This is a genomic window from Streptomyces stoeckheimensis, from assembly GCF_045822005.1.
Classification (GTDB): Bacteria; Actinomycetota; Actinomycetes; order Streptomycetales; family Streptomycetaceae; genus Streptomyces; species Streptomyces stoeckheimensis.
Window position 1 is genome coordinate 6337551 of record NZ_CP169550.1, and the last position, 57671, is coordinate 6395221.

At 72.5% G+C, this 57671-nt stretch carries 44 protein-coding genes (2 of these 44 cut by a window edge); 18 read left to right on the forward strand and 26 right to left on the reverse strand.

From position 1 onward, the window contains the following. Positions 1-507, forward strand: the 3' portion of a protein-coding gene (glnA, locus tag ACE1OC_RS28725; protein ID WP_243329674.1) for a type I glutamate--ammonia ligase. It extends 855 nt beyond the left edge of the window; only the last 507 of its 1362 coding nucleotides appear in the window; its start codon lies beyond the left edge, outside the window; its stop codon occupies positions 505-507. 89 nt (positions 508-596) lie between these two features. Here glnA and ACE1OC_RS28730 read toward each other — a convergent pair whose 3' ends face one another. The 3 genes from ACE1OC_RS28730 to ACE1OC_RS28740 all read right to left on the reverse strand — a co-directional run bounded on the left by ACE1OC_RS28730 (position 597) and on the right by ACE1OC_RS28740 (position 5652). Further along, entirely contained in the window at positions 597-902 is a 306-nt protein-coding gene (locus ACE1OC_RS28730; protein WP_407839444.1) for an antibiotic biosynthesis monooxygenase family protein, read from the reverse strand. Positions 903-965: 63 nt separating this feature from the next. Then, positions 966-3059 (reverse strand): PIG-L family deacetylase, encoded by a 2094-nt coding sequence (locus tag ACE1OC_RS28735; protein ID WP_407839445.1) that lies wholly within the window; start codon positions 3057-3059, stop codon positions 966-968. 265 nt (positions 3060-3324) lie between these two features. After that, positions 3325-5652 (reverse strand): PIG-L family deacetylase, encoded by a 2328-nt coding sequence (locus tag ACE1OC_RS28740; protein WP_407839446.1) that lies wholly within the window; start codon positions 5650-5652, stop codon positions 3325-3327. 240 nt (positions 5653-5892) lie between these two features. Here ACE1OC_RS28740 and ACE1OC_RS28745 point away from each other — a divergent pair, with 240 nt between their 5' ends. Next, positions 5893-8880, forward strand: a complete 2988-nt coding sequence (locus tag ACE1OC_RS28745) for a bifunctional [glutamine synthetase] adenylyltransferase/[glutamine synthetase]-adenylyl-L-tyrosine phosphorylase (protein ID WP_407839447.1) — start codon at positions 5893-5895, stop codon at positions 8878-8880. 55 nt (positions 8881-8935) lie between these two features. Here ACE1OC_RS28745 and ACE1OC_RS28750 read toward each other — a convergent pair whose 3' ends face one another. From ACE1OC_RS28750 to ACE1OC_RS28760, 3 genes are all read right to left on the reverse strand, one after another. Next, positions 8936-9349, reverse strand: a complete 414-nt coding sequence (locus ACE1OC_RS28750) for a hypothetical protein (RefSeq protein ID WP_407839448.1) — start codon at positions 9347-9349, stop codon at positions 8936-8938. 260 nt (positions 9350-9609) lie between these two features. Next, positions 9610-11280, reverse strand: a complete 1671-nt coding sequence (gene abc-f, locus ACE1OC_RS28755) for a ribosomal protection-like ABC-F family protein (RefSeq protein ID WP_407839449.1) — start codon at positions 11278-11280, stop codon at positions 9610-9612. A gap of 217 nt (positions 11281-11497) precedes the next feature. Next, the gene (locus ACE1OC_RS28760) at positions 11498-12373 is read right to left on the reverse strand and encodes an SDR family oxidoreductase (protein ID WP_407839450.1); all 876 of its coding nucleotides are present in this window, start codon (positions 12371-12373) and stop codon (positions 11498-11500) included. 113 nt (positions 12374-12486) lie between these two features. Here ACE1OC_RS28760 and ACE1OC_RS28765 point away from each other — a divergent pair, with 113 nt between their 5' ends. Beyond that, the gene (locus tag ACE1OC_RS28765) at positions 12487-12897 is read left to right on the forward strand and encodes a winged helix-turn-helix transcriptional regulator (RefSeq protein ID WP_407839451.1); all 411 of its coding nucleotides are present in this window, start codon (positions 12487-12489) and stop codon (positions 12895-12897) included. A gap of 6 nt (positions 12898-12903) precedes the next feature. On the opposite strand, the gene ACE1OC_RS28770 is transcribed toward ACE1OC_RS28765, so the two are convergent. From ACE1OC_RS28770 to ACE1OC_RS28780, 3 genes are all read right to left on the reverse strand, one after another. Then, the gene (locus ACE1OC_RS28770) at positions 12904-13644 is read right to left on the reverse strand and encodes a PP2C family protein-serine/threonine phosphatase (RefSeq protein ID WP_407839452.1); all 741 of its coding nucleotides are present in this window, start codon (positions 13642-13644) and stop codon (positions 12904-12906) included. Positions 13645-13761: 117 nt separating this feature from the next. Continuing rightward, on the reverse strand, positions 13762-14433 hold the full coding sequence (locus tag ACE1OC_RS28775) for a hypothetical protein (protein ID WP_407839453.1): 672 nt from the start codon (positions 14431-14433) through the stop codon (positions 13762-13764). Between the two features lie 70 nt (positions 14434-14503). Beyond that, positions 14504-15136 carry a TetR/AcrR family transcriptional regulator C-terminal domain-containing protein gene (locus ACE1OC_RS28780; protein ID WP_407839454.1) on the reverse strand — a complete coding sequence of 211 codons (633 nt, stop codon included), beginning with the start codon at positions 15134-15136 and terminating at the stop codon, positions 14504-14506. A gap of 121 nt (positions 15137-15257) precedes the next feature. Here ACE1OC_RS28780 and ACE1OC_RS28785 point away from each other — a divergent pair, with 121 nt between their 5' ends. Both ACE1OC_RS28785 and ACE1OC_RS28790 read left to right on the forward strand, forming a co-directional pair. Next, positions 15258-16796: an APC family permease gene (locus ACE1OC_RS28785; protein ID WP_407839455.1), complete on the forward strand. Its 1539-nt coding sequence runs from the start codon at positions 15258-15260 to the stop codon at positions 16794-16796. Between the two features lie 54 nt (positions 16797-16850). Next, positions 16851-18452, forward strand: coding sequence for an amidohydrolase (locus ACE1OC_RS28790; RefSeq protein WP_407839456.1), 1602 nt, complete (start codon positions 16851-16853; stop codon positions 18450-18452). A 13-nt stretch (positions 18453-18465) separates the two neighbouring features. Here the strand turns inward: ACE1OC_RS28790 and ACE1OC_RS28795 are convergent, their stop codons facing one another. The 3 genes from ACE1OC_RS28795 to ACE1OC_RS28805 form a co-directional block, all read right to left on the reverse strand. Then, complete coding sequence (locus ACE1OC_RS28795) at positions 18466-19371, reverse strand: phosphatase PAP2 family protein (protein ID WP_407839457.1); 906 nt, start codon at positions 19369-19371, stop codon at positions 18466-18468. Positions 19372-19497: 126 nt separating this feature from the next. Continuing rightward, on the reverse strand, positions 19498-20538 hold the full coding sequence (locus ACE1OC_RS28800) for a LacI family DNA-binding transcriptional regulator (protein WP_250743616.1): 1041 nt from the start codon (positions 20536-20538) through the stop codon (positions 19498-19500). 26 nt (positions 20539-20564) lie between these two features. Then, positions 20565-22211 carry a glycoside hydrolase family 13 protein gene (locus ACE1OC_RS28805; RefSeq protein WP_407839458.1) on the reverse strand — a complete coding sequence of 549 codons (1647 nt, stop codon included), beginning with the start codon at positions 22209-22211 and terminating at the stop codon, positions 20565-20567. A 220-nt stretch (positions 22212-22431) separates the two neighbouring features. Between ACE1OC_RS28805 and ACE1OC_RS28810 the strand changes: the two genes are divergently transcribed. From ACE1OC_RS28810 to ACE1OC_RS28830, 5 genes are all read left to right on the forward strand, one after another. Then, entirely contained in the window at positions 22432-23706 is a 1275-nt protein-coding gene (locus ACE1OC_RS28810; RefSeq protein WP_250743614.1) for an extracellular solute-binding protein, read from the forward strand. Positions 23707-23713: 7 nt separating this feature from the next. Then, on the forward strand, positions 23714-24772 hold the full coding sequence (locus ACE1OC_RS28815) for a carbohydrate ABC transporter permease (RefSeq protein WP_407839459.1): 1059 nt from the start codon (positions 23714-23716) through the stop codon (positions 24770-24772). Between the two features lie 17 nt (positions 24773-24789). After that, on the forward strand, positions 24790-25665 hold the full coding sequence (locus ACE1OC_RS28820) for a sugar ABC transporter permease (RefSeq protein WP_407841708.1): 876 nt from the start codon (positions 24790-24792) through the stop codon (positions 25663-25665). A 75-nt stretch (positions 25666-25740) separates the two neighbouring features. Further along, positions 25741-27357: a glycoside hydrolase family 13 protein gene (locus ACE1OC_RS28825; RefSeq protein WP_407839460.1), complete on the forward strand. Its 1617-nt coding sequence runs from the start codon at positions 25741-25743 to the stop codon at positions 27355-27357. Continuing rightward, complete coding sequence (locus tag ACE1OC_RS28830; RefSeq protein WP_407839461.1) at positions 27354-28361, forward strand: LacI family DNA-binding transcriptional regulator; 1008 nt, start codon at positions 27354-27356, stop codon at positions 28359-28361. The genes ACE1OC_RS28825 and ACE1OC_RS28830 overlap by 4 nt, the downstream gene beginning before the upstream one ends. A gap of 69 nt (positions 28362-28430) precedes the next feature. Here ACE1OC_RS28830 and ACE1OC_RS28835 read toward each other — a convergent pair whose 3' ends face one another. After that, entirely contained in the window at positions 28431-28841 is a 411-nt protein-coding gene (locus tag ACE1OC_RS28835) for a RidA family protein (protein ID WP_407839462.1), read from the reverse strand. A 159-nt stretch (positions 28842-29000) separates the two neighbouring features. Between ACE1OC_RS28835 and ACE1OC_RS28840 the strand changes: the two genes are divergently transcribed. Continuing rightward, positions 29001-29510 (forward strand): HAD family hydrolase, encoded by a 510-nt coding sequence (locus ACE1OC_RS28840; protein WP_407839463.1) that lies wholly within the window; start codon positions 29001-29003, stop codon positions 29508-29510. Positions 29511-29551: 41 nt separating this feature from the next. Here the strand turns inward: ACE1OC_RS28840 and ACE1OC_RS28845 are convergent, their stop codons facing one another. After that, positions 29552-33331, reverse strand: coding sequence for a WD40 repeat domain-containing protein (locus tag ACE1OC_RS28845; protein WP_407839464.1), 3780 nt, complete (start codon positions 33329-33331; stop codon positions 29552-29554). A gap of 150 nt (positions 33332-33481) precedes the next feature. On the opposite strand from ACE1OC_RS28845, the gene ACE1OC_RS28850 reads away from it, so the two are divergent. The 4 genes from ACE1OC_RS28850 (at position 33482) to pulA (ending at position 42075) form a co-directional block, all read left to right on the forward strand. Next, positions 33482-33949 (forward strand): RICIN domain-containing protein, encoded by a 468-nt coding sequence (locus tag ACE1OC_RS28850; protein WP_407839465.1) that lies wholly within the window; start codon positions 33482-33484, stop codon positions 33947-33949. A gap of 79 nt (positions 33950-34028) precedes the next feature. Next, a complete protein-coding gene (locus ACE1OC_RS28855) occupies positions 34029-34658 on the forward strand; it encodes a hypothetical protein (protein WP_407839466.1) in 630 nt (209 codons plus the stop codon). 227 nt (positions 34659-34885) lie between these two features. Next, complete coding sequence (locus ACE1OC_RS28860) at positions 34886-36637, forward strand: carbohydrate-binding module family 20 domain-containing protein (RefSeq protein WP_407839467.1); 1752 nt, start codon at positions 34886-34888, stop codon at positions 36635-36637. A 41-nt stretch (positions 36638-36678) separates the two neighbouring features. Further along, positions 36679-42075, forward strand: a complete 5397-nt coding sequence (gene pulA / locus ACE1OC_RS28865; RefSeq protein ID WP_407839468.1) for a pullulanase-type alpha-1,6-glucosidase — start codon at positions 36679-36681, stop codon at positions 42073-42075. Between the two features lie 15 nt (positions 42076-42090). On the opposite strand, the gene ACE1OC_RS28870 is transcribed toward pulA, so the two are convergent. The 7 genes from ACE1OC_RS28870 to ACE1OC_RS28900 form a co-directional block, all read right to left on the reverse strand. After that, on the reverse strand, positions 42091-42636 hold the full coding sequence (locus ACE1OC_RS28870; RefSeq protein WP_407839469.1) for a GNAT family N-acetyltransferase: 546 nt from the start codon (positions 42634-42636) through the stop codon (positions 42091-42093). Between the two features lie 17 nt (positions 42637-42653). Then, positions 42654-43403, reverse strand: a complete 750-nt coding sequence (locus ACE1OC_RS28875) for a TetR/AcrR family transcriptional regulator (RefSeq protein WP_407839470.1) — start codon at positions 43401-43403, stop codon at positions 42654-42656. A 35-nt stretch (positions 43404-43438) separates the two neighbouring features. Further along, positions 43439-44488: a PDR/VanB family oxidoreductase gene (locus ACE1OC_RS28880; protein WP_407839471.1), complete on the reverse strand. Its 1050-nt coding sequence runs from the start codon at positions 44486-44488 to the stop codon at positions 43439-43441. After that, a complete protein-coding gene (locus ACE1OC_RS28885) occupies positions 44485-45387 on the reverse strand; it encodes a metal-dependent hydrolase (protein WP_407839472.1) in 903 nt (300 codons plus the stop codon). The genes ACE1OC_RS28880 and ACE1OC_RS28885 overlap by 4 nt, the downstream gene beginning before the upstream one ends. An 89-nt stretch (positions 45388-45476) precedes the next feature. Further along, on the reverse strand, positions 45477-47405 hold the full coding sequence (locus ACE1OC_RS28890; RefSeq protein ID WP_407839473.1) for a hypothetical protein: 1929 nt from the start codon (positions 47403-47405) through the stop codon (positions 45477-45479). Positions 47406-47481: 76 nt separating this feature from the next. Further along, the gene (locus tag ACE1OC_RS28895) at positions 47482-48297 is read right to left on the reverse strand and encodes a tyrosine-protein phosphatase (protein ID WP_407839474.1); all 816 of its coding nucleotides are present in this window, start codon (positions 48295-48297) and stop codon (positions 47482-47484) included. Between the two features lie 33 nt (positions 48298-48330). Then, on the reverse strand, positions 48331-48996 hold the full coding sequence (locus ACE1OC_RS28900; protein WP_407839475.1) for a rhomboid-like protein: 666 nt from the start codon (positions 48994-48996) through the stop codon (positions 48331-48333). A 66-nt stretch (positions 48997-49062) separates the two neighbouring features. Between ACE1OC_RS28900 and ACE1OC_RS28905 the strand changes: the two genes are divergently transcribed. Together ACE1OC_RS28905 and ACE1OC_RS28910 are read left to right on the forward strand one after the other, a co-directional pair. Next, complete coding sequence (locus tag ACE1OC_RS28905; protein ID WP_407839476.1) at positions 49063-49851, forward strand: hypothetical protein; 789 nt, start codon at positions 49063-49065, stop codon at positions 49849-49851. A gap of 73 nt (positions 49852-49924) precedes the next feature. Then, positions 49925-51424: a PepSY-associated TM helix domain-containing protein gene (locus ACE1OC_RS28910; RefSeq protein WP_407839477.1), complete on the forward strand. Its 1500-nt coding sequence runs from the start codon at positions 49925-49927 to the stop codon at positions 51422-51424. Positions 51425-51483: 59 nt separating this feature from the next. Here the strand turns inward: ACE1OC_RS28910 and ACE1OC_RS28915 are convergent, their stop codons facing one another. The 4 genes from ACE1OC_RS28915 to glnII form a co-directional block, all read right to left on the reverse strand. Further along, positions 51484-53286, reverse strand: coding sequence for a serine/threonine-protein kinase (locus tag ACE1OC_RS28915; RefSeq protein ID WP_407839478.1), 1803 nt, complete (start codon positions 53284-53286; stop codon positions 51484-51486). A gap of 169 nt (positions 53287-53455) precedes the next feature. Next, positions 53456-54049, reverse strand: a complete 594-nt coding sequence (locus ACE1OC_RS28920; protein ID WP_274552240.1) for a winged helix-turn-helix domain-containing protein — start codon at positions 54047-54049, stop codon at positions 53456-53458. Between the two features lie 118 nt (positions 54050-54167). Then, a complete protein-coding gene (locus ACE1OC_RS28925) occupies positions 54168-54839 on the reverse strand; it encodes a DUF6891 domain-containing protein (RefSeq protein ID WP_407839479.1) in 672 nt (223 codons plus the stop codon). An 84-nt stretch (positions 54840-54923) separates the two neighbouring features. Beyond that, positions 54924-55943, reverse strand: a complete 1020-nt coding sequence (gene glnII, locus ACE1OC_RS28930; protein WP_250743581.1) for a glutamine synthetase — start codon at positions 55941-55943, stop codon at positions 54924-54926. Between the two features lie 280 nt (positions 55944-56223). On the opposite strand from glnII, the gene ACE1OC_RS28935 reads away from it, so the two are divergent. Further along, positions 56224-57153 carry a Gfo/Idh/MocA family protein gene (locus ACE1OC_RS28935; RefSeq protein ID WP_407841709.1) on the forward strand — a complete coding sequence of 310 codons (930 nt, stop codon included), beginning with the start codon at positions 56224-56226 and terminating at the stop codon, positions 57151-57153. 324 nt (positions 57154-57477) lie between these two features. On the opposite strand, the gene ACE1OC_RS28940 is transcribed toward ACE1OC_RS28935, so the two are convergent. Then, positions 57478-57671, reverse strand: the final stretch of a protein-coding gene (locus ACE1OC_RS28940) for a hypothetical protein (RefSeq protein WP_407839480.1). 415 nt of this gene lie beyond the right edge of the window; the window shows 194 of its 609 coding nt (coding positions 416-609); its start codon lies beyond the right edge, outside the window; its stop codon occupies positions 57478-57480.

Sequence of the window (57671 nt, forward strand, 5' to 3'; positions counted from 1 at the left end):
GTGACCAACCAGTGGGTCAACTCCTACAAGCGCATCTGGGGCGGCTCCTCGCGCACCGCCGGCTCCGGCGGCGAGGCCCCCTCGTACATCTGCTGGGGCCACAACAACCGCTCGGCCCTGATCCGCGTCCCGATGTACAAGCCGGGCAAGACGGGCTCCTCCCGCGTGGAGGTCCGCTCGATCGACTCGGGCGCCAACCCGTACCTCACCTACGCCGTCCTCCTGGCCGCGGGCCTCAAGGGCATCGAGGAGGGCTACGAACTCCCGGCCGGCGCCGACGACGACGTCTGGGCCCTCTCCGACGCGGAACGCCGCGCGATGGGCATCGAACCCCTCCCGCAGAACCTCGGCGAGGCCATCGCCCTGATGGAACGCAGCGAACTGGTCGCCGAAACCCTCGGCGAGCACGTCTTCGACTTCTTCCTCCGCAACAAGAAGCAGGAGTGGGAGGAGTACCGGAGCGAGGTCACTGCCTTCGAACTCCGCAAGATGATGCCGGTGCTGTAAGCACAGGTCAGCAGCACTGTCGGAGTTTTCCGACACTCAGGGCCGGTGGTCGATGACCACCGGCCCTGATGCGTTTCACAGGCGTCGGTCTACGCGGTGAGGAGCGGGTCGCCGTAGTGCTCGACCTCGGGGAACGGGGCGTAGAAGTGGTGGAGTAGGGCTCGCCACTGTGCGTACTCCGCCGAGTGGCGGAAGCCCTCGGTGTGGTCGGCCAGGGTGTCCCAGGACACCTGGAGGAGGAAGCGCGATCCGCGTCCCTCGTCCAGGCACCGGCGGAGCTCCAGGGAGCGGAAGCCCTTCTGTACCGAGATCAGTGGTCTGGCTTGTGTGAACGCGGCGAGGAACTCGTCCTCCAGGCCGGGCCGGACGTCGAGCAGCGCACTCTCCAAGATCATGGGCCGCATCCTAGCCAGCGGCTGCCGGGCGTCGCGGGCCCGGCAAGATCCGAAAGAGACGGCCTAAGCCTGCGGCACCGCTCGGTGCCACGTGGTGCGGGTCGGGGTGGGGGTGGCCGTGGTGACGTGGAGTTCGGCGTCCAGGCCCAGGACCGCGATGGTCGTGGCGCCGCCCGGTTCCTGGATGCCGGCCGGGGCGCCCGCGTAGAGCATGCGGGACTCCGTCCACGCCGGGGGGCCGCCGAGGCCCGTCGTGCTGATGGTGCCCGAGTCGGCGCGGCCCGATATGACGCGGCCCGCCACGCCCACCGCGCCGTAGCCCGCCCGGCCGCCCGCCTCCGTGACGCTGGAGACCGTCGGCTTCGTCGCGTCGGCCGCCGCCGTGACCAGGGCGGTGCGGACGACCCCCGAGTCGGGGCGCCGGAAGTAGAGGCGGATGCCCGCCGCCTCCGGGGTGGCGGTGAGGGGGACGGTGGTGGCCGGGAGCCCGGTCGGGAAGGGGCCGGCCAGCGGGGCGCCCGGGGCGGGCTGGATCCAGACCAGGACCGACTGGGTGGTGGCGGCGTAGACGTGGCGGCGCCCGGCGGAGTCGGTGGCCGCGACCGGGTCGGACTGGAGGTCGGCGCCCCCCAGGTGCTGCCAGCCGCCGAAGGCGCCCGAGGGCTCCTGGGTACGGGCGAGCAGGGCGCGCCGGGAGTCGCGGACGTACACCGTCAGCCGCCCGTCCGCGTCGGAGACGGCCGAGGGCGCGCTGATCGAGGAGGTGCCGGGCTCGTCGCCGGGCTCCGGGGTGCCGAGGGAGACCCACGCCCCGAACGGACCGCCGGGCACGGACTGGGCGGCGTAGACGATCTCGCGCCGGTACTCCTCCGGCCGGTCGCCGAAGACGGTTCGGGTGGCGAGGACGGCGACGCGCCCGTCGGGGAGGCGGGCGGTGGTCGCGCCGGGGTCGATGCCGGTGCCCGGCAGCAGCACCGGGCCCTGCCAGGCGGCGCCGGGGCCGGTACCGGCCCCGCGGTTCCAGACGGCCATCTGGCCGTCGAGGACGCCGAAGGCGTACAGCCGGCCGGTCGTGCCCTGCACCAGCCAGGAGGAGTGGTCGCCGCGCGCGTACCGCAGCGACTGGGCCCAGTTGCGGCCGCTCGGGCTGCCCGCCACCTTGCGGTCGCCGCAGCCGGAGCGCGAGCCGCAGTAGTTCTGCTTGTCGTGCCACGCGTACGTCTTCAGGAAGCCGATCTTCGTCTCGGCCGTCTGCGGGTCCAGCGTGTGCGGCAGGGTGCTGTTGTGGTAGCCGAGGTAGCTCTGCACGGTGAAGCGGGGCCGCTGCCCGACCGGGACCCGCGCGGCGTACGAGGCGGCCCCGGCCTGCGCGAACCGCGCCGCGTACATGTGGTCCTGATGGTCGGTGAGCCGGCCGGAGTCGAGGTACCGGCCCGGCGACGGGTCCTGCATGCGTATCGTCGTCGGCTTGTACCGCTCCAGGACCCCCGCTATCGCGGCTATCACCTGGTCCTTGGTGTACGTGGGCGGCTGCGCGACCGGAGTGCCCGCGGTGAGCTGCGGGGTGAGCGCCGGTATCCGGCCGTTCCACAGCCCGCGCAGGCTGTCCGGGGTGTCGGCGACGGGGGCCCGGGCCTCGCGCATCTGCAGCCACACCAGGTTGACCTCGGGCTTCGCGATGAGGACGTCGAGCTCGGCGTCCCCGCCGCCCGCGGTGGGGATGACCGTACGGCGCCACGGGCTGGTGCGGTCGCCGGTGGCCATCTGCGCGTACGCGGAGCGTATGCCGTTCTGCCGGGCTTCCGCGTAGTGCCCGCGGTCGGCGGGCTGCTCCGGGTCCTTGGCCGCGCCGCCGTGGGCCTCGTTGCGGCCGTCGGCCTCGCCGGAGGTGAGGTAGAGGGTGGTGAGCGGGGTGCCGGACAGCAGGGAGCGGCTGACGTCCGGGTTCATGAAGAACAGGTCGTCGTCCGGGTGGGCGACGATCTGGACGACCGATCCGGCGGTGGCGCTCACCGGGAGGACGGCCGGGGAATCGGATCCCGGGACGGCCTCGGCCGCGGTCTGCTGGCCGGAGGCGACGGCGAGCGCGCCGGTGACCCCGATGGTCAGCATCGGGACCACGGTCGCGAGGAGGAAACGTCGACGGGATACGGGCATCGGCTACGCCTTGGGGTCGTTCCGGCAGGAAGAACCGCGTGAAGCTGTCGGTCAGTCAGTGAGAGTTCATTCCGGGCAAGTTGGTTCACCCTGTTCGCCGATGACTTCAGATGCGTGGAAATGACCGTCTGAGTGCGCCCCTTGTGGGCGTTTCGCACGTGTCCGCCGTCACAGTGCGCGTGCTCACCAAAAAACGCCCCCGTGGGGGGCGTTGATGGATGCGCGCAGGCCGCTCGCAGACCGCGGGCAGACCTCTACCCGCTGGTCAGGGCGAGCCGTTCGGCGGTCCCGCCGGCTGCCACGGAGCCAGGTGCGCGTTCGGGTCGTCCGCCGACGAGGTCACGTACAGGCGCCCGTCCAGCCCCATGACCGCCAGGTCCACCGTGCTCTTGCCGTTCATCGTCGAGGAGGGCGCCCCGACGAACATCAGCGGCGACCGTGCCCACGGCCGGCCCCGGCCGACGCCGGAGCCCAGTTGCCCGCCCGCCGACCGCCCGGCCAGCAGATGGCCGCTCGCCGTCACCGAGCCGAAGCCCGACAGCCCGCCCATGTCGGTGAGTCCGGTCATCTTCAGCCCGCCGTCGCCCGTGAACGATGCGGTACCGACCGCGCCCGAATCCGGCTTGCGGAACCAGAGTCGTACGCCGTCCTCCCGGCTCTGCGCCGTGATCGGCAGTGCGGGCGCCGGCAGCCCGGTCGCGGTGGCGGGGCCGAGCGGTGCGCCGGCCTTCGGCTGGGCCCAGCCCAGCACGGTCTTGGTGGTCGCGGCCAGGACGACGCGCCGGCCGCCGGCGTCGGTCGCGGCGGCCGGGCTGCCGTGCAGGTCCGAGCCGCCGTACCGGTCCCACGGTCCCCAGGTGCCGGTCGGCGACTGCACCCGCCCCCGCAGGGTGTACGCACCGTCGCGCACGTAGACCGCGAGCTGCCCGGAGCCGTCGACGGCCACCGCGGGCGCGCTGATGTCGGAGGTCCAGTTCTCGTCGGCGGTCTCCGGCGTGCCGAGGACCGTCCACTCCCCGAACTCCTGCGAGCCGGGCGCCCGCTGCACGGTGTAGACGACCTCGCGCCGGTAGTCGGCGGGCTTGGCGCCGAAGGAGGTGCGGGTGCCGAAGGCGGCGATCCGGCCGTCGGCCAGCGTCACGGTGGAGATGCCCTGGTCCATGACGGTGCCGTCGGCGCCGGGAAGCAGTCGGGGGCCGCTCCAGGCACCGAGCAGGCCGTCGCGGTGCCAGAGGGCGAGCTGCCCGTCGAGCACCTTGAACGCCCACAGGCCGTGCTCCTTGTCGGAGGTCAGCCAGGAGGTGGCGGTGCCGCGGGCGTAGTTGATGGAGGAGGTCCAGTGGTTGCCGGCGGGGTGGTCGGCGACCTTCAGGTCCCCGCAGCCGGCGGCGCTGCCGCAGTGGTTCTGCCGGTCGGTCCACGCGTACGTGTCCAGGATGTCCAGCTTGGTCTTGGCCTCGTCCGGGTCCAGGGCGCTGGGGAGCGAGCCGTTGAAGTAGCCGAGGTAGTTCTGCACGGAGAAGTGCGGACGGTCCTTGACCTCCTTCGCGTAGGCGCCGAGCGCGACCTGCACGAAGCGGGCGCCGTAGAAATGGTCCTGGTGGTCCGTGTAGTGCTTGGTGTCGGGGAACCGGCCGGGCGTCGGGTCCTGGGAGCGGACGGTGGTCGGCCCGTACTGCTTCAAGAAGCCGACGAGGGTCCGTACGACCTGGTCCTTCGTGTACGTGAACTGCTGCCTGACCGGGGACCCGGAGGCGAGCATCGACTCCAGCCGGGGGACCTTGCCGTCCCAGAGGCCGTGCAGGCTGTCGGGCCGGTCCGCCCAGACGTTGCCGGCCTCGCGCAGCTGCAGCCAGACGAGGTTGACCTGCGGCTTCGCCACGAGGACGTCGACCTCGGCGTGGCCGCCGCCCGCGGTCGGAACGACGGTGCGCCGCCAGGGGCTGTCCCGGTCGCCGGTGGCCATCTTCGCGTAGGCGGAGCGGATGCCGTTCTGGCGGGCCTCGGCGTAGGCGGGCTTGTCGGGCGGGGTGGCGGCCACCTGGGCTTCGCCCGCGTTGATGCCGTCGGCCTCGCCGGAGGTGAGGTACACCGAGGTGACGGGATGGCCCGCCGCTATGGAATAGCGCAGGTCCGGGTTCATGAAGTAGAGGTCGTCGTCGGGGTGCGCCACGATCTGGAGCACCCGGCCGGGGTCCGCGGGGGCCGCCGGGTCGGCGGTCGCGGAGGCGGCGGAGGCTGCGCCCACCGCCTTGCCGTCGGTGGCGGCGGGGCGGCCGAGCGCGTCGAGCGCCCCGTTGCCCCGCAGCAGCAGCATCCCCCCGGCGGCGGCCGCCGCACAGAACCCGACGGCCTTGACGACCCGCCCGCGCCCCCGCCGCCTGCGGGCCGTCGCGCGGGCCCGCCGCGTACGGGTACCGGCGCGGGCGGGGTTGTCGGCCGGGCTGTCGGCGGGCCTTCCGGCGGGACCTTCGGCCGGACCGCCGGCCGGACCGCCGGCCGGACCACCTGCCGGACCGTCGGCGGGACCTTCGGCCCGGCCGGCCGGATGTGCGGCGAAGGGCCCCTCGGCCGGGAGTTCGGGGTCGGGCATGGGGGGTCCTCCTGGCCGGTCGGCGGGGAGCGGGCCCCATTGCGCGATAAGTCTGCCAAAAATCTGACAAACAGTCCCATCGGGCATGCGGTGAGTCGAACGCCTGCTCCGGCTAGGCTCTCCCCGGGCGGAAGCGCGGCCCCGCCGACGGCGACACCCGCCGAAGGCGAGCGACACCCCGCGCAACCGCCCGGCCAGGGCAGAGGCAAGGGCAGGCCGACGTACGCGGGAGGCGGCGGGATGACAGTCCCGGGACGCAGGAGCAGTACCTTCAGCCGGCTGCTGCGCAGCGGGTTCACCGACCCCTCGGCCGCCGCCCGGCTGCTCGACACCGACGCGTTGGCCGCCGTACGCACCGATCCGGTGCTCCTCGACGCCCTCGGGGCCACCGCCGATCCCGACCTCGCCCTCCTCGGGCTGGTCCGGATCGCCGAGGCGCAGACCCCCGAGGAACTGCCCGTCCTCCTCGACACCCTCGTCAGTGCCAAACCCCTCCGCGACCGCCTCCTCGGCGTGCTCGGCGCCTCCGAAGCCCTCGGCGACCACCTCACCCGCCACCCCCGCGACTGGCAGGCCCTGGTCACCTACGAGGCCGCCGATCTGCACCCCGGGCTACCCGAGTTCGAGCAGGGCCTGGCCGGTGCCCACGACCCCGTCGCCCTGCGGGTCGCCTACCGCCGCTGCCTGCTCTCCATCGCCGCCCGCGACGTCTGCGGGACCATAGACGTAGCCCAGACCGCCGCCGAGCTCGCCGACCTGGCCACCGCCACCCTCCGCGCGGCCCTGCGCATGGCGAGCGCCGCCGCCCCCGAGGACGCGGCCGTCTGCCGGCTCGCCGTCATCGCCATGGGCAAGTGCGGCGGCAACGAGCTGAACTACGTCTCCGACGTGGACGTCATCTTCGTCGGCGACGCGGCCCCCGGCGCGGACGAGGGCAAGGCGATCCAGGCCGCCACCCGCCTCGCCTCCCACCTCATGCGGATCTGCTCCGAGACCACCGTCGAAGGGACCATCTGGCCCGTCGACGCCAACCTCCGTCCCGAGGGCAGAAACGGTCCGCTCGTCCGCACCCTCGCCTCCCACCTCGCCTACTACCAGCGCTGGGCCAAGACCTGGGAGTTCCAGGCCCTCCTCAAGGCACGCGCCGTCGCGGGCGACGAAGCGCTCGGCGCCGAGTACATCGACGCCATAACTCCCCTCGTCTGGCAGGCCGCCGAGCGCGAGAACTTCGTCCCCGACGTTCAGAAGATGCGCCGCCGCGTCGTCGACAACATCCCCGCCGCGCAGGTCGAACGCGAGCTGAAGCTCGGCCCCGGCGGCCTGCGCGACGTCGAGTTCGCCGTCCAGCTCCTCCAGCTCGTGCACGGCCGCTCCGACGCCACCCTGCACTCCGGCACCACCCTCGACGCGCTCACCGCCCTCGCCGCCGGCGGCTACGTCGGGCGCGCCGACGCCGCCCAACTGCACGACGCGTACCGCTTCCTGCGCGCCATGGAACACCGCATCCAGCTCTACCGGCTGCGCCGCACCCACCTCGTCCCCGAGGACGAGGCCGACCTGCGGCGCCTGGGCCGCTCGCTGGGCCTGCGCACCGAACCCGTCGCCGAACTCAACAAGGCCTGGCGCCGGCACGCCTCCGTGGTCCGCCGCCTGCACGAGAAGATCTTCTACCGGCCGCTCCTCGACGCCGTGGCCCAGCTCGCCCCCGGCGAGACCCGGCTCTCCCCGCGCGCCGCCGGCCAGCGCCTCGAAGCCCTCGGGTACGCCGATCCGGCCGCGGCCCTGCGCCACCTCGAAGCCCTCGCCTCCGGAGTCACCCGCGCCGCCGCCATCCAGCGCACCCTGCTGCCCGTGCTCCTCGGCTGGTTCGCCGACTCCGCCGATCCGGACGCGGGCCTGCTGAACTTCCGCAAGGTGTCCGACGCCCTCGGCAAGACCCCCTGGTACCTGCGCCTCCTGCGCGACGAGGGCGCCGCCGCGGAGAACCTCGCCCGGGTGCTCTCCGCCGGACGCCTCGCCCCCGACCTCCTCATGCGCGCCCCCGAAGCGGTGGCCCTGCTGGGCGACCCCGAAGGCCTGGTTCCTCGTACCCACGAGGCACTGGAGCAGGAGGTCCTCGCCGCCGTCGGCCGCGCCGAGAACCCGGAAGCCGGGGTGGCCGCCGCCCGCGGAGTCCGCCGCCGCGAGCTGTTCCGTACGACCGCCGCCGACATCATCGGCTCCTACGGTACGGAGGACAGCCCGGCCGAGGAGGACCACGGAGCCCTGGTCGACCGGGTCGGCCGCGCCGTCTCCGAACTCACCGCCGCCACCGTCGCCGGCGCCCTGCGCGCCGCCGTGCAGGGCCACTGGGGCGACACCCTGCCCACCCGCTTCGCCGTCATCGGCGTCGGCCGGTTCGGCGGCCACGAGCTCGGCTACGGTTCCGACGCCGACGTCCTGTTCGTCCACGAGCCGCGCGAGGGAGTCGACGAACAGGAAGCCGCCAAGGCCGCCCAGCACGTCGTCTCCGAAATGCGCAGGCTCCTCCAACTCCCCACCGCCGACCCGCCGCTGCTCATTGACGCCGACCTGCGCCCCGAAGGCCGCTCCGGCCCCCTGGTCCGCACCCTGCCCTCGTACGCCGCCTACTACCGCCGCTGGTCCCTGACCTGGGAGTCCCAGGCCCTGCTGCGCGCCGAACCGGTGGCCGGCGACCTCGACCTCGGTCAGCGCTTCATCGACCTGATCGACCCGCTGCGCTACCCGATGGAAGGCCTCGGCGAGGACGCCGTCCGCGAGATCCGGCGCCTGAAGGCCCGGATGGAATCCGAACGCCTGCCCAGGGGCGCCGACCCGACCCTGCACACCAAACTCGGCCGCGGCGGCCTCAGCGACGTCGAGTGGACGGTGCAGCTGATCCAGATGCGGCACGCCTGGGCGGAACCGGGCCTGCGCACGACCCGGACCCGGGAGGCCCTGGCCGCCGCGCACGCGGCCGGTCTGATTCCGACCGAGGAGGCGCAGATCCTCGACGAGGCCTGGGTGCTGGCCACCCGGGTCCGCAACGCCGTGATGCTGGTCCGCGGCCGCGCGGGCGACACCTTCCCCTCGGAGGCCCGCGAACTGGCGGCGGTCGGCCGCTACCTCGGCTACGCGGAGGGCACGGTCGGCGACATGCTGGAGGACTACCGCCGCATCACCCGCCGCGCGCGGGGCGTGGTGGACGAGCTGTTCTACGGGTCGTAGCCGGTCCGGTTCCTCCCGGCCCCCGCCGGGGCCGGGAGGAACCGTCGGGCAAGGATCAGAGGTGGATGTTCACGCAGGCCTGGCCGGCGAAGTAGTGGCCGCCGTTCCGCTCCACCCAGAGCTTGGCGCAGTAGTCGCCCGCCTTCGACACGTTGCCCTTGACGTTCTGCCAGTCCGTCTGGTTGTTGCTCCAGTACTGCTGGCTGTTCTTCCAGTGCACGTTGCCGGCCTTGACGTATTCGAAGTGGATCGACCGCGCGGGGCCGCCGTCGGTCCGCCGGGCGCTGCCTTCGACCGAGTCGACGTACAGGCCGCCGCCCCAGACCGAGTAGCAGACCTCCCAGTACCCCAGGCTCTGGTCGCCGCCCCATCCGCACACCTTCGCACTGGCGGAGGCGGGGCTGGCTGTGGCCAGGCTGGCGAAGACGATCACGCCGGCGGAAATCGAAGCGGCAAGTGACTTACGCATGTGACTCCTTGATCAAACGGTCGTTTGGTGGGGAGTAGTCGGGCCGCGAGAAGATCGGCGGCCGTCGCCAGTGTGCGGAGCCGGTCCGGGGTGAGTCTTGTAGAAATCGGAACCCTGGAGGTCAGGCCGCGTCGGCGGCGCCGGCGGCGGGCCGGGCGGCCGCAACTCCCCGATCCGGTAAGCCGGCGGGCCCGCGACCACCTCGCCGTGGCGCCCGCCGCGTGGGCCGGGTTCGTGCGGTACGCGGCGGGCCGACCCGGTCAACCCGTCTGCTGGGGCGCCCCGTTCCGAAGCTCCAGCCGGTCGCCCGTGAAGGCGGCGCGGAAGCGGGGGTCGTGGGAGACCGCGACCACCGCTCCCGGGTAGCCGGCGAGCGCCTGCTCGACCTCCTCGACCAGCGCCAGCGACACGTGGTTGGTCGGTTCGTCGAGGACGAGGACATCGGCGGGCCGGGTCACCAGGCGGGCCAGTTCGAGGCGTCGTCGCTGCCCGGCGGACAGGGCCGCGACCGGCACCGACAGGTCCTCCTCGTGGAACAGTCCGAGCGTCAGCAGTTCCTCCGCGTGTTCCTCGGGCGGTCCGGGCAGGCCCGCCGCGAAGGCGGACAGCAGGGGGAGCCGGACGGGGGAGTGGGGCAACTCCTGCGCCAGGTAGCCGAGCCGTACGTGCTCCGCGCGGCGCACCGTGCCCGTGTCCGGGGTCAGGTCGCCGGCCAGGACCCGCAGCAGCGTGCTCTTTCCGGCCCCGTTCGGCCCCGACACCAGAAGCCGCTGCCCCGGCCGCACGGTCAGCGCGGGGAGCCGGAGCCGGTCGCCGACCCGGATCCCGGTGAGTTCGAGCAGCGGTCCTTCGGGGGTGGTGTCGGGAGTCGCGATCCCGACGCCGAAGCGCAGTGGTACCGGCGGCGGCGCCACCGGCTCTGCGTGGAGGCGTTCCAGGTGCCGGCGGGCCGCCCTGACCTGCCCGGACAGTTTGGCCTCGGAGGAGCGACGGTGTTTGCCGAAGCCCTGGCCCGGGTCCTTGCCGGTGCGGTCGAGCCGCTGGCCCGCGGCCGCCACCAGGGTTTCGGTGCGGGCCAGGTCCTCCCGCCACTCCGCGTGCCGCTGCGCCCAGCGGCCGCGCGCGGCGGCCTTCGCCGCCAGGTATCCGGCCCAGCCGTCCCCGTACCGAACGACCGTGCGCAGGTCCCGGTCGACCTCCAGGACCGTGCTGGTTATCCGTTCCAGGAAGTCCCGGTCGTGGGTGACGACGACGAGCGTGCCGCGGTGGGCGCGCAGCCGTTCCGCGAGCCAGTCGACGGCCCGCCGGTCCAGGTGGTTGGTGGGCTCGTCCAGGAGCAGGAGTTCGGGAGCGGCGGCCAGGACGCAGGCGAGCGCGAGCCGGGAAGCCTGGCCTCCGGAGAGCGAGCCGATGGTGCGGTCCCGGGTGAGGTGGGCGAGGCCGAGCCCGTGCAGCGCGGCGTCGGTGCGGGCGTCGGCCTGGTAGCCGCCGCGCTCCTCGTAGGCGGTCAGGAGTTCGCCGTACGCGTTGAGGGCGCCGGGATCGGGTTCGCCGCCGGAGCCGAGGGCGGCCTCGGCGGCGCGGATCCGGTCCGCCAGCTCCCGCAGGTCGGCGAGGGCGAGGTCGACGGCGTCCTGGACGGTCTGCCCGGGCGCGAGGCCGAGGGTCTGGGCGAGGTGTCCGGCGCCGCCGGGGAAGACGGCGGTGACCTCGCCGCCGTCGGGCCGCTCGGCCCCGGCGAGCAGCCGGAGCAGGGTGGACTTGCCGGAGCCGTTCTCGCCGATGACGGCGGCCTTCTCGCCGGGCCGTACGGTCAGCGACACCTGGTCGAGCACGACCCGGTCGCCGTAGGCCTTGGTGACTCCGGACAGCGTCAGCTGGGACTGTGCCCGGTACTGGGACTGGGACGGGTGATGGGCGCGCGAGCGCATGGAGGATCCCCTCGGGGTACTCGGTCTTCTGCCGCGTTTTCGGCGTTCTCCTTCTGGATGCGGGCAGCGCGGACGCGCGACGCGGGGGCCATGCCCCTCACGCCGCGTCCGCGCCGCTGATCAGCGGAAGAAGTAGTACGAGTACGAACCCATGGGCTCAGAATAATGCGAGGCGAGTCGTTTCGTCTCGCGAGTTTCGGCGGCGCCCGGACCGCCCTCAGGCAGCGCCGCCCGCCGAGGCCACGGCCTCCGCGACCGTCAGCGCCATCGGCGTCGTGGGGCGGCCGATCAGGCGGGACAGGTCGCCGGAGGTGCCGGCCAGGCGGCCGCGCTCGATGGCGAGGTCCACGTCGACCAGGATCTCGGCGAACGGAGCGGGGACCCCCGCACCGGTCAGGACGGAGAGGTGGGCCTCGGGGGTCACGGCGTTGTACGCGATCTCCCGCCCGGTGGCCTGCGCCACCGCCGCCGCGTACTCCGCGAAGGACCACGCCACGTCGCCGCTCAGCTCGTACGCCCGGCCGAGGTGGCCCTCCCCGGTCACCACGGCCGCGGCGGCCGCCGCGTAGTCGGCGCGTGCCGCCGAGGCCACCCGGCCCTCGTTCGCGTTGGAGAGGACCGCGCCGTGCGCGAGAACCGGCGCGAGGTTGCCCGTGTAGTTCTCGGTGTACCAGCCGTTGCGCAGGAAGGTGTGGGGCAGACCCGAGGCGAGGATCAGCTCCTCGGTCGCCCGGTGCTCGGCGGCGAGGTCGAAGTCCGCCTCCGGGCCGCCCAGGACGCCGGTGTACGCGAACTGCGCCACCCCGGCCTCCTTCGCCGCGTCGATCACGGCGGAGTGCTGGGGCACCCGCTGTCCGATCTCGTTGCCGGAGATCATCAGGACCCGGTCGCCGGACCGGAAGACCCCGGCGAGCGTCTCGGGCACGTTGTAGTCGGCGATGCGCAGTTCGATGCCCCGGGCGGCGAGCGGGGCGGCCTTCTCCTTGTCGCGGACGACGGCGGCGATCCCGGCGGCGGGGACACCGCGGTCGAGCAGCTCGTGGATGACGAGACGGCCGAGGGATCCGGTGGCTCCGGTGACGACGATGCTCATGGCGGTTCACTCACTCCTGGGCTGGGGTCTTGCTCCCGTTTTCCGGGCTGTGCACTCACCGTACGGCGGGCACTAACCAAACGACAGTACCCACTTTGAAGTAAGGTACGGGCATGGGAGTAAGTGAGAAGCGAGAGCAGTGGACCCAGGCCGAGGCCATGTGCCCGCACCGGCTCGTCCTGGAGCACGTCACCAGCCGCTGGGGCGTCCTCGTACTGGACGCCCTGCTCGACCGCTCGTACCGCTTCAGCGAACTGCGCCGGCACATCGGAACGCTCGCCAAGGTCAGCGAGAAGATGCTGACGCAGACCCTCCAGACGCTGGAGCGCGACGGCTTCGTGCACCGCGACGCCAAGCCCGTCATCCCGCCCCGGGTCGACTACTCGCTCACCCCGCTGGGCCGCGAGGCCGCGGAGCGGGTCCGGGCCCTCGCCCACTGGACGGGCCTGCGCATGGACGACGTGGAGAAGGCCCGCGCGGCCTACGACGAGACGAAGCGGCAGGCGGCGGCCGCCGCGAACTAGCGGGCCTCAGGCCCCGATGCGCACCAGCGCGAGCGTGATGTTGTCGGGTCCTCCGGCCTCGATGGCGGCCTTCCACAGCTCGAACGCGGCCTTGCCGTCGTCGTGCACCCGCAGCACCTCGTCGATGGCCTCGTCGGGCACCGGGTCGGTCAGCCCGTCGGTGCACACCAGGTACCGGTCGCCCGTGGACAGCGGGAAGGTCGCCACGTGCGGGGTGAGGACGTGCTCGGCGCGGCTCCCGCCGAGGGTCTGCGTCACGGCCGAGGTGGTGCGCTGCCCCGGCGGAAGCGGTGGGCTGTCGTCCACGCTGACCTGGCGCAGCCCGTCGTCGGCCACCCGGTACACCTTGCTGTCGCCGACGTTGAACGACAGCAGCGACTCCGGCAGGACCAGGGTGCCGGCGACCGTGGTCCCCATGGAGGTCAGCTCCGGACGGCCTTCGGTGGCGGAGTGCACCGCGCGATTGCAGAGGTTCAGCGCGTCCTCGATCGCCTCGGCCCCTTCCAGGGTCGGGCCGAGGAGCGCGAGTTCCCGTACGACCAGCTCGCTGGCGACCTCGCCCGCCGGCTGCCCGCCGAGGCCGTCGGCGACCGCGACGACGAGCGGTCTGCCGAGGGGGAACAGCAGCGTCTGGGGGCTCCGGGTCGTGGTCCCGCACAGCGTCCACGGCCCGATGACCAGGCTGTCCTCGTTGTGCTCGCGGACCAGCCCGACATGGCTCAGGGCGGTCACGGCTATGTACTCCACCACGAGCTCCCGCCTCTCCACGAGCGCAGACGCGTCCCTTCCCGGTTGCCACCATTGTCCCGCCGCCGGGCGAGCGGCGCGTGTCCGCGGCTCAGGAGGCCAGTACGGCTCCGGTGGTCAGTGCTGCGTCCCCCCGGCCGTGAAGGGGCCGGTCGCGGGGGCCACGCACTTGTCCAGGAGGGCCTCCTCGCCGCCGCCCACCGAACCTTCCAGGCAGAGCCGTCCGCCGTTCTCGCGCAGGTCGAGGAAGAAGTGCGTGGCCGCGCCGGACTGCTTGAGGTCGTGGATGCGCTCGTCGGGGTAGCCGAGGCCGTTCAGGGCCGCCCTGACCTTGGCCGGGGTGGGGTCCGCCAGCTCCTGGATCGCCACGTAGACGCGCTGCTCGTGGTGGTTGCTCGCGCACCAGTCGCGGGTGTCCAACTCCACCATCGGGCCCGCCGTGGGCATCGCCGGCTCGACCGTGCCGGCCGGAACCTCCTCGCCGGGCGGCGCCGGCTGCGGACTCGGCGGCCCTTCCTGGGGGGTGCCCGGAGCCGGGCACGTCTGCGCGATGTACTCCTGTATCTCCGCGAGGGCCGGAGAGGACAGGCTTCCCATGGGCTTCGCGGTCGCGGCGGGCGCGGCCGGAGCGGCCGCCGCTGCGGCCGAGGCCGGCTCGGCGCCGCCGGTCGCCTTCGCGGTGCCGCAGGCGCCGAGTGCCAGCACCGCGAGGGCCGTCAGGGCCAGGGTGAGCCGCGGCCGGCGCGAGGAGCGGGTGAAGGTGCTGGTGGAGCCGTGGGTTCGGGTCATGCGCCCAGTCTCCGATCGTGCCGGGCCCGGCGCGTGAGTACTCGTACTCACCTGGGCGGGGGGTACTTGCTCAAGCCCCGCCCGTCTCCACGGCCGCCCCCGCCCCGCCGCGCAGGCCCCGCGCGTACGCCAGGAACGCCGTCAGGCCCACCTCGAAGGCGGCCTCCGCACGCCCCGGGCCCTGGGCGGCCAGGGCCCGGGCGAGCAGCGGGGTGCCCGGGGTCGGCTCCCACATCGCGTCCGGGGCCGCGAGGTCCAGGGCGGAGCCGAGGACCAGGTTCTCCAGGCCCGTGAGCAGCGGCATCACCTGCTCGGTGGCGAAGCCGGCCCGCAGCAGGAGGGCGACCGCCCGTTCGTACTGCGCGAGCACCGCGGGCGCCCGTACCGGGGTGGTCATCAGTAGCGGGATGGCCCGCGGGTAGGCGGCGAAGGCGGCCCGGTAGGACCGGGCCCAGGCCTCCAGTGCCCGGTCCCAGGGCTCCGGGGAGGACAGCGTGCCGCCGTCGATCCCGGCGCACACCCGCTCGCGGATCAGCTCGATGACCCCCGCCCGGCCGTCCACGTGGTGATACAGCGACCCGGTCTGCACCCCGAGCGCCCGGGCGATCTGCGGGACGCTGAACTCGCCCTGTTCGGCGAGCAGTTGCAGTGCCGCACTGCCGATCCGCTCCCGGTCGAGCAGTGGGGTGCGTGGCCGCGCCATCGTATTTCTCCCGCCGTCAGGTCTTCCCGTACGCCAAAACCGGAGGCTACATTGCCGCAAACCGAAAGCCTTTAGGTTTTTGACTCCCTGCCGCCTGCCGTTCGCAGAAGGGTGCTCCCGCATGCCCGAAACGCCAGAGCCGCCGAAGCGGCCGAGAACCGGAACCGACCTGCGCCGCGGTGCGCTCGGGACCGCCGACATCTCCTTCTTCGTCGTCTCCGCCGCCGCCCCGCTCACCGTCATGGCCGGCGTCGCCCCCGTCGCGATCCTGCTCGGCGGCGTCGGCGCCCCCGCCGGCTACCTCCTCGCCGGCCTCACCCTCGCGATCTTCGCCGTCGGCTTCACCACCATGAGCCGCCACGTCCGCAGCGGCGGCGCCTTCTACGCCTACATCGCCCGCGGCCTCGGCAAGCGCGTCGGCATCGGCGCCGCCCTGCTCGCCCTCATCGGCTACAACGGCATGGAGATCGGCGTCTACGGACTCCTCGGCACCACCACCGCCGACACCGGGCACGCCCTCGCCGGCCTCGACATCCCCTGGCTGCCCGTCTCCCTCGCCGGCCTCCTCCTCATCTGGTACGGCGGCTTCCGGTCCATCGACTTCGGCGCCAAGCTGCTCGGCATCCTGCTCGTCGCCGAGACCGGGATCCTCGTCCTGCTCGCGGGCGGCGTGCTCATCGACGGCGGCGCCCACGGCCTCTCGGCCGGCTCCTTCGCCCCCGGCGCGGTGCTCGTCCCCGGCACCGCCGCCGTCCTGGCCTTCGCCTTCGCCGCGTTCACCGGCTTCGAGTCCACCGTCATCTACCGCCGCGAGGCCCGCGACCCCGACCGGACCATCCCGCGCGCCACCTACATCGCCGTCGCCTTCCTCGGCCTCTTCTACGCCTTCATCGTCTGGACCGTCATCCAGGCCTTCGGCTCCGAGGAAGTCCTCGCCGTGGCCGCCGCGGACCCCGCCGGCCTCTTCTTCACCGCCATCACCACCTACGTCGGCCCCTGGGCGGCCGACCTGATGCACGTCTTCATCGTCACCAGCGTCCTCGCCTCCCTCCTCGCCTTCCACAACGCCATCAACCGGTACGCGCTCTCCCTCGCCGAGGAAGGCGTCCTGCCCGCCGCCCTCGGCCGGATCCACCCGCGCCACGGCTCCCCGTACGTCGCCGGCGCGGCGCAGACCGCCCTAGGCGCCGTCGTCGTCCTCGGCTTCGCCCTCGCCGGAGCCGACCCGTACCAGCAGCTCCTGCTCTGGGTGAACACCCCGGGCATGATCGGCCTCATGGCCCTGATGCTGCTCGCCGCCATCGCCGTACCCGTCTACTTCCGCCGCGTCCGGCACGACGAGGGGCCCTGGCGGACACTGATCGCGCCCGTCACCGCCGCCGTGCTGCTGGCCGTCGCGATCTGCCTCGTCATCTCCAAGGTGGCCCTCTTCACCATGGCCTCCACCACCGTCAACACCCTCCTCGTGGCCCTCGTCCCCGCCGTCTTCCTCGCCGGGCTCGCCCTCGCCCAGCGCCTGAAGACCCGTCGACCCGAGGTCTACGCCCGGTTCGCGGAGGAGCCGGCCGGGGCCGCGGAACCCGCGGTGCCGGCAGCGCCCGCGGCGCCCGCAGCACCCGCGGCGCAGGGGGAGTCCGCGGCGCCCGTGGTGTCCCCGTAGCCCGCAGGACCCGTACAGCCCGACCAGCCCGCCCCCCCCGCAAGGAGCAGAGCCGTGCCCGCTGCCGACACCGTCCTCACCGGAGCCCGCGTCCGCACCCTCGACCCCGCCCGCCCCGAGGCCGGCGCGGTGGCCGTCCTCGGCGGCGAGATCGTCGCCGTCGGAGACGAGGCCGACGTCCGCGACTGGCGCGGCCCCGGCACCGAGACCGTCGACCTCGGCGGCGCCACCCTCACCCCCGGCCTCACCGACGCCCACAGCCACCCCGTCTGGGGCATCGAGATGGCGACCGGTACGGACCTCTCCGCCGTCACCGACCTCGACCAGCTCCGCGCCGCCCTGCGCACCGCCGACCGGGGCCCCGGCGGCTGGGTCACCGGCTTCGGCCTCGACCACAACGCCTTCGGCGGCCGTCCCGTCGACAAGGCCCTGATCGAGGAGGCCCTCGCCGGAGCCCCCGCCTTCCTGCGCCTCTACGACGGCCACTCCGCGCTCGCCTCCGGCGCGGCCCTGGCCGCCGCCGGGATCACCGGCCCGCGCGCCTTCGCCCAGCGCTCCGAAATCGTCTGCGACCCCGACGGGCGGCCCACCGGCCACCTCGTCGAGCACGCCGCCATGGCACTGGTCGGCTCGCTCGCTCCGAAGCCCACGTACACCGAGCGCCGGGAACGCCTCGCCGGGCTGCTCTCCGACATGGCCGCCACCGGTCTGACCGGCGCGCACGTCATGGACCTCGGGGACGGGGACGTACCGGCCCTGCTCGCGACCGCCGAGTACGAGGGCGATCTCCCGCTGCGGCTGAACCTCGCGCCCTGGTGCATGCCCGGAGCCACCGGCGAGGACCTGGAGGAGCTGATCGAGCTCCAGCGGCTCGCGGGCCGCCACTGGAAGGTCGGCGGGGTCAAGTTCTTCATGGACGGCACCGTCGAGGGCGGCACCGCCTGGCTGGAGCACGCCGACTGCCACGGCCGGGGCACCGACGCCTTCTGGCCCGACCCGCAGGCCTACGCCGAGGCGGTACGGGTCCTCGACGCGGCCGGGGTGCGCACCGCGACCCACGCCATCGGCGACGCGGCGGTCCGGCACGTCCTGGACACCGTGGAGTCACTGGGCCTGCGGGGCCGGATGCGGCACCGGATCGAGCACATCGAGACGGTCCCGGACGGCCAGCTGAAGCGGTTCGCGGAGCTCGGGGTGATCGCCTCGATGCAGCCGCCGCACACCGCGTACACCCGCGCCGACCACAGCGACGAGTGGTCCAAGCGGCTGGGGGAGGAGCGGGCCGGCCGCGCCTGGCGCTGCCGGGACCTGCGCGAAGCCGGCGCGGTGCTCGCCCTCGGCTCCGACTGGCCCATCGCTCACTACGACGCCCGCCAGGTCCTGGCCACCGCCCGCGACCCGCGCGGCGCGGCCTCGGCCGGTACGGGGGCCTGGACCGGGGCGGCCCTGAGCGGGCTGATGGCGCTGGAGGGCATGACCTCGCACGCGGCGCTGGCGGCGGGGGAGGGAGACGTGGCGGGGCGGATCGCGGCCGGTTTCCGGGCCGATCTGACCGCCTTCGGCCTGGACCCGGTGGACGCTCCGGCGGACGAGCTGGCCGGGGCACCGGTCCGGCTCACCATGTCGGGAGGCCGCATCACCCACAGGGAGGGGTGAGACGGTAGGGGGCTCAGCGCCGGAAGCGGCCCAGCGCCGGAAGGTTCAGCACGGCCGCCGCCACCGGGTGGCGGCCGGTCTCCTCGGGCCGGCGCGGCAGCCGGTGCGGGAGCGACCCGTACCAGGAGCGGGAGACGGCGTAGCCGAAGGCCAGGCAGAGCATGCCGCCGACGGCGTCGAGCCAGAAGTGGTTGGCGGTGGACACGATCACGACCAGCGTCGCCGTCGGGTAGAGCAGGCCCAGGATCCGGGCCCAGGGGGCGGAGGCGACCGCGAAGATCGTCAGCCCACACCAGAGCGACCACCCTATGTGCATGGACGGCATGGCCGCGTACTGGTTCGACATGTGCTTGAGGTTGCCCGAGGCCATGGAGCCCCAGGTGTGGTGGACCAGCACGGTGTCGATGAAGTTCTGCCCGTTCATCAGCCGGGGCGGCGCGAGCGGGTAGAAGTAGTAGCCGACCAGGGCCACGCCCGTGGTGGCGAAGAGGACGAGCCGCGTCGCCGCGTAACGCCCGGGATGAAAGCGGTAGATCCAGACCAGCACGCCGATGGTCATGACGAAGTGGAGGGTGGCGTAGTAGTAGTTCATGCCCACCACGAGCCAGGTCACCGAATTGACGGCGTGGTTGATCCTCTCCTCGACGGCGATGCCGAGCGTCTGCTCCACCCTCCAGATCCAGTCGGCGTTCGCGAGCGCGGCCGCCTTCTGCTCGGGCACGGCGTTGCGGATCAGCGAGTACGTCCAGTAGCTGACCGCGATCAGCAGGACCTCGAACCAGATCCGGGGTCGCCGGGGGGCGCGCAGCCTGGAGAGCAGTGCACGCTCGGACGACTCCGGGCGGTCCTGGCTCTCGGTCACGGGGGGTGACGAGACGTCCGTCCGGGTATCCAGTGTCTTCACGCTCGCTTCACCCATAGGAAAAGAGTCTGCCAGATGCGGACTCGCCTTCGATCATCCCTTGGGACGGTCTTGGCCGCAGCCCCTCAGCCTCGGGGACGAGCGGAGACCTTACGTCCCTAGGGGAAACGGCAGGGGCGTCCCTCAGGGGCGTGCGGGTCCGCGGCCCTGCTGGGGGCCCGACGCGGTCGAGCCGCGGACGACCAGCTCGGGGAGGAACACGAACTCGCTGTGCGGGGCGGGCGTACCGCCGATCTCCTCCAGCAGGGTCCGTACCGCGGCCTGGCCCATGGCCTGCACGGGCTGGCGGATGGTGGTCAGCGGCGGATCCGTGAACGCTATGAGCGGGGAGTCGTCGAAGCCGACCACCGACACGTCCTGCGGGACCTTGAGGCCCTGCTGCCGGGCCGCCCGGATCGCGCCGAGCGCCATCATGTCGCTCGCGCAGACCACCGCCGTGCAGCCGCGCGCGATCAGCGCCGCCGCGGCGGCCTGGCCGCCCTCCAGCGTGTAGAGGGAGTGCTGGATCAGCTCCTCGATCTCGTCCTCGCCGAGTCCGAGCCGTTCCTTCATGCCCAGCCGGAAGCCCTCGATCTTGCGGACCACCGGCACGAACCGCTTGGGTCCGACGGCCAGCCCGATCCGGGTGTGCCCGAGCGCGGTCAGGTGGGTCACCGCGAGCTGCATCGCGGCCCGGTCGTCGGGGGAGACGAAGGGGGCCTGCACCTTGTCGGAGAAACCGTTGATGAGGACGTACGGGACGCCCTGCCCGCGGAGTTGGTCGTAGCGGCCCATGTCGGCCGTGGTGTCCGCGTGCAGCCCGGAGACGAAGATGATCCCGGAGACCCCGCGTTCGACGAGCATCTCCACGAGCTCGTCCTCGGTGGACCCGCCGGGCGTCTGCGTGGCCAGCACCGGGGTGTAGCCCTGCCGGGTCAGCGCCTGGCCGATGACCTGGGCCAGCGCCGGGAAGATGGGGTTGTCGAGCTCGGGGGTTATCAGGCCGACGAGTCCCGCGCTGCGCTGGCGCAGCCGTACGGGGCGTTCGTAGCCGAGCACGTCGAGGGCGGCCAGCACGGATTCACGGGTGCCTGCGGCCACACCGGGCTTGCCGTTGAGCACGCGGCTGACTGTGGCTTCGCTGACCCCCGCCTGGGCTGCGATGTCGGCTAGCCGTGCGGTCACGGGATTGGACTGTACCGGTCGGACGTTCACAATGACCACCACGTGCACGAATCCGGGGGAAGCCGGACGGTACGGCCGTCCGTCTCCACCGGGGCACTGGACAGGACGGGCCGTCCGGGCGAGGGCATCTCGAGCGGGACCGGGCGGGTGTTGAGCGTGCACGCGAAGCCGGGGCGGGTGAACAGCAGCACCCCCTCGGGCGCGGGCAGCCACTGCATCCCGGACTCCGCGGGCCCGGCTCCGGCCGTCTCCGGGAGCCCCGCCTCCGGCGCCCCGAGGCCCGGCATCGCGCGGCGCAGTTCCAGGGCGGCGCGGTAGAGCTCCAGGGTGGAGTGGGGGTCGCCGGTCTGCGCGGCGACGCTGAGCCCGCCCCAGCCGGCCGGCTGCGGGAGCCAGCTCCCGGCGGGCCCGAAATCGTACGGGGGCTCCTCCCCGGACCACGGGATCGGTACGCGGCAGCCGTCGCGCAGCCCGTCCTGCCCGGCGCCCCGGGCGAAGGCCGGGTCCCGACGGGCGGAGTCCGGGAGGTCGGTCACCTCGGGGAGGCCGAGCTCCTCGCCCTGGTACACGTACGCCGATCCGGGCAGGGCCAGCATCAGCAGCGCGGCCGCCCGCGCCCGGGCCAGGCTGCCGTAGCGGGTGCGGTGCCGTACGACGTCGTGGTTGGACAGCACCCAGGTCGTCGGGGCGCCGACCGAGGCGGTGGCGGCGAGGGACTCGTCGATGACGGTGCGCAGTGCGGTGGTGTCCCACGGACAGTTCAGGAACCGGAAGTTGAAGGCCTGGTGCAGTTCGTCGGGGCGGACGTAGAGCGCGAGCCGCTCGGAGGTGGGCGCCCAGGCCTCGGCGACGCCGATGCGCGGGACCTCGTAGGAATCGAGCAGCCGTCGCCAGGAGCGGTGGATCGCGTGGACGCCGTCCTGGTCGAAGAAGGGGAGCGGCTCGATGCCGATGAGGGTGGCCTGCGCGCCGCGGCCGATGTCCGGCAGGCCCGGGGCCTTGACCATGCCGTGGGCCACGTCCACCCGGAACCCGTCGACGCCGAGGTCGAGCCAGAACCGCAGGACGGCGGAGAACTCCTCGGCGACCTCCGGGTTCTCCCAGTTCAGGTCGGGCTGCTCGGGGGCGAAGAGGTGCAGGTACCAGGCGCCGTCCGGGGTCCGGCTCCAGGCGGGCCCGCCGAAGACCGACTCCCAGTCGTTGGGCGGGAGCTCCCCGCAGGGCCCCCGGCCGGGGTGGAAGTGGTAGCGGTCGCGGGCTCCGGGCTCCCCGGCCAGCGCCGCCCGGAACCAGGCGTGCTGCTCGGAGGTGTGGTTCGGGACCACGTCCACGATCACCCGCAGCCCCAGCGCGTGCGCGGCGCGGATGAGGTCGTCGGCGTCGGAGAGGTCCCCGAAGAGCGGGTCGACGGCCCGGTAGTCGGCGACGTCGTAGCCGCCGTCCGCCTGGGGGGAGGCGTAGAAGGGGGTCAGCCACACCGCGTCGACCCCGAGCCGGGCCAGGTGGGGCAGCCGCTCGCGGACCCCGCGCAGGTCCCCGATCCCGTCGCCGTCGCTGTCCGCGAAGGAGCGGACGTACACCTGGTAGATGACGGCATCGCGCCACCAGCCGCCGCTCGCGGTGGCGTTGCTGGAAGCGCTTGCAAGCCTGGAGGCGGTCAACTCGTGGGTCATATCGGGTCAACGCGTGTACGCACCCCCTGGTTGCGGGCCCGGACAGTCGAAGAGGGTTCGAACTAACAGCAAGCTGCGGCAACCGTACGGACACACGGATGTAACGATCACCCCTTCTTGCAGAAAGTTCCCGCAAGGTCTTTCGGTCGGCTTTCAGGCTTGTTACGTTCTCGGCAACTCGGAACCGCGAGGCGCGGCCGGGATCATCGAAGGAGTTCATATGCGGCGTGGCATAGCGGCCACCGCGCTGGTCGCGGCTCTGGCGCTCGCGGCGACGGCTTGCGGCGGTGACACCAAGGACGGCAGCGACGGCGCCAAGGCCGACGGGGAGCTCTCCGGCACGGTCACGTGGTGGGACACCTCGAACGACGCCGAGAAGGCGTCCTTCCAGAAGATCGCCGAGGCGTTCACCGCCAAGCACCCCAAGGTGACCGTCAAGTACGTCAACGTCCCGTACGGCGACGCGCAGAACAAGGTCAAGAACGCCTTCAGCAGCGGCTCCGAGGCCCCCGACGTGATCCGCGCCGACGTGGGCTGGGTCGCCGACTTCGCCTCCCTCGGCTACCTCGCCGAGGTTCCGGCCGAGACGGCCAAGAAGATCGACACCGAGTTCCTGCCCCAGGCCGCGGCCAGCGGCAAGTACGAGGGCAAGACCTACGGCGTCCCGCAGGTCATCGACACCATGGGCCTCTTCTACAACAAGAAGATGCTCGCCGACGCCGGCGTCGAGCCCCCCAAGACGCTGGAAGAGGTGAAGACCGCCGCCGCGGCCATCAAGGCCAAGACCGGCAAGGCCGGCCTCTACCTGCGCGGCGACGACTCCTACTGGTTCCTCCCCCTCATCTACGGAGAGGGCGGCGACCTCGTCGACGCGAAGACCAAGACGGTCACCGTCGACAACGCCGCGGGCGTCAAGGCCTTCAAGGCCGCCCGCGACCTGGTCACCTCGGGTGCGGCGATCACCAACGCCACCGACGGCTGGACCAACATGCAGACCGCCTTCAAGACGGGCGAGGCCGCGATGATGATCAACGGCCCCTGGGCCGTGGCCGACACCTACGCGGGCGACCAGTTCAAGGACAAGGCCAACCTCGGCATCGCCGCCGTCCCGGCCGGCTCCGTCAAGGCGGGCGCCCCGCAGGGCGGCCACGACCTCGCCGTCTACGCGGGCTCCAAGAACATCGCCGCAGCGAACGCCTTCGTCGACTACATGACCTCGCAGGAGGTGCAGGTCCAGTCCGCGAAGGAGCTGAGCCTGCTCCCGACCCGGACGGCCGCCTACGAGCAGCCCGACGTCAAGTCCAGCGAGATGGTGCAGTTCTTCAAGCCGGCCGTGGACAAGGCCGTCGAGCGCGCCTGGATCCCGGAGAACGGATCCCTCTTCGAGCCGCTCAAGGTCGAATACACCAAGGCGATCACCGGGGCATCGAGCCCGGAGGACGCGGCCAAGGCCGCCGGCGCCGAATTCCGCAAGATCCTCAAGGGCTGGAAGTAACGAAACCATGGCTGCTCACACCAGCCAGTCGGTGGCGAAGGCCGCGGGCAGCGAGACCGGTCCTGACGCCGGTCCCGCCGCCCGCGGCCGGAGCCGCAGGACTGACAGCAGGACCGACAACAGGACCGGCGGGAGCAACCGCCCGGGGCTGAAGCGGGCCCTCGCCACGCACTGGTACGCCTGGGCCATGATCACCCCCGTGGTGCTCGTGCTCGGCGTGATCATCGGCTGGCCGCTCGTCCGCGGCATCTACCTGTCGCTGACCGACGCCACCGAGCGCAACGTCAGCCGGACCATCGGCGTCAACCACATCGAGGCGACGTACCAGTTCGTCGGACTCGACAACTACGCCGACGTCCTCGCCGACCCCGTGTTCCTGCAGCGGCTGGTGTGGACGGTCCTGTGGACCGTCGCCTGCGTGTCGGTCACCTTCGCGCTCGGCCTGGGCCTCGCCACCGTGCTCAACCGCGAGTTCAAGGGACGCGCCGCCTACCGGATGGCGCTCATCCTGCCCTGGGCCGTCCCCGGATTCGTCTCCGTCTTCGCCTGGCGGTTCCTCTTCAACCGCGACAACGGCATCCTGAACAAGATCCTCGAAGGCGGCGGCATCTCCGCCGTCCCGTGGCTCGACGACCCGACCTGGGCGAAGATCGCGGTCATCGCCGTCAACGTCTGGCTCGGCGTCCCCTTCATGATGGTCGCCCTGCTCGGCGGCATGCAGTCCATCCCCGGCGAGCTCTACGAAGCGGCCGAGATGGACGGGGCCACCCCCTGGCAGCGGTTCCGCCACATCACCCTGCCGGGACTGCGCACGGTCAGCATGACCGTGATCCTGCTCTCCACCATCTGGACCTTCAACATGTTCCCGGTGATCTTCCTGCTCACCCGGGGCGGCCCCGGCGACTCCACCGAGATCCTGGTGACCCAGGCGTTCCGCGAGGCGTTCGTGACCAGCCCGCGCGACTTCGCGGTCTCGGCGACCTGGGGCGTACTGATCCTCCTGCTGCTCACGATGTTCGCGCTGGTCTACCGGCGGTCGCTGCGCAAGCAGGGAGAGGTGTGGTGACCGTGACGACCAACTCTGTGAGCTCTGCGGGTTCCGTGGGTTCCGCGAAGGCGGCCTCCGGCCGCCCCCGCGGCAAGCGCTCCCCGCTCGCCTCCGCCGGACTGCACGCCACCCTGGCCGTCGCCGCCGTGATCGCCGTCTTCCCGGTGCTGTGGATCCTGCTGACCTCGCTCAAGCCCGCGAAGCACGCCATCTCCACGGACTTCGTCAAGGAACCCACCCTCGACAACTACCGCTACCTGGTGGAGTCGACCTCCTTCCTCACCTGGTTCGGCAACTCCGTCCTGGTCGCCGGCATCACCACCGTCCTCGGGGTGTTCATCGCCGCCACCACCGGATACGCCGTCAGCCGCTTCAAGTTCCCCGGAATGAAGCCGCTGATGTGGACCCTGCTCATCACGCAGATGTTCCCGATGGCCATCCTCATCGTCCCGCTCTACAACCTCATGGGCGACCTGGGGCTGCTGAACCAGCCGCTCGGCCTGGTGATCACGTACCTCACCATCGCCGTGCCGTTCTGCGCCTGGATGATGAAGGGCTTCTTCGACACCATCCCGGTCGAGATCGACGAATCCGGCCGCGTCGACGGGCTCAACCCCTTCGGCACCTTCTGGCGCCTCATCCTGCCGCTGGCCAAGCCCGGCCTCGCCGTCACCGGCTTCTACGCCTTCATCACCGCCTGGGGCGAGGTCGCGTACGCCTCCGCCTTCATGGTCGGCGACGAGCACCTGACGCTGGCCGGCGGCCTGCAGACCTTCGTCACGCAGTACACCTCCAACTGGGGTGCGATGAGCGCGGCTTCCATCCTCATCGCCATCCCTGCGGCGTTCTTCTTCCTCTTCGCCCAGCGTCACCTCGTCGCCGGGATGACGGCAGGCGCGACCAAGGGCTGACCAGCCCCGCGCGCACGGGCTGACCACCCGATGCCTGCCCCCTCTCACCCCCGGCCCGATCTCCCCAAGGACGACATGACCCAGCACCTCGCCGCCGAAACCTCGTTGGACGGCCTCCCCACCTCCACCGGCACCCTGCCCGGCTGGTGGAGAGAAGCGGTGATCTACCAGGTCTATCCGCGCAGCTTCGCCGACTCCAACGGGGACGGCATGGGGGACCTCGAAGGCATCCGCAGCCGACTGCCGTACCTGAAGGAACTCGGCGTCGACGCCGTATGGCTCAGCCCCTTCTACGCCTCCCCGCAGGCCGACGCCGGCTACGACGTCGCCGACTACCGGGCCATCGACCCCATGTTCGGCACCCTCCACGACGCCGACGCCGTGATCCGCGAGGCGCACGGACTGGGCCTGCGGATCATCGTGGACCTGGTCCCCAACCACTGCTCCGACCAGCACGAATGGTTCAAGCAGGCACTGCGCGAAGGGCCGGGTACGCCGCTGCGCGAACGCTTCCACTTCCGCCCGGGCCGGGGGGCGGACGGAACGGAGCCCCCGAACGACTGGGAGTCCATCTTCGGCGGACCCGCCTGGACCCGGGTCGCCGACGGGGAGTGGTACCTGCACCTCTTCGCACCCGAGCAGCCCGACTTCAACTGGGAGCACCCGGCCGTCCAGGACGAGTTCCGCTCGATCCTGCGGTTCTGGCTCGACCTCGGCGCCGACGGCTTCCGCATCGACGTGGCCCACGGCCTGGTCAAGGCGCCCGGCCTGCCCGATCTGGGGCGGGGAGAGCAGCTGAAGCTGCTGGGCAACCAGGTGCTCCCCTTCTTCGACCAGGACGGCGTCCACGAGATCTACCGCTCCTGGCGGAAGGTGCTGGACGAGTACGCCGGCGACCGGATCGGCGTGGCCGAGGCCTGGACGCCGAGCGCCGATCGGACGGCCATGTACCTGCGGCCCGACGAGCTCCACCAGGCCTTCAACTTCCACTACCTGAACACCGGATGGGACGCGCAGGCGCTGCGCGCCACCATCGACGAGTCCCTGGACGCGATGCGCCCGGTGGGCGCGCCGACGACGTGGGTGCTGTCGAACCACGACGTGGTGCGTCACGTCACGAGGTACGGCGGAGGCGCCGAGGGCCTGGCCCGGGCGCGGGCGGCCGCGCTGCTGATGCTGGCCCTGCCCGGATCGGCGTACGTCTACCAGGGCGAGGAGCTCGGCCTCCCCGAGGTCCTCGACCTCCCGGACGCCGCCCGCCAGGACCCGGCCTTCGCCCGCGGCGCCGGGCAGGACGGGCTGCGCGACGGCTGCCGCGTACCGATCCCGTGGTCGGGCACCGAGGCCCCGTACGGCTTCGGCGAAGGCGGCAGCTGGCTGCCCCAGCCGGCCGAGTGGGCGGGTCTGAGCGTGGCCGCGCAGACCGGCGACCCGGCCTCCACCCTGGAGCTCTACCGCGCCGCGCTGCACCTGCGCCGCGCGCACCCGGAGCTGGGCGCGGGCGACGCGGTGGAGTGGCTGGAGGCCCCGGCGGGCGTCCTGGCCTTCCGCCGGGGGGACTTCACCTGCACGGTCAACACCACGGACGGGCCGGTACGGATGCCCGCGCCGGGCACCGTACTGCTGTCGAGCGGGGACCTCTCCGACCCGTCGGAGCTGCCGGCCGACACGGCGGTGTGGTGGCGGGGATGACCTCCCCGCTGCGGCTGACGGACATCGCCGCGCAGGCCGCGGTCAGCGAGGCGACCGTCAGCCGCGTGCTCAACGGCAAGGCGGGCGTGGCGTCCGGCACCCGGCACAAGGTGCTGGCCGCCATGGACCTGCTGGGCTACGAACGCCCGGTCCGGCTGCGCCGGCGCAGCAACGGCCTGGTGGGTCTCCTCACCCCGGAGCTGACCAACCCCATCTTCCCGGCGTTCGCCCAGGTCATCGAGCAGACGCTGGCCGGCCACGGCTACACCCCGGTGCTGTGCACGCAGACCCCGGGCGGGGCCACCGAGGACGAGCTGGTGGAGCAGCTGGAGGAGCGCGGGGTGACGGGGATCGTGTTCCTGTCCGGCCTGCACGCGGACTCCTCGGCGGACCCTTCGCGCTACCAGCGGCTGGCGGCGCGGGGGGTCCCCTTCGTCCTCATCAACGGCTTCAACGAACAGGTCCAGGCCCCCTTCATCTCCCCGGACGACCGCGCGGCGGCGGAGATGGCGGTCCGCCACTTGGAAGACCTGGGCCACCGCAGGATCGGCCTGGCCATCGGCCCGACGCGCTACGTCCCCTCGGCCCGCAAGGAGGCGGGTTTCATCGCCGCCATCCCGTCGGCGGCTTCCGAAGGCCTCATCCAGCGCACCCTGTTCACGGTCGAGGGCGGCCACGCGGCGGGCGGAGCCCTGCTGGACCGCGGCTGCACGGGCATCGTCTGCGGCAGCGACCCGATGGCCCTCGGCGTCATACGGGCGGCCCGCGAACGCGGCCTGCGCGTCCCGGAGGACGTCTCGGTGGTCGGCTTCGACGACTCCCCCCTGATCGCCTTCACGGACCCCCCGCTGACCACGGTCCGCCAACCGGTCCGCGCCATGGCCACGGCAGCGGTGGGCGCCCTCCTGGAGGCAGTGGCAGGCACCCCGGTCCAGCGCACGGAGTACGTCTTCCAACCGGAACTGGTGGTCCGGGGATCCACGGGGCAGGGACCTGGGGGGTAGGGGCCAGCGGGGTAGGGGCCCGCGGGGCAGGGGGTTGACTGCCGGCTGTCTTCGATGCGTCGTTCGAAGTCAGTCGGGCAGCGCCACGGTGAGGTCCACCTCGACGAGCTGTCCGGAAAAGCCCAGCTGGGCAACGCCCAAGAGCGTGCTGGCGGTGGTGAACGCCGGCCCCAGGGCGGACTCGGTGAGCCGACGCCATACGGATCCGAGAACGTCCCTCTCGTCGCTCCGCACGTAGATCACGGACCGCACCACGTGCTGCGGCCGGGCACTCGCCGCTGCCAGGGCAGTGAGTGCGTTCGCGACCACCTGGTCGACCTGCGTCTCGACGGAACCGGCACCGACGAGGTCACCGTTCCGATCGAGCGGGCACTGTCCCGCCAGGTAGGCCGTACGCCCTGCCTCCACCACCGTGATGTGGTGGTAGCCGGGCGTCTCGTGCAGCTGCTCGGGGTTGATGCGGGTGATCTTCTCAGTCATGCCCGCGAGTCTGCCCAGCGTGGTGCCGGCACGCACGCAATTTCCCCACCGGCAAGCCCGCCGCCTCAGAACCCGTTTCTCGACCGGACGAGCGGCCGGAGTCCCTGAACAACATCAACACGGAGCCGCACGAGAGCCTTGCCCGCCTAGTCTGCGGGGATGAGCCATCCGATTGAACTCGTCATCTTCGACTGCGACGGCGTACTGGTCGACAGCGAGCGCATCGCCGTGCGCTTGGACGCCGTCGTCCTGGCCACACTCGGGTGGCACCTCACCGAAGCCGAGATCGTCGACCGGTTCATGGGCCGCTCGAGCCAGTCGATGACGAAGGAGATAGAGGCCCACCTCGGGCGCAGCCTGCCGGCCGACTGGGAGGAGGAGTTCAGACCTCTCTACCGCCGCATCTTCAGCGCCACCGAGGTCGAGCACGGCAAACCAGCACCTGATCTGTTCCTCCACGCTGCACAGCAGATGGGCATCGCGCCCGAAGCGTGCGCCGTGGTTGAGGACAGCCGATACGGTCTTCAAGCAGCCCGAGCCGCAGGGATGCGCGCACTCGCCTACGCCGGGGGAATGACTCCCGCGCACCGGCTTGAAGGCCCCGACACCGTCATCTTCGACGACATGCGCAAACTGCCCGGTCTCCTCGGGGCAGCCGCCAGCCCGTGATCTGGCCTTGGGTGTTGCCTCTTTTCGGCCATGGGGCATGGTCAGTGGCGCGGTGGGGCGGGGCAGGGTGGGTTGAAGGGGACCGATGTGAAGTGGTGGGTCCATTGGGCTCTCGTGATGCGGGGGTGCGCCGTGGCGCAGATGCGGGTGGTGACTTGGGCCAGGGTGGTGTCCCACTGGCGGAGGGTGAAGTCGTTGCCGCCGGTGGACAGGGTGGTGCCGTCCGGGCTGAAGGTCACGGCCGGTACGGGGTTCGTGTGGCCGGTGAGGATGGTGGGGGTCCTTGATGCTCCGGTTACGTTCCAGAGCAGGGCCTTGCCGTCCGCGGAGCCGGCTGCCAGGCGGCGGCCGTCCGCGGCGAAGGTGAGGCGGTAGAGCCAGGAGCCGGATGAGCTGAGGTGTTTCACCTTGGTGGGGTGGCTCGTGGTGTCGATGTCCATCAGCCATACCGTTCTGTCCGTGCGGTGGAAAGCGGCCAGTCTCCGGTTGTCGGGGCTGAACACGCCGCCGGTCAGGGCGTCGGAGCGGTACGGGGACGGTCGTTCCCGGGGGCTGCGCGGATCGCTGATGTCCCACAGGCGCAGGGAGCCGGACTCGCCGCTGCTCGTCATCAGCGTGCGGCCGTCCGGGCGGAAGGAGGCCATGGTGACGTCCGGGCCGTTCTCGGCGATCCGGCTCAGCCGATGGGGACGGGCGGGGTCGGTGAGGTCCCAGAGGCCGGCCGTGCCCAGGGCCCAGACGGCCAGCAGCCGGCCGTTCGCGGCGAAGCCGGCGCCGCCGACCTCGCCGCCGCCGGGGGCGAGGACCGATGTGAGGCGGGGTGTGCGGGGGTCCGTCACGTCCCAGACGCGGACGGTGGCGTCCTCGCTGGCCGTGACGAGGATGCGCCCGTCCGGGCTGAACGCCACGCAGCGGACGAACCTGGTGTGCCCGCGCAGGACCGACAGCGGCCACAGGGCCCGGCCGCCGGTGACCTGCCACAGTCGTGCGGTGCCGTCCCAGCTGGCGCTGGCGAGGAGACGGCCGGCCGGGTTGTACGCCAGGGAGGTGACCACGTCGTCGTGGGTTCCGAGTGAGAGGTCACGTAGGTCCAGGAGACGGTCTGCGTTGGCGAGCACGCGGCCGTCGGGGCTGAACGCGGCCTGGTAGAAACCGCCCTGGATCGTGCTGGTCCGCTTCGGTGTCGCCGGGGTGGCGACATCCCAGAACTGGGTGGTCCCGCCGACCGTGACGAGGGTGGAGCCGTCCGGGGCGAAGGCCACCGACCAGACGATCGCCGGGTGGACGGGCAGGACGGCCGGTGGTTGGGATCGTACGAGGTTCCAGACCCGTGCGGTGCGGTCCCAGCTCCCGGTGGCCAGGGTGCGGCCGTTCGGGCTGAACGCGGCCGAGGTCACCGTGTCCGTGTGTCCGCGGAGGACGTCCAGGGGGAGGGGAGCAGACGGGTCGGTGACGTCCCACAGTCTGACGGTGGTGTCGCCGGTGGTCGCCAGTGTGCGGCCGTCCGGGCTGAAGGTCGCCGAGGTGACCTGGTGGGTGTGGCCCGGCAGGGTGGCCAGTGGGTGGGGGTGGCGGGGGTCGTTCGTCTTCCACAGGCGTGTCGTGCCGTCGGTGTGGCCGGTGGCCAGGGTGCCGTCCGGGCCGTACGCCACCCAGCTCGGCCCGGACGGCTGGTCCTGCAGGGTGCTCAGCTCGGTGGGGGACCGCCGGTTCGTCACGTCCCACAGGCGTACGGAGCGTTCGCTCGCCGTGGCCAGGACGCGGGCGTCCGAGTCGAAGGCCACCGACCTCAGCTGCTCCGGCTGCTCCAGGACGGCCAACTGGACCGGGTGGCGGGCGTCCTCGACGTCCCACAGCCGGACCGTGCGGTCCCAGCTCGCGGTGGCCAGGACCGGGCTCCCGGGGGCGAAGGAGACCGCGACCACGTCGGAGGTGTGGCCGGTGAGACGGCTCGTGTACGGCGTCGCGAACGCGCTCATGAGCTGGTCGCGGACGTCGCCGGTGGCTGCCAGCCGGTACGCGGCCAGGTTCAGCTGCGCCGAGAGGGCGGGGTCCTGCGGCCGGAGCTCGGCCGCGTCCGCGGCGGCCTTGCGGGCAATGGCCACGTTGCGCTGCCCGATGGCCGAGTCGCGGGAGTCGACGGCCAGTCCGCCCGCGGTCGCCGCGACGACGACCAGGACCGTGAGCAGCGTGACCAGCTGCCGCAGGCGGACCGATCGTCGCCTGACCGCCGCCATCTCGCCGGCCTGCGCTTCCCGGCTCGCGTCGAGGAAGCGCCGCTCCCTGGAGGACAGCCGGCTGCCGTCCGCGGCGGCCAAGTCCAGTGCCGCGGCCAGCCTGGCCCCCCGGTAGAGGGCGTGCGGGTCGCGGTCGTGCGCCTCCCAGCCGGCGGTCGCGTCGGTGAGCTGCCGGTGCAGGAGCAGCCGGTCCCGGTCCTCGGTCAGCCAGCCGCGCAGCCTCGGCCAGCACCGGATGATCGCCTCGTGGGTGATCTCGACGCACCCCTCGTCCAGCGTCACCAGCCGTTGCCGGGCGAGGGATTCGAGCACGAAGCCCGTATCGGGGGTCGGGTCCAGCTCGTCCCTGGTGATGCGGCGCCTGGTGTCCTCCGTACCGTCGCCCAGCGCGGTCAGCCGGAGGAACAGCGACCGGGCGAGGTCTTGCTGGACGGGGGACAGCCCCCGGTAGGCGGCCTCGGCGGTCTGCGCGAGCGCATGCTGGATGCCGCCCGCCGCCAGATACCCGTCCAGGGTCAGGCGGCTGCCGCTGCGACGGCGCCAGGTCTCGACCATCGCGTGCGAGACCAGCGGCAGGGCACCGGGCTGACCGGTCGCGTCCGCGACCACGGCCGCCAGCAGCGGGCCGGTCACCGTGCAGTCGGCGAGCATCGCCGGCCGGGTGATGGCCTCGCGCAGTTCCTGACTGCTCATCGGGCCGACCGCGATCTGCGCGTCGCGCACCGCCTCGACCAGCCGGGGGTCCTGGACGCAGTGGCCGTAGAAATCGGCGCGCACGCCGAGCACCACCCGGGTCCGGCTGGTCTCCGCGGTGGTGGCCGCGATCAGCATGCCGATGAACGCGTCCCGTTCGTCCCGGTCCCCGCAGAGGGTGAAGACCTCCTCGAACTGGTCGACCACGATCAGCGCGTCGATGTCCGGTGCCCGGTCGATCACGGTCTGCCGGATCCGCAGGTGCAGCGCCACGGGATCGTCCAGCAGCTCGGTCGCCAGCGGGCCGGGAGCCGCGCCCGTCTGCCCGGCCAGGTGGACGGCACACTCCTGTACGGGATGCGAGCCCGGCGTGAACAGCATCACCGGCCACCCCGCTGCCCGCGCGCGGGCGACGAGCCCCGCCCGCAGCACCGAGGACTTACCCGATCCGGACGGCCCGAAGACCGCCAGGAACCGGCGCTCACGCACCTTCGCGACCACCTCGCCGGTGAGCCGCTCGCGCCCGAAGAACCGCTCGGCGTCTTCCGGCTGGAACGCCGACAGCCCCGCGTACGGTGCGCCCTGCGGGCCGGTTTCCGCGGGCTCGGCGCCCTGTGTGCGCGCGGCGATCTCGGCGGCGACCTCGTGCCAGCGGGTCTCCCACGCGCAACGGTCGCCTTCGCACGCCTCGACGTACGCCAGCGTCACGCCGAGGCTCGGAAAGGTGTGCCCGCCCGCGGCGTCCGACAGCGTCGTCGACGAATAGTGCGCCTTTTTCGCCAGTGCCCGATAGGGCGGCCGTCCCGCTTTCTCGCGCAGCTTGCGAAGGTCGGCGGCGAACCGGGTCAGGGGTCCGGTGTCCGGGTCGAGCGGGCGTTCGGGGCGGGGCATGGCTTTCCTTCCTGCGCCTTTCCGCAGTCGTGATGGGTGGTGTTTGTCCAGCAATTGATGTCCGGAATCCACGTTCCGGCGCCGGACATCGACCGGCGGCTAGACAAGGGGTCGGCGCAATCCGCGCCAGGGCACCACGAAGGGGAATCCATGAGGTCTCTACGACGACTGATGCTTCTGCTGGCGGCCACCGGGCTGCTGGCCGGCGCCACCCTGACGGGCACACCCGCGTCGGCCGCGGCGCCCCTCCTCAAGTCCAACCTGAACGGACGGTGCGCCGACATCTTCATGTTCCACCAGGAGAACGGCTCCTCCACCGTGACGTGGGACTGCCACGGCGGCACCAACCAGCAGTGGTACTGGGACGGAGAGCAGATCCGTTCCAGCCTGAACGGAAAGTGTCTGGAGATCTACGGCCCCCACCTGGGTGACCAGGGCTCGGTGAGCATGTGGGACTGCAACGGCGGGCGCCACCAGAAGTGGTTCCGCAACGGCAGCGAGATCCGCAACCGGGTCAACGGAAAGTGCCTCGACATCCTGGCCGGCAAGCCCGACAACGGCCAGCTCCTGGTGAGCTGGGCCTGCAACGGCGCGCGCAGCCAGAGCTGGGACTTCTGAACACCGGTCCGGTCCGGCACCCCGCGTGACGGACCGGGCCCCCGTTTCGAAATCGCATCATCGGAAAAGAGGGTGACGCATGTCCTTTCAGGCGATGAAGAACGAGCAGAATCAGCACTCCGGAACAGAAGGTCCGGACCGGCGGACGTTCCTGTCCAGGGCGCTCGGAGTGACGGCCGGTCTGGCCGGAGTGGCGGCGGCGGGCGCGTTCGCCCTCCCGGCTTCGGCGAAGGAATCCAATTCCCTGGCGAACCAGTCGAACTGGCGCTTCTGCGTGAAGTGCTACGGCCTGTTCTACTACGGCTTCCAGGACAACGGCCGCTGTCCTGCGGGCGGCGCCCACGCCCGCCAGACCAACAGGCCCGACTACGACTTCGTCATCCCCAACGGGGTGCCGGAGACGGCGACGGCCCAGCGCAATTGGCGCTTCTGCGTCAAGTGCTACGACATGTTCTACTACGGCTTCCAGGACAACGGCCGCTGTCCCGCGGGCGGCGCCCACAGCCGTCAGCCCTCGGCCGACTACGACTTCGTCATCCCGCACGACGTGTCGGAGACGCCGACGGCTCAGCGCAATTGGCGCTTCTGCGTGAAGTGCTACGTGATGTTCTACTACGGCTTCCAGGACAACGGCCGCTGCGCCGCGGGCGGCGCCCACGCCCGCCAGACCAACAGGCCGGACTACGACTTCGTCCTCCCGCACCAATAGACCCGGCCTCCGCACGTGCGCCCACCAACCCCGACGGGCTGGTGGGCGTTCGCACGTCCACGCTCACACCCGCGGCCACGCCCCGACTCGACCCGGAAACAATTCTGCAATCTCTTGCGCAAGGTCTTGCAGCGGTTCCGCCGGGCACCTACGGTCGCTGCAATCCCCAACTCGGCCGCGACCGGTCCCCACCCGGTCCTGCGCCTCTCCGCCAGGAGGAACACCGCATGCCCACCCGTGCCCGCGCCGTCAGAGCCGCCGCCGCGCTGCTCTCCGTATCCGCCGTCACCGCCGTGGCCGCCCTCGCCGTCGTCGGGGGGCCCGCCCCCCAGGCCGCGGCCGCCGCGCCCGGTGAGAAGGACGTCACCGCCGTCATGTTCGAGTGGCGGTTCGACTCCGTCGGGAAGGCCTGCGGGGAGAGCCTCGGGCCCGCCGGCTACGGCTACGTCCAGGTGTCGCCCCCGCAGGAGCACATCCAGGGGGGCCAGTGGTGGACCTCGTACCAGCCCGTCAGCTACAAGATCGCCGGTCGGCTGGGTGACCGCGCCGCCTTCAAGGCCATGGTCGACGCCTGCCACGCCGCCGGCGTGAAGGTCGTCGCCGACTCGGTCATCAACCACATGGCGGCCGGGGACGGCACCGGGACGGGCGGGAGTTCGTACACGAAGTACAACTACCCGGGCATCTACTCCGGCGCCGACATGGACGACTGCCGGTCCTCGATATCGAACTACCAGGACCGCGGGAACGTCCAGAACTGCGAGCTCGTCCAGCTCGCCGACCTGGACACCGGCGAGGACTACGTGCGCGGGCGGATCGCCGCCTACCTCAACGACCTGCTGTCGCTCGGCGTCGACGGCTTCCGCATCGACGCCGCCAAGCACATGCCGGCCGCCGACCTCGCCAACATCAAGTCCCGGATGACGAACCCGAACGCCTACTGGAAGCAGGAGGCGATCCACGGGGCGGGCGAGGCGGTCTCGCCCGGCGAGTACCTCGGGAGCGGGGACGTGCAGGAGTTCCGCTACGCGCGGGACCTCAAGCGGGTCTTCCAGAACGAGAACCTCGCCAACCTCAAGAACTTCGGCGAGGCCTGGGGGTACATGCCCGCGGGGCAGTCCGCCGTCTTCGTCGACAACCACGACACCGAGCGCGGCGGCGACACCCTCAGCTACAAGAACGGGTCCGCCTACACGCTCGCCAACGTCTTCATGCTCGCCTGGCCCTACGGCTCCCCGGACGTGCACTCCGGCTACGAGTGGACCGACCGGGACGCCGGACCGCCCAACGGCGGCACGGTGAACTCCTGTTACACCGACGGGTGGAAGTGCCAGCACGCCTGGCAGGAGATCTCCTCCATGGTCGGCTTCCGCAACTCCGCGCGCGGCCAGGCCGTCACCGACTGGTGGGACAACGGCGGCGACCAGATCGCCTTCGGGCGCGGCGCCAAGGCCTACGTGGCGATCAACCACGAGGGATCGGCGCTGACCCGGACGTTCCAGACCTCCCTCCCGGCCGGCGACTACTGCGACGTGCAGAGCGGGCGGGCCGTGACCGTGGACTCCGGCGGGCGGTTCAGCGCCACCCTCGGGGCCGGGACGGCCGTCGCCCTGCACGTGGGCGCCCGCAGCTGCGGCGGCGCCACGCCGAGCCCGACGTCGACCCCCACTGCGACTCCCACCGTCGCCGCCGGTGCTTCCTTCGCCGTCAACGCCACCACCGTGCTCGGCCAGAACATCTACGTCACCGGTGACCGCGCCGAGCTCGGCAACTGGAACACCGGCGCCGCCCTCAAGCTCGACCCGGCCGCCTACCCCGTCTGGAAGCTCGACGTCACGCTCCCGCCCGGCACGGTCTTCGCGTACAAGTACGTCCGCAAGGACGCCGCCGGCAACGTCACCTGGGAGAGCGGAGCCAACCGGTCCGCCACGGTTCCCGCCAACGGCAAGGTCACGCTGACCGACACCTGGCGCAACTGACCCTCCCGCCCCGCCCCGTCCCGTACCCGAGGAGATCCGCCTTGATACGCCCCGCCCTCGCCGGCGCCGCAAGAGTGCTCGCCGCCACCCTGGCCGTGACGCTCCTGCCCGCCCTGCCCGCCGCCGCGGCGGCCGCCGCCAAGGCGCCACCGGCCCCGCCCTCGGACGCCAAGCTGGCGGCCGAGGCCGCGCGGCACGACCTGACCCGGGAGCAGTTCTACTTCGTGCTCCCGGACCGGTTCGCGAACGGCGACCCGCGCAACGACCGGGGCGGGCTGACCGGTTCCCGGCTGGAGACCGGGCTGGACCCGACGGACAAGGGCTTCTACCAGGGCGGGGACCTCAAGGGGATCGCCGACCGGCTGGACTACATCAAGGGGCTCGGCACCACGGCCATCTGGATGGCGCCGATCTTCAAGAACCAGCCGGTGCAGGGGACGGGCAAGGACGTCTCGGCCGGGTACCACGGGTACTGGATCACCGACTTCACCCAGGTCGACCCGCACTTCGGGACCAACGCCGACCTGGAACGGCTGATCGACAAGGCGCACGCGAAGGGGATGAAGGTCTTCTTCGACGTCATCACCAACCACACCGCCGACGTCGTCGACTACCGGGAGGCGTCCTACGGGTACCTGTCGAAGGGCGCCTTCCCGTACCTGACCAAGGACGGGGTGCCCTTCGAGGATTCCGACTACGCCGCGGGGGAGGGGAAGTTCCCGAAGACCGACGCCGACTCCTTCCCCCGCACCCCCTTCGTCCCGGCCGCGAAGAAGAACCTGAAGGTCCCGGCCTGGCTCAACGACCCGACGATGTACCACAACCGGGGCGACTCCACCTTCGCCGGCGAATCCTCCGAGCAGGGTGACTTCTTCGGCCTCGACGACCTGTGGACCGAGCGTCCCGAGGTGGTCGAGGGGATGGAGAAGATCTACGAGAAGTGGGTCGAGGAGTACGACGTCGACGGCTTCCGGATCGACACCGTCAAGCACGTCAACAAGGGCTTCTGGACCCAGTGGGCCACCGCCCTCGACGCGTACGCGGCCCGGCACGGCCGCAAGGACTTCTTCATGTTCGGCGAGGTCTACTCCGCCGACACCGCGATCACCTCCCCGTACGTGACGCAGGGCCGCCTGGACGCCACGCTCGACTTCCCGCTCCAGGAGGCGATCCGCTCGTACGCCGCCCAGGGCGCGGAGGCCGGGAGGCTGGCCTCCGTCTTCGGCGACGACTACCGCTACACCACCGACAAGGCGAACGCCTACGAGCAGGTCACCTTCCTCGGCAACCACGACATGGGCCGCTTCGGGACCTTCCTGAAGCAGGACCGGCCGGGGGCCGGCGAGCAGGAGCTGCTGGACCGGTACCGGCTGGCCAACGAGCTGATGTTCCTCTCCCGGGGCAACCCGGTGATCTACTCCGGCGACGAGCAGGGCTTCACCGGCGCGGGCGGGGACAAGGACGCCCGCCAGCCCCTCTTCGCCTCCAAGGCGGCCGACTACCTGGACGACGACCAGCTCGGAACGGCGCGCACCCACGCGAGCGATGCTTACGATCCGGAGCACCCGCTCTACAAGCAGATCAGTGCTCTCGCGAAGCTGACCAAGGACCACCCGGCCCTCCGCGACGGCGTTCAGAGCGAACGATTCGTCGACGGCGCGGACGGCGCCGACGGTTCGGCCTACGCCTTCGCCCGCACCGACACCCGGACCCGCACCGAGTACCTGGTCGCGGCCAACAACGCCACCGCGCCCCGCACCATCGACCTCGACGCCCCGGCAGGCGTCCAGTACGCCGCCCTCTACGGCGGCACGGCCACGCTGATCCGCTCCTCCGCGGCCGGCAAGCTGACCGTCACCCTCCCGGCCCTCGGCTCCGTGGTCCTCCAGGCCACCACCCCCGCCGCCAAGCCCGCCACCAAGCCCGCCCTCACCCTCAAGGCCCCGGCCCCCGGTGCCACCGGCACCGTCGAGCTCTCCGCCGAGGTCACCGGCGACCCCCTGAGCCGGGTCGTCTTCGCCGCCCAGACCGGCAACGGCACGTGGCAGGTCCTCGGCTCCGCCGACCACGCCCCGTACAAGGTCACCCAGTTCATCGACCCGGCCACCGCCGCCGGCACCCCGCTGCGCTACAAGGCCGTGGCCGTCGACTCCGTCGGCCGTACCGCGAGCGCCCTCGCCGCATCCGCGACCGGTCAGACCCCGCCCGCCGAGGTCCCCACCGCCACCCAGCGCGACTACGCGGTCGTCCACTACAACCGCCCCGACGGCGACTACACGGACTGGCGGCTCTACGCCTGGGGCGACCTCGCCGAGGGTGAGGCCACTCCCTGGCCCGCCGGCCACGACTTCACCGGCCGCGACGCCTACGGGGCCTTCGCCCACGTCAAGCTCAAGCCCGGTGCGAGCAGCGTCAGTTACCTCGTCATCGACAAGAACGGCACCAAGGACGTCGCCGTCGACCGCACCATCGACGTGACGAAGACCGGTGAGATCTGGCTGGAGCAGGGCAAGGAGCCCGCCCGCACCGACCGCCCCGCCTACCCGCCGCAGGACACCACGAAGGCCGTTCTGCACTACCAGCGCCCCGACGGCGCCTACGAAGGCTGGGGCCTGCACGTCTGGACCGGAGCGGCGACGCCCACCGACTGGTCCAAGCCGCTGCTGCCCGTCCGCACCGACTCCTACGGCGCCGTCTACGAGGTGCCCCTCGCCGCCGGAGCCACCAGCCTCAGCTACATCCTCCACAACGGCGACGCCAAGGACCTCCCGTCCGACCAGTCCCTCGACCTGAAGACCAACGGGCACGAGGTCTGGATGCTGGGCGGCAAGGAGAAGTACCTCCTCCCGCAGCCCGCCGGATCGGCCGCCGCCCTGGACCTCACCAAGGCCCAGGCCGTCTGGATCGACCGCGACACGGTCGCCTGGAACGCCCCGCCCGCCGCGGCCTCCCTCCAGCTCCTCGCCTCCCGCGAAGGAGCCGTCAAGGCCGAGAACGGCACCCTGACCGGCCGGGCCCAGTGGCTGCGCCTGGCCGCGACCGAGCTGACCGCCGCCCAGAAGCAGAAGTACCCGCACCTGGCCGCGTACGCCGCCTACACGGTCGACCCGCGCGACCGGGACCGCGTCCGCGAAGCCCTGCGCGGGCAGCTCGTGGCCAGCGCCCGAGCCGCCAACGGCGCCGTCCTCGCCGCCACCGGAGTCCAGCTCGCCGGGGTCCTCGACGACCTCTACGCGGCCGGTGCGGAGAAGGCCGCCCTGGGCCCCGTCTTCAAGGACGGCCGCCCCACCCTCTCCGTGTGGGCCCCGACCGCCCAGCAGGTGAGCCTCGAACTCGACGGCCGCACCGTCCCGATGCGCCGCGACGACGCCACCGGCGTCTGGTCGGCGCGCGGAGACCGCGACTGGACCGGCAAGCGCTACCGCTACGCCGTCACCGTCTGGGCCCCGAGCACCGGCCAGGTGGTCCGCAACCTGGTCACCGACGCGTACTCCACCGCCCTGACCACGGACTCCGCGTACAGCCTGGCCGTGGACCTCGCCGACCCGAGGCTCGCCCCGGATGGCTGGCGCGAGCTGAAGAAGCCCGCGCCCGTCCCCTTCACCTCCGCGCAGATCCAGGAGCTGCACATCCGCGACTTCTCGGTCGCCGACACCACCAGCACCCACCCCGGCCAGTACCTGGCCTTCACGGACACCGCCTCGGCGGGCATGCGCCACCTGCGCGACCTCGCCTCGGCCGGCACCTCGTACGTCCACCTCCTGCCCGCCTTCGACATCGGCACCATCCCCGAGAAGCCCGCGGACCGCACCGAGCCCGCCTGCGACCTGAAGGTCTACGCCCCCGACTCCGAGGAGCAGCAGGCCTGCGTCGCCGCCGCGGCCGCGAAGGACGCGTACAACTGGGGTTACGACCCGCTGCACTACACGGTCCCCGAGGGCTCGTACGCGAGCGACCCGAACGGCACGGCCCGCACGGTCGAGTTCCGCCGCATGGTGCAGTCCCTGAACGGCGCGGGCCTGCGCACGGTCATGGACGTGGTCTACAACCACACCGTGGCCGCCGGGCAGTCCGACAAGTCGGTGCTCGACCGCATCGTCCCCGGCTACTACCAGCGGCTGCTGGCCGACGGCTCCGTCGCCACCTCCACCTGCTGCGCCAACACCGCCCCCGAGAACGCCATGATGGGCCGCCTGGTCGTGGACTCGGTGGTCACCTGGGCCAAGCAGTACAAGGTCGACGGCTTCCGCTTCGACCTCATGGGCCACCACCCGAAGGCCAACATCCTGGCCGTGCGCGCCGCCCTCGACGCGCTGACCGTCGCCAAGGACGGGGTCGACGGGAAGAAGATCGTCCTCTACGGGGAGGGCTGGAACTTCGGCGAGGTCGCGAACGACGCCCGCTTCGTGCAGGCCACGCAGCAGAACATGGCCGGCACCGGAATCGCCACCTTCTCCGACCGGGCCCGCGACGCGGTCCGCGGCGGCGGCCCCTTCGACGAGGACCCCCGCGTCCAGGGCTTCGCCTCCGGCCTGTTCACCGCCCCCAACGCCTCCCCGGCGAACGGGACACCGGAACAGCAGCGCGTCCGGCTCCTCCACGACCAGGACCTGATCAAGGTCGGGCTGACCGGCAACCTCGCCGCGTACGCCTTCACGGACTCCACCGGCCGCGCGGTCAAGGGCTCCGAGGTGGACTACAACGGAGCCCCGGCCGGATACGCGGCGGCCCCCGGCGACGCGCTGGCGTACGTCGACGCCCACGACAACGAGACGCTCTTCGACGCCCTGGCGTTCAAGCTCCCCGAAGGCACCTCCACGGCCGACCGGTCCCGCGCCCAGGTCCTGGCGATGTCCGTCGCCGCCCTCTCCCAGGGCCCGGCCCTCTCCCAGGCGGGCACGGACCTGCTCCGCTCCAAGTCCCTGGACCGCAACTCCTACGACAGCGGGGACTGGTTCAACGCCGTCCACTGGGACTGCAAGGACGGCAACGGCTTCGGCCGCGGCCTGCCCCCGGCGGCCGACAACCGCGCGAAGTGGCCCTACGCGAAGCCCCTGCTCGCAGCGCCCGCACCCGGCTGCGCGGAGATCGGCGGCGCCTCGTCCGCGTACCGGGACCTGCTGAGGATCCGTACGACGGAACCCGCCTTCGCCCTCACCACCACCGAGGCGGTCCAGGCGAAGCTGGCCTTCCCCCTCTCGGGGGCCGAGGAGACCCCGGGCGTGATCACGATGACCCTGGGCGACCTGGTGGTCGTCTTCAACGCCACCCCCACCGCCCGGACCCAGCGGGTCCCGGCCCTCGCGGGCACGGCCTACGCCCTGCACCCGGTCCAGGCCTCGGGCGCGGACCCGGTGGTCCGGCAGGCGGCGTACGACCCGGCGAAGGGAGAGTTCGCCGTCCCGGCCCGCACGGCGGCGGTCTTCAAGCGGGGGTGACGAGGCGGGGGCGGGTCAGGCGGGGTTGACCAGAGTGAGCTGATCCAGCCGCTTCTCCAGCAGGATCACCCCGTACACCCGCCCGTCCTTGCCCACCTTGTTGGGGAGCTCCCCGACCACCCGGTAGCCCGCGGACTGGTAGTACGCGAGCAGCCGGGGGTTGGTGGAGACGCAGTCCAGCCGCGCCCGTTCGCGGCCGGTCCTGGCGATGCGCCGCTCGGAGTGTTCGAGCAGCCGCCGGCCGGTCCCGACGGGCGCGGCCTCGCGTTCGACCATGAGCCGGTGCACGTAGCCGGCCACGGGCGGCTGGATGCCCCAGGCCTCCTCGTCGGACCACCACAGCTCGTAGGCCCCTATGGTGTGCCCGTCGTCGTCGGAGGCGAGCCACACCTCGCCCTCGCGCATGATCGCCCGGAAGTGCGCGGAGTCCTTGTCCCCGGGCTTCCACTGCTCGATCCCCTGCGCGTGCATCCAGTGGGCGGCCCCGTCGTACAGCGCCACCAGCGTGCCGGCGTCCTTCTCCTCGGCCTGCCGGAACACGATCCCGTCGTCAATGATCACGCGGGCATTATTGCGCGCTATTCGATCAAGAGCAGCTGATCAACGCGGACCGGGCACCGAGGGGCCGGATCCCTGGGGGACGAGGGCCACCAGCCGCCCACCAGTTCCCCGAACGGCCCGTCGGCCGGCTCGTCCACGAGGATCCGTACGAGGATCCCCGCCATCTCCGCGTCGTAGGCGGCGCTCACCGCGGCCAGCGCCGCGAAATCGTGCACGAGCTGCAGTTCCAGCTCGGCGCGCGGGATCCGCCGGCCGTCCAGCCAGATCAGCGCCGTCGACTCGGCCAGCGACACCCACGAGCGCACCACGAGTTCCAGCCGGGCGGGCGGAGCCTTACGGTCGACGCCCAGGTGCGCGAGGATCTGCTCGTACGCCGCCTGGCGGACCTCGTCGATCATCGCGTTGGCCCGGCTGCTGCCGACCGCCGGACCGCCCCGCATCAGCGCCGAGAACCCGGGCCCGTGGTCGTCGACGAAGGCGAAGAACCGCCCCATGACCCGGAGCAACCGGGCCCCGAGCGGCCCCTCCTGGGGCTCCTCGAAGCGCAGCGCGAGCTCGTCGGCCGCCCGCCGCAGCGCCGCCTCGTAGAGGCTGAGCTTGCCGGGAAAGTAGTGGTAGACCAGCGGCCGCGATATCCCCGCGGCCGCCGCGATCTCGTCGATGGACACATCGTCGGGCGACCGGTGGCTGAACAGCTCCAGCGCCACCCCGATCAGCTGCTGCCGCCGCTCCTCGACACCCATCCTGCGCCGCACCCCGGTTGTCATGCGGACACCCTACTGCGCACCCCCGCAGGGACCCCCTACAGGTCCAGGACCAGGCGGTCCGAGGCCGCACGGGAGACGCACAGGAGCATGGAATCCTCGCGTTCGCCGTCCGTGAGGAGGGTGTCGCGGTGATCGATGTCCCCCGAGAGGACCCGGTGTTGGCAGGTGCCGCAGAAGCCCTGCTCGCAGGAGTACGGGGTGTTGGGGAGCTCCCGGCGGACGGCGGTCAGGGCGGACTCCGTCGCCGCCACCTCCACGACCCGCCCCGAACGGTGGAGTTCCACCGTGAAGGGCTTCGCGTCCCCGCCCGCGGCCACCGGGGCGAAGCGCTCCAAGTGGACCGGGGCGCCCGCCGCGGCGGCCGCCTCCACCGCCGCCATCAGCGGGGCCGGGCCGCAGCAGTACACCGGCGCGTCCGGTCCGAGCGCGCCGAGCGCGCTCAGGTCGGGGAGGCCCGCCTCGTCCTCGGGGACGACCGTGACCCGGTCCCCGTACTGCGCCAGTTCGGCCAGGAAGGGCATCGAGGCCCGCGAGCGGCCCCCGTAGAGCAGGGTCCAGTCCGCGCCCGCCGCCGTCGCCGCCCGGAGCATCGGCAGGACCGGGGTGATGCCGATCCCGCCCGCGACGAAGGCGTAGGACGGGGCCGGGACGAGGGGGAAGCGGTTGCGGGGCGGGCGGACCGGGAGCTCCGCGCCCTCCACCAGCTGGGCGTGCGCCTCGCGCGAGCCGCCGCGGCCGTCCGGTACGAGCCGGACCGCGATCGTGTAGCGGCCCCGGTCGGCGGGGTCGCCGCACAGGGAGTACTGGCGGACCAGACCCGAGGGCAGCTGCACGTCCAGGTGCGCACCCGGGGCCCACTCCGGGAGCTCCGCCGATTCCAGCGTCAGGGACAGCACCCCGTCCGCGGGCTCCGTACGGGAGACGATCAGCGCCGGGATCCAGCGGCGCGGCGAGTACCCCGACACCGGGGTCTCCAGCGCGGGCAGGGGCCACAGGGGCGATCCGGAGTCGATGCGCCGGCCGATCGCACGCTTCGCCAGCCAGGCGGCGCCCGCGAGCGCGGTCACCGTGAGGGCGCGCTTCATCCGCGAGCACCGCCGTTCGCGCCGGGGGAGGAGGCCAGGTAGGCGACGGCCTGCGCCGTGGAGCCCTCCTGCGAGGGGTGGTAGGTGCGCGAGAGGTACGTCGGGATCGACTTCAGCATCGCGCCCGTGGACGGCAGGGTCCCCTTGCGGCCCGAGCGGTAGAACTGGCCCACCGAGGCCTTGGACCCGGGCGGGAGCGAGGCGTCGTGTTCCATGAAGTAGCGCGATCCGCGCTGCCACAGGAAGACCAGCGCCGTGAAGGCCGTGGCCCAGGTGCGGGCCCGGCGGCGGTAGCCGCCGTCGAGGTGCATGAACAGGTCGAAGGCCACCGACCGGTGCTCGACCTCCTCCGCGCCGTGCCAGCGCAGCAGGTCCAGCATCATCGGGTCGGCGCCGCGCCGGTCCAGTTCGTCGGCGTTGAGCACCCAGTTGCCCAGGAAGGCCGTGTAGTGCTCGATCGCGGCGATCATCGCCACGCGCTCCATCAGCCACCACTTGCGGGGTGCGCCCGGCGGCAGCGTCCGGTCGCCGAGCAGCTTCTCGAAGAGCCAGTCGATCTGCGCCGTGTAGGGCGTCGGATCCAGGCCAAGCCGCTTGAGGTGGGGGAGCACGTCGTCGTGCGCGCTCGCGTGCATGGCCTCCTGGCCGATGAACCCGACGACGTCCTCGCGCAGTTGCTCGTCCGTGATGTACGGGAGCACCTGCTTGTAGACGTGCACGAACCAGCGCTCGCCCGCCGGGAGCAGCAGGTGCAGCACGTTGATGGTGTGGTTGGCGAAGGGATCGCCGGGCAGCCAGTGGAGCGGGGTGTCCTCCCAGGAGAAGGACACGTTCCGGGCCTTCAGATCTATGTGCTCCGACGCCACGGGGGCGGGCGACGCGGGCGGCGTATTAGACATGGCGTCAATGTACTGATGGGTAGAGGGGAGGGAAACCCCTCTACCGCCACTTCCTGCGCCTCCCGGTCCGTCCTCGCGGCGGGCCGGGACTACCTCAACACCCCCGCCTTCGAACCGTCCGTGAGCTTGCCCGTCAGTTCCACCTGCGCCCCCGCCGGAGCCTTCACCGCCAGCCGGTTGCCCACCGCGACCCCGCTCACCTGACCGCCGCCCACGGTCAGCGAGGCGAACTGCGCACTGCCCGCCGCCAGGACGTACCACTGCCCGGCCTTGGACTTCCACAGCACCCCGGCCAGCACCCGCGGCTCCCGCGGCCCGCACGCCGGCGAACCCTCCGCCTTCGCCGCCTGCGCCGCCAGCGGCGCGCCCGGGGCCAGGAACTGCGCCTGCACCCGGTCCGCCGTGCCCTGCCAGGTCTCCGCCCGGGTGCACAGCCAGGTCGCCGTGCCGTCGCCCTCGGGCAGCGGCTGCTTCGCGTACGTCCACGCGTTGACCGTGCGCACCCCGTGCGAGCGCACCGAAGGCAGCAGGCAGGCGATCCGCGACCAGTCGCCCAGCTCCGCGCCCTCCGTCACGTTCCGCTCGGCGCCCGGCGCCCCCGAGGTCAGCCGGGCCGGGGTCAGCTCGCCCAGGTCGGTGATCAGCCGGGTCGCGCCGTCACCGGTCACGGCCAGGGCGCTCCAGCTCGTACAGGTGCCTTCCGGGGCGGGGCTCGGCACCGGCGGAGTGATCCCCTCCGGCGTCAGCTCCAGTCCCGTCGGGGCGTCGCCCGGCTTCAGCAGGTCCCGCTGCGTCGCGGCCGTCACCCAGGGGGCCGTCAGATAGCGGACGTTGCCGTCGACCCGGCTGAGCACCAGGGCCGCCGCCGTGTCCGCCGAGGCGCCGTCGGTCCGGGCGAAGTCGAGGGCGGCGATCTCGGTGCCGGAGCGCGGTTCGGCGTACCGCACCACGCGCAGGCCGTCGTACAGCAGGACCACGACGGCCTGGTCGACGGTCCCGGCGAACAGCAGCTGCGGGGGTCCCATCGGCGGCCCCGACGGGGTGCCGGGGGTGGCCGAGACCACGACCGAGCGGCCCGGCCGGGCCCAGACGGCCAGCGCCCGCCGCAGCAGCGCGGCATCGTCGACGCGGTCGCCGCGCGCGGGCCAGCCGGAGTAGTCGGTACGGGAGGCCGTACGCCAGACCGTGGGCGCGACCCGGACCAGCTGCCCGGGGTCCAGCGCCTGCTCCGCCGCCGCGTTCTTCGCGTAGAGCGGGGCCGCGGCCCCGTCGGCCCCCCACCCGCCGCCGGGCAGCGAGAGCAGCACCCCGCACACGGCGAGGGCGACCCCGGCGGCGATCCCGGCCCGCACGAGCCGGCGGCGGCGCAGCAGGTCGGTCGGCCGGGCCTGGAGCACGCACGGGTCGAACTCGGGGGAGGCGAACAGCTCGTCGGTCGACGGGTCCCCGGACTCCGCGACGGCGGCGGCCGGATTGACCACCCCCGCCTCGGTCAGCACCCGCAGCACCTCGGGCTCGGGCAGCCGCTCCAGCGCCCGCAGGACGCACGCGGCCCGGCCCGGACCGTCGAGGGTGGCCAGCCACTGGTCGAGCGCCAGCTCCTCGGCGCCGCCCGAGCGCGGGAACAGCCGCAGCCCCCACACCTGGGGGAGCACCGGCGGCAGTTGCGCCCGCCGGGGCAGCGCGCGGAACGTCAGCGGGATCCCGGCCTCCAGCGCGGACCGCAGCACGCGCAGCCGTACGTACGCGTACCCCGACTCGGGACCCGCCCCGCCCCGCTGCCCCGGCACCCCGCCCTGGACCGCGGCCTGCGCGGCGGCCGCCCCGTCCCGCCGCCCGCGCGGCAGGGCGCGCTGGGCCAGCGAGTGGGCGGTCAGGACCCGGCGATTGCGGCCGAGGGCGGGCGGCAGCACCAGGTAGGCCAGCCGCACCAGCCGGGGATAGTGCTCGACGATGGCGGCCTCGGCCTGCTCGACATCGGGGGAGAGGGGGCGGGTGGCGGTATCCGGCGCAGTCACGTTCAGCAGAACGAGCGAATGGTCGGATGGTCACCGGGTCCCAGCGCGCATGTTCGGACCGGCTCGTCCGGCGGACTCAGACGGTCAGGCGGGCGCGCAGTGCCTCGACCGTCTCGTCGGAGACGCCGAGTCCCTCGCGCACGTACTTCTCCATCGAGCCGTAGCGCGTGCTCACCTCGTCCAGCCCGGCCTCCAGGTAGGAGGGGTAGACGCCGATCAGCGCCAGCGCGATGTCCGGGTCGCCGCCGGCCGCCGTGAAGCCCTCGATCATCGGGGCGAAGGCGATCCGCACCGCCGGGTTGACCGACAGGTACTCGCTCATCAGCGTCTCGTCGTCGGCGCCGAGCAGCGACAGGATCACGGTCGCGCCCCAGCCCGTACGGTCCTTGCCCGCCGTGCAGTGGAAGAGCAGCGGCCCCGACTGCGGGTCGGCGAGCTCGGTGAGCAGCAGCCGGTACGCGGCCTGCGCGGAGGCGGAGCTGACCAGGGAGCGGTAGAGGCTGGTGAACAGGGCCTGCACCTTGCCGCCGCCCAAGTGCTCCTCGGCCACCACCGGGTCGGACAGGATGTCCTTGAGCTGGGCGGCGGGTATCTTCCCCGGGCCGCCGTCGCCCCCGGCGTCGGCCGCCATCTTGTCGGCCAGGGCGTCGGCTATGAGGAGCCTGGCGCCGGCCGGCACCCGGTCGGGGTGTTCGCCGCGCTCCACGCCGGTGCGGAAGTCGATGACGGTGCCGATGCCCAGCGCGGCCACCGCCCGGTCGACCTCGAGGTCGAGCCGGTCGAGCTGGCCGGAGCGCAGCACCAGACCCGGGCGGACGCTGCGGCCCCCGGCGAGCGGGGTGCCTCCGAGGTCCCGGAGGTTGGCGACGGTCTTGGCGGTGGTGACGGTCATCGTGGCGGCTCCAACGTGATCAGAGAAACATGATCAGAGAATCGAATGATCAGAGAACTGGATGGCTCGGAATGAAGCGCGCTGGGTGACGCGTGTCATCCGTATGATTTTCGGAGATTTCGCTCCGGAAAGGTAATCGGCCGCCAGCGAGACCCCGAGGCCGAGCCCCAGGGCCACCAGGTGTCCCGCGTCGGTGAAGGTCCGCTCCCGCCGCAGCACCGGCCGGACGGCGAGCGCCAGCAGACCGGCCCGGGCGGTGCTGCGCACCGGCCCGCGCGGAAGGGCCGAGGTCAGCGCCCCGAGCACGGTGTTGAACCCGTAGCTGGTGCCCACGTCCACCGCCCGCCGGGTCGCCGGGCCGGCCGTGCGGCGGAGCACCCCGTACACCAGCAGGGTGGCCGTGACGTGCCCGAACAGGAAGGCGGCCGCCGTCCACCAGGCCCCGTAGGCGTACTCGGCGTACCCGAGGACGGCCGCCAGCAGGAGCGCGTACGGCAGCGGCATCGGCTCCTCGACGAGGAAGGCGCTGGCCGGCAGGGTCTCCCAGCGGCCGGAGTCCAGGTTGTCGGCGTGGGTGGAGAACCGGCGCAGCAGCCGCTCCCGCGCCGCCGGATCCAGTCGCTCCAGGGCGTACGCCCCGAGCTGGACCGTGCCCGTGTACACCGCGCTCAGCGGGACCGTCAAGGACAGGGGGCTCATCGGTCCATGATCGGCCACGGGGGTGCCGTACGGCGAGGCGGGGGGCCATGGCAACATGCGCAGGTCATGTCACACAGCCCCGCGCCGATGCGCGCCATGCGGGCCGCACTCTTCGCGGCGGTGGCCGTCGCACTGGGTGCGACGGGGCATTCGTACATGTCCGGTACGGACCTTCCTGCACTGGGCCTTCTGTCTGCATTCGGGCTGACCGGAGGGCTCGCCTGGCTCTCCGCCGGGCGCCGCCGCGGACCCTTCGCCATCGCCGCGGCACTGCTCGCCGTACAGGCGGCCCTGCACCTCGTCTTCTCCGCCTCGGCCGGTGGCCGGCACCAGGCGGCTGCGGGCGGGGGCGCGGGTGCGGGCGACGGCATGGAGGGCGCGGCCGCGCACGGTGTGCACTCCATGGAGGGCATGAGCGGCATGGCCGGCGCGCATTCCATGGACGGCATGACGGGCATGACCGGGATGAGTGCCATGGACGGCATGACCGCCATGGCCGGCATGGGTGACATGGCCGCCGGCCACGCCCACGACGGGCTCGGCATGATCGCCGCGCACGTCCTCGCCGGGCTGTTCTGCGCGCTCTGGCTGGCCTGGGGCGAGGCGGCCGTCTTCCGACTCGCCGCCGTCCTCGGCGCCGGGGCGCTGCTCGCCGCCCGGCCGCTCTCCCGGGTCCTCGCCCTGCTCCGCGCGCCCGGGATCCCGGTACCGCAGGTTCCGGCCTTCCGGCCCGCCCGGTACCGGCGGCCGCGCACCCTGATCGGAGCCGTGCACGCGCACACGGCCGAGCGGCGCGGGCCGCCCGCGCGCGGACCGATCCGCATCACGGCCCCCGGCCGTCCCGCCCGCGCCTGACCGAACGGCGCACCTCCTCGGCGGCGAGACCAGGGGTCGCTCACCCCTGTCTTCGCCAACACCTAGGACACCCATGTCTCTCGACGAGGCCGTGGTCCGCGCAGCGGACCCCGACGCACCCGAAAACCCCGCACCCGAAAACCCCGCACCCGAAAACCCCGCGGCCGAACACGCGCCGCCCCGCCCGCCCGGCACCTGGGCCGCCCTGCGGCCGCTGCTCCTGCGCCTGCACTTCTACGCCGGGGTGCTGATCGCCCCGCTCCTGCTCGTCGCCGCCACCACCGGCCTGCTCTACGCCGGCTCCTGGCAGGCCGAGAAGATCCTCTACTCCGACCAGCTGACGGTCGACCGCGTCGGCGCGAGCGCGCAGCCGCTCGGCGCCCAGGTCGCCGCGGCCGAGAACGCCGCCCCCCAGGGCAAGGTCACCGCCGTGTGGCCCGCGCCGGAGGCGGACGCCACCACCCGGGTGATCATGGAGAGCCCGGGACTCGCCGAGGGCGAGACGCTCACCGTGTTCGTCGATCCGTATACGGCCGAGGTCCGCGGGAAGCTCACCACCGTCGGCGACGCGTTGCCGCTGCGGGCCTGGCTGAGCGAGTTCCACTCCAGCCTGCAGCTCGGGGAGTTCGGGCGGAACTACAGCGAACTCGCCGCGAGCTGGCTGTGGGTGGTCGCGCTCGGCGGGCTCGCGCTGTGGATCGGCCGCAAGCGTGCCCGTAAGGCCGGCCGTGCCGCGCTCATCCTGCCCGACCGTACGGCGACCGGCCGCCGCAAGACCCTGTCCTGGCACGGCTCCGTCGGCGTCTGGATCGTGCTCGGCCTCGTGGGCCTCTCCGCGACCGGCCTGACCTGGTCGCGGTACGCCGGCGAGAACATCGGGGAGCTCAAGGACAGCCTGGGCGGGGGCACCCCGGCCGTGGCCGCCAAGCTCCCCGGCGCCCCGGCCGCCGACGCCGGCGGCGAGCACGCCGGGCACGGTGCGGCCGCCGGCGACCAGGCGGCGGCCATGCCCGCCCCGGTCGATGCCATCGGCATCGACGGAGCGGTGGCGGCGGCCCGGTCCGCCGGGGTCACCGAGTCGCTGCGGATCACCCTGCCCGCCCAGGGCAAGGGCTACGTGGTCAAGGAGCAGGACAAGCAGGTGCCGGTGCACCTGGACGCGGTCGCCGTGGACCCCGCCGACGGCCGGGTCGTGGACGAACTCCGCTTCGCCGACCACCCGCTGCTCGCCCAGCTGACCCGCTTCGGCATCGACCTGCACATGGGCCTGACCTTCGGGCTCGCCAACCAGCTGGCCCTGGCCGTGCTGGCGGTCCTGGTGATGTGCATGGTCGTCTGGGGCTACCGCATGTGGTGGCTGCGCCGCCCGACCAAGGAGCGCACGCTCTCGGTCGGCCGCCCCCAGCCGCGCGGGGCCTGGCGCAAGCTGCCGGTGACGGTGCTGCTGCCGCTGGCCGCGGCGACGGCCGTCGTGGGCTGGTTCGTACCGATGCTGGGCATCAGCCTGCTGGTGTTCCTGGCGGGCGACCTGGCGCTGGGCTTCGCGGCTTCGAGGCGCGCCGCGAAGGCCTAGCGCCGGTGGCCCTCCGGGCCGGGACCCTGCCGAGGGTCCCGGCCCGACGTCAGTCCCGGTCAGCCCTTCTTCCAGAGCGTGAGCGTGGTGACGTAGTCGGGCATGGAGCTGAGGGACCCGTTGTCCGTGTCCGGCACGACCTCGGTGATGCGCAGCATCGCCAGGTTCCCGTCGCTGGTCACCGTGCACAGCACGGTGCCCTTCGTGAGCTCCTTGCCCTTCTCCAGCTGGGAAGCGGGCAGCTTGGAGGCCAGGGGGTTGGTGGCGACGGCGTCGTCGCACTCCTCCGGGGTGCTGCCGGGGCTCTTGCCCATGGCCGTCAGGAACGTCAGTCCCGCGTCGCCCCACGCCTGGTAGGTGAGTTCCATTCCGTCGTCCTTGCCGATCTTCCCGTTGGGAACGATCTGCGGAGCGTCCAGGTCGACGTGGGTTCCGGTGCTGATGTAGGGCCCGCGCAGGGTCAGGGGCTTGTCCTGGAAGACCACCGTGTACGCGGACTTCGGCGCGGCGGAGGCCGAGGGCGAGGCCTTCGGCGGGGCGGAGGCCTGGGCCGGGTCCGGTGATCCGGACGCGGGCGCGGCCGGGGTCTCCTGCCGGGCGGCCGGAGCCTTCGCGTCGTCCTTGGAGCCGCCTCCGTCCCCGTCCAGCAGCAGGACCGTGCCGGCTCCCGCGACGACGGCGAGGACGAGGCAGGCGGCGACGAGCCCGCCACGGAACCCCTTCGGGGCCGGAGCGGGGCCAGGAGCCGTATTCGGCGCGGGCGTCGGGCGGTTCGGCTGCGGCGGCCCGGGAGGCCGGGGCGGCGCGAACGCCGTGTCCGCGGCGTGCAACCCGCCGAAGGCGCCGGAAGTCCCGGTATCCGTACCGGCCGGACCGAACCCGCCCGAGCGCGCCGCGCCCGCAGCAGCAGCCGCGCCCGTGTCCGCCACCGTCGGCGCCGGCGGATTCTCCGCGGCCCGTACCCGCCGGGCGATCTCCAGCCCGACCGGCTCCGGGAGCCAGCCGTCGAAATCGTTCAGCGGCCGCCCGGCGAACAGTTCGCACATCGCGGCGAGCTCGTCCGTACCGATCCGCTCCGCCGGATCCGCCGTCAGGCAGCGCTCCAGCAGCGGCTTCAGCTCGGTCGGGTAGCCGCTCAGGTCCGGGGGCAGCCGGTCCGTGTTGGCTATGCGCACGCCGAGGGCCGTGGCCCCGCCCTCCCCGTAGGGATGCCGCCCGGTGGCCGCCACCGCGGCGATGAGGCCGACGGCGAACAGGTCGCTCGCGGTGGTGACCTCGGCGCCCAGCGCGTGTTCGGGGGACATGTACTGCGGCGTGCCGATGACCCCGCCGGTGCGGGTGAGCTGCGTGCTGTCGGCGGCCCGGGCGATCCCGAAGTCGATGACGTACGGTCCGGCCGCGCCGAGCAGGAGGTTGGCGGGCTTCAGGTCCCGGTGTACGACCCCCGCGGCGTGGATGGAGCCGAGCGCCCGCGCCGTGCAGCCGATCAGCTGGAAGACGGCGCCGAGGGGGAGCGGACCGTAGGCGCTCAGGGCGTCGTGGAGCGAGATTCCCGGTACGAACACCGAGGCGAGCCAGGGCGAGGCGCCCTTGGTGTCGTGGTCGAGGACCGGCACGAGGTGGTAGCCCTGCACCCGGCGCGCGGCCCGGACCTCCTGCTCGAACCGGCTCCGGAAGTCCGGGTCCTGCCCGAACTCGCGGCGGATCAGCTTCATCGCGACGGGCTGCCCGCCGCGCGTGTGCGAGAGGTAGACGGTGCCCATGCCGCCCTCGCCGATCCGGGCGATCAGCCGGTAGCCGGCGGTCTCGCGGGGGTCCTGGGGCTCAAGTGGCGCAAGTACGCTGCCGGTTCCGATGGTCACGACGGAAAAGCCTACGTCAGGAACCGGGCCTGATCAGCGCGGATGTGCGAGGAAATCCCCTTTGCGACGGCCCGAGTTGGATCCGGCCGGCCCGTACTCCCCCTCGTGGGCACGGGCCCGAGGACGCGTCCCCACATCCCCCACATCCACACCTCGGGCGCCGTCCCGGTCAGGGGGCGTACTTGTACCCCACACGGCGTACGGTCTGGATCGCGCCGCGGTGGGCGGCGCCCAGCTTGCGGCGCAGCCGCGCGACGTGGACGTCGACCGTGCGGCCGTCGCCGACGTGGCCGTAGCCCCAGACGGTGGTCACCAGCTGGTCGCGGCTGTGCACCCGGTGCGGGTGCGCGACCAGGTGGGCCAGCAGCTCGAACTCCAAGTACGTCAGGTCCAGGACCTCGCCGTCCACCTCCGCGGTGCGCTGCGCGGGGTCGATGCGGACCAGGGCGTCACCGGTGACGGCCGCCGCGCCGGGGGCCGGGGCGGCGGGAACGGCCTGGGGGGAGAAGGCGATCGGCGGCTGCTGGTCGGCCGGTACGAGCACCAGGTACCCGACCATCGGCGGCTGGCCGGGGAGGGCGGGCAGGGTGTGCGCGGGGGCGGGCAGCCAGGTGGCGCCCGGCGGCAGGAAGTCCACGACGCGAGCCACCTCGTCGCGGTCCACGGCTCGCAGGCGGTGGCGCGGACTGGGCGGGAAGCTCGGGTAGGTCAGGGGAGAGGTCGCAGCGGAGGCGGCAGAAGCAAAGGAACGGGTGTTCGCCATGAGTGGTCAGCTCTTTCACGCGGAGTAGTCGGCAGGAGACGCACGTAGAGGCGTCGTCTTGTGTCGTACCGCGCAGACCGAAGGCCTGGGGGAAGGTCGGTTGGAGGTCCCGGAGGCTTTAGAGGGCCGGCGCGTTCTTCGCGCGGCAACACACCCGGTCGAAATCATGGTCCTGACGGGAAGGCCAGAACGGCTCGAGGTCGCTGCGACCTGTCGAGGTGTGCGAGTAGCTGGCCATGGCCCCATTCAAGCAGATGCGAGGGCGCCGGGGCAGACCCCGTCTCACTTCGTGGAGCGGAATCCCATATTCCGTGATCATGATGAGAACGGACCACTGCAATCCCGACGAACCGTCACCCGCCCAGCCGCTTCTTCCCATCCATCCCGGTGACACGTATCGCATCGTGGGCGGCCCCTTCCCACACCCACGCCAGCTCCACTGCGTCCAGCGCCCGGGTGACCTCCCGCCCCACGGCGACGGTGGGCTCCTCACCCAGCAGGCGAAGTTCTCCCGCGCGGTGATGCCGGCGGCATCGAGCGAGGCGAAGGCCCGCGCCAGCCGCTCGGGGTCGGTCTCGCCCACCCAGCCGGCCTGCTCCGCCACCCGCTCCCGCCAGAGCCGGTCCACCAGCTGCTCGGCCTGCGCGCGCGACACCGGCCGTACCCCGGCCGAGACGAGGTACTCCTCGGCGTTCTCGCTCAGGGCCGCCCGGTCGTCGTAACCGCACCACAGCCCGGCCCGGACGAGCTCGGTCAGCTCCTCCTCCACCTCCGGGGCGAGCGGGACCATGACAGGCGCCACCGACAGCGCGGCGCCCGCCCGCCCCGAGGGGGGAGGGCGGGCGCCGGGGTGGTGTCAGGGGGCGGGTCCGGGTTAGACCAGGCCGTCCTTCTCCAGGGCGGTGCAGCAGGTGTCCGTGATGAGGCGGGTCACCACGTACGGGTCCACGTTCGCGTTCGGGCGGCGGTCCTCGATGTAGCCCTTGCCGTCCTTCTCGACCTGCCACGGGATGCGGACCGAGGCGCCGCGGTCCGAGACGCCGTAGCTGTACTCGTTCCACGGGGCGGTCTCGTGCAGGCCCGTCAGGCGCTCGTCGATGCCGGCGCCGTAGTTCTTGACGTGGTCCAGCGGCTTGCTGCCCTCGCCCAGCGACTCGGCCGCGCAGATGATCGCGCGGTAGTCCTCGCGCATCGCCTTCGTGGAGAAGTTGGTGTGCGCGCCCGCGCCGTTCCAGTCGCCCTTGACCGGCTTCGGGTTCAGCGTCGCGGAGACGTTGAAGTCCTCGGCGGTGCGGTAGAGCAGCCAGCGCGCGATCCACAGCTGGTCGGAGACCTCCAGCGGGCCGACCGGGCCGACCTGGAACTCCCACTGGCCGGGCATGACCTCGGCGTTGATGCCGGAGATCGCCAGGCCCGCCGCGAGGCAGTGGTCCAGGTGCTTCTCGACGATGTCGCGGCCGAAGATCTCGTCCGAGCCGACGCCGCAGTAGTAGCCGCCCTGCGCGGCCGGGAAGCCGTTGACCGGGAAGCCGAGCGGGCGGGTGCCGTCGAAGAAGGTGTACTCCTGCTCGATGCCGTAGATCGGCGCCTGAGCGGCGAACTTCTCCGCGATCGGACGCAGCAGCGCGCGGGTGTTCGACTCGTGCGGGGTCATGTCGATGTTCAGGACCTCGCACAGGACGAGGACGTTGTCGCCGCCGCGGATCGGGTCCGGGCAGGTGAACACCGGCTGCAGTACGCGGTCGGAGGCGTGGCCCTCGGCCTGGTTGGTGCTCGAACCGTCGAAGCCCCAGATCGGCAGCGCGTCTCCGTCCGCCATGATCTTGGTCTTGGAGCGCAGCTTCGCCGTCGGCTCGGTTCCGTCGATCCAGATGTACTCAGCCTTGTAGCTCACGGGCCCCATCCTTCGGTGCGTCGCTCCGGCGCAGACTCTGCGGGTGCTGCGCTGCGTCCTGCGGATCGCGTACGGCGGTTCACGTCCCTGTGGCTCGCGTACTGCGAAATTCGTTCTGCGGTGTAGACCGCAGCGTGCCCGCTCGCGATTTCTCTTCCGTTGCCCGTGTGTGAACCCCGTGTTACCGAGGTTTGCGCCGCAGGTGGGCGTGGTCGAGAGGGTTGGCGTCGGAACACCCGTCCGGGTGGGGCAGACTGGGCGGGTGAGCATTTCGTACGATTTGACGTCCGCCGGAGATGCCGCCGCAGAGGCCGCTCCCGGGCCCCGCCCCCGGATCGGGCTGCTGGGCACCGGCCCATGGGCCCGCCGCACGCACGCCCCCGCCCTCGCCGCGCACCCCGGCTCCGAGTTCGCCGGAGTCTGGGGCCGGCGCCCCGAAGCCGCGGCCGAACTGGCGCGCGAGTACGGGGTGAAGGTGTACGAAGACCCCGACGCGCTGTTCGCCGACTGTGACGCCGTGGCCTTCGCGCTCCCGCCCGACGTCCAGGCCCCGCTCGCCGTGCGCGCGGCCGCCGCCGGCTGCCACCTGCTGCTCGACAAGCCCGTCGCCACGACCCCGGCCGACGCCCGCGCGGTCGCCGCGGCCGTGGCCGAGCATCGGGTGGCCTCCGTCGTCTTCCTCACCCTGCGCTTCGCCGAGCCGACCGCGGGCTGGGTCGCGGAGCAGGCGGAACGCACGGGCTGGTTCACCGCCGCCGCGCACTGGCTCGGCGCGGTCTTCCCGCCCGACGGCGAGCCCAGCGCGTACGCGGACTCGCCCTGGCGCAAGGCCAAGGGCGGGCTGTGGGACGTGGGCCCGCACGCCCTGTCCGTACTCATCCCGGTCCTCGGCGACGTCACCGAGGTCAGCGCCACCCGCGGCCCCGCCGACGTGGTCCAGCTGGCCCTGCGGCACACCACGGGCGCGGCCAGCACCGCCGTGCTCAGCCTCAGCTCCCCGCGCGCGGCCGCCGGAGTGGGGTTGGAGCTGCGCGGGACCGCCGGCGTCTTCGGCCTGCCGGAGTGGAGCGACGTCCCGGGGGCCTACGGCCGCGCCCTGGACGCGCTCCTCACCTCGGCCCGCACCGGGGTGCCGGACGTACGGGGGGCGGAGTTCGGAGCCCGGCTGACGGAGATCCTGGCGGAGGCGGAGGACCAGCTGCCGGAGTGAGCCACCTAGGGCCTGTCGTCAAACTCCCGTCTGCCGCGCGACGCCTGGCACGCGCTCTCGCCGCACCGGACGGAAGCCAAGTACGTCCAGTACGCGGGCTTCCGCCCGGCACGCCGAGAGCACGCACCAGACGCCGCGCGGCCGCCCTTCGGGCGACGACAGGATTTTGACGACAGGCCCTCGGGGCCCGCCGCTCGGGCCGGACGGGGTCTGCGTCCGGCCCGAGCGGCTGCCCGGGGCGTCCGGCCCGGATCGTGTGCCCGGCGCGTCCGGTCCGTCCGGCGCGCAGAGTGCGTAGGGCGGGCGCTCCGTCGTTGCCCGCCGCTACTTGATGACCGCGTTGGCCGCGATGATGGCCAGCCCGATCGTGGCGTCGGCGACCCCGATGAGCAGCGCCGAGCCGAGCTTGTAGCCGACCCGGAGGGCCACGAAGGCGCCCCAGGCGAACAGCATCGCGGTGTTCACGCCGAGCCCGACGGCCGTGACCCCGTGCGAGTCCCAGTCGGTGAGGCCGGCGA

Excerpts from the sequence above, each read along its gene's own strand:
- ACE1OC_RS28730 (WP_407839444.1), bottom strand. The coding sequence starts at position 902 with ATGATCTTGGAGAGTGCGCTGCTCGACGTCCGGCCCGGCCTGGAGGAC.
- ACE1OC_RS28735 (WP_407839445.1), bottom strand. The coding sequence starts at position 3,059 with ATGCCCGTATCCCGTCGACGTTTCCTCCTCGCGACCGTGGTCCCGATG.
- ACE1OC_RS28740 (WP_407839446.1), bottom strand. The coding sequence starts at position 5,652 with ATGCCCGACCCCGAACTCCCGGCCGAGGGGCCCTTCGCCGCACATCCG.
- ACE1OC_RS28745 (WP_407839447.1), top strand. The coding sequence starts at position 5,893 with ATGACAGTCCCGGGACGCAGGAGCAGTACCTTCAGCCGGCTGCTGCGC.
- ACE1OC_RS28750 (WP_407839448.1), bottom strand. The coding sequence starts at position 9,349 with ATGCGTAAGTCACTTGCCGCTTCGATTTCCGCCGGCGTGATCGTCTTC.
- abc-f (WP_407839449.1), bottom strand. The coding sequence starts at position 11,280 with ATGCGCTCGCGCGCCCATCACCCGTCCCAGTCCCAGTACCGGGCACAG.
- ACE1OC_RS28760 (WP_407839450.1), bottom strand. The coding sequence starts at position 12,373 with ATGAGCATCGTCGTCACCGGAGCCACCGGATCCCTCGGCCGTCTCGTC.
- ACE1OC_RS28765 (WP_407839451.1), top strand. The coding sequence starts at position 12,487 with ATGGGAGTAAGTGAGAAGCGAGAGCAGTGGACCCAGGCCGAGGCCATG.
- ACE1OC_RS28775 (WP_407839453.1), bottom strand. The coding sequence starts at position 14,433 with ATGACCCGAACCCACGGCTCCACCAGCACCTTCACCCGCTCCTCGCGC.
- ACE1OC_RS28780 (WP_407839454.1), bottom strand. The coding sequence starts at position 15,136 with ATGGCGCGGCCACGCACCCCACTGCTCGACCGGGAGCGGATCGGCAGT.
- ACE1OC_RS28785 (WP_407839455.1), top strand. The coding sequence starts at position 15,258 with ATGCCCGAAACGCCAGAGCCGCCGAAGCGGCCGAGAACCGGAACCGAC.
- ACE1OC_RS28795 (WP_407839457.1), bottom strand. The coding sequence starts at position 19,371 with ATGGGTGAAGCGAGCGTGAAGACACTGGATACCCGGACGGACGTCTCG.
- ACE1OC_RS28805 (WP_407839458.1), bottom strand. The coding sequence starts at position 22,211 with ATGACCCACGAGTTGACCGCCTCCAGGCTTGCAAGCGCTTCCAGCAAC.
- ACE1OC_RS28810 (WP_250743614.1), top strand. The coding sequence starts at position 22,432 with ATGCGGCGTGGCATAGCGGCCACCGCGCTGGTCGCGGCTCTGGCGCTC.
- ACE1OC_RS28815 (WP_407839459.1), top strand. The coding sequence starts at position 23,714 with ATGGCTGCTCACACCAGCCAGTCGGTGGCGAAGGCCGCGGGCAGCGAG.
- ACE1OC_RS28825 (WP_407839460.1), top strand. The coding sequence starts at position 25,741 with ATGACCCAGCACCTCGCCGCCGAAACCTCGTTGGACGGCCTCCCCACC.
- ACE1OC_RS28830 (WP_407839461.1), top strand. The coding sequence starts at position 27,354 with ATGACCTCCCCGCTGCGGCTGACGGACATCGCCGCGCAGGCCGCGGTC.
- ACE1OC_RS28835 (WP_407839462.1), bottom strand. The coding sequence starts at position 28,841 with ATGACTGAGAAGATCACCCGCATCAACCCCGAGCAGCTGCACGAGACG.
- ACE1OC_RS28840 (WP_407839463.1), top strand. The coding sequence starts at position 29,001 with ATGAGCCATCCGATTGAACTCGTCATCTTCGACTGCGACGGCGTACTG.
- ACE1OC_RS28845 (WP_407839464.1), bottom strand. The coding sequence starts at position 33,331 with ATGCCCCGCCCCGAACGCCCGCTCGACCCGGACACCGGACCCCTGACC.
- ACE1OC_RS28850 (WP_407839465.1), top strand. The coding sequence starts at position 33,482 with ATGAGGTCTCTACGACGACTGATGCTTCTGCTGGCGGCCACCGGGCTG.
- ACE1OC_RS28855 (WP_407839466.1), top strand. The coding sequence starts at position 34,029 with ATGTCCTTTCAGGCGATGAAGAACGAGCAGAATCAGCACTCCGGAACA.
- ACE1OC_RS28860 (WP_407839467.1), top strand. The coding sequence starts at position 34,886 with ATGCCCACCCGTGCCCGCGCCGTCAGAGCCGCCGCCGCGCTGCTCTCC.
- ACE1OC_RS28875 (WP_407839470.1), bottom strand. The coding sequence starts at position 43,403 with ATGACAACCGGGGTGCGGCGCAGGATGGGTGTCGAGGAGCGGCGGCAG.
- ACE1OC_RS28880 (WP_407839471.1), bottom strand. The coding sequence starts at position 44,488 with ATGAAGCGCGCCCTCACGGTGACCGCGCTCGCGGGCGCCGCCTGGCTG.
- ACE1OC_RS28885 (WP_407839472.1), bottom strand. The coding sequence starts at position 45,387 with ATGTCTAATACGCCGCCCGCGTCGCCCGCCCCCGTGGCGTCGGAGCAC.
- ACE1OC_RS28895 (WP_407839474.1), bottom strand. The coding sequence starts at position 48,297 with ATGACCGTCACCACCGCCAAGACCGTCGCCAACCTCCGGGACCTCGGA.
- ACE1OC_RS28900 (WP_407839475.1), bottom strand. The coding sequence starts at position 48,996 with ATGAGCCCCCTGTCCTTGACGGTCCCGCTGAGCGCGGTGTACACGGGC.
- ACE1OC_RS28905 (WP_407839476.1), top strand. The coding sequence starts at position 49,063 with ATGTCACACAGCCCCGCGCCGATGCGCGCCATGCGGGCCGCACTCTTC.
- ACE1OC_RS28910 (WP_407839477.1), top strand. The coding sequence starts at position 49,925 with ATGTCTCTCGACGAGGCCGTGGTCCGCGCAGCGGACCCCGACGCACCC.
- ACE1OC_RS28920 (WP_274552240.1), bottom strand. The coding sequence starts at position 54,049 with ATGGCGAACACCCGTTCCTTTGCTTCTGCCGCCTCCGCTGCGACCTCT.
- ACE1OC_RS28925 (WP_407839479.1), bottom strand. The coding sequence starts at position 54,839 with ATGGTCCCGCTCGCCCCGGAGGTGGAGGAGGAGCTGACCGAGCTCGTC.